The 57,671-nt window shown below is 32.7% G+C and carries 52 protein-coding genes and 1 riboswitch (2 of these 53 only partly in view); of the genes, 34 read left to right on the forward strand and 18 right to left on the reverse strand.

Annotated elements, in window-relative coordinates; all coding sequences use genetic code 11:
* The 7 genes from DUZ96_RS11350 to DUZ96_RS11385 all read left to right on the forward strand — a co-directional run.
* Window positions 1-67, forward strand: the final stretch of a protein-coding gene (locus tag DUZ96_RS11350) for an alpha/beta hydrolase (protein WP_114302054.1). Its footprint begins 1,118 nt before the window's first position; 67 of the gene's 1,185 nt are visible here — the last part of the coding sequence; its start codon lies off the left edge, out of view; it ends in the stop codon at window positions 65-67.
* 194 nt (window positions 68-261) lie between these two features.
* Entirely contained in the window at window positions 262-1,620 is a 1,359-nt protein-coding gene (gene radA / locus DUZ96_RS11355; protein ID WP_114302055.1) for a DNA repair protein RadA, read from the forward strand.
* Window positions 1,621-2,173: 553 nt separating this feature from the next.
* A complete protein-coding gene (ileS, locus tag DUZ96_RS11365) occupies window positions 2,174-5,578 on the forward strand; it encodes an isoleucine--tRNA ligase (RefSeq protein WP_114302349.1) in 3,405 nt (1,134 codons plus the stop codon).
* Window positions 5,579-5,583: 5 nt separating this feature from the next.
* Window positions 5,584-5,967 (forward strand): TraR/DksA C4-type zinc finger protein, encoded by a 384-nt coding sequence (locus DUZ96_RS11370; protein WP_114302057.1) that lies wholly within the window; start codon window positions 5,584-5,586, stop codon window positions 5,965-5,967.
* Window positions 5,968-6,040: 73 nt separating this feature from the next.
* On the forward strand, window positions 6,041-6,661 hold the full coding sequence (locus DUZ96_RS11375) for a hypothetical protein (RefSeq protein ID WP_114302058.1): 621 nt from the start codon (window positions 6,041-6,043) through the stop codon (window positions 6,659-6,661).
* A gap of 17 nt (window positions 6,662-6,678) precedes the next feature.
* Window positions 6,679-7,320, forward strand: a complete 642-nt coding sequence (locus tag DUZ96_RS11380; protein ID WP_114302059.1) for a lipoprotein signal peptidase — start codon at window positions 6,679-6,681, stop codon at window positions 7,318-7,320.
* Between the two features lie 5 nt (window positions 7,321-7,325).
* On the forward strand, window positions 7,326-8,327 hold the full coding sequence (locus tag DUZ96_RS11385) for a cellulase family glycosylhydrolase (RefSeq protein WP_114302060.1): 1,002 nt from the start codon (window positions 7,326-7,328) through the stop codon (window positions 8,325-8,327).
* On the opposite strand, the gene DUZ96_RS11390 is transcribed toward DUZ96_RS11385, so the two are convergent.
* From DUZ96_RS11390 to rimK, 3 genes are read right to left on the reverse strand one after another with little or no spacing between them, the layout of a single operon-like run.
* Window positions 8,324-8,908, reverse strand: coding sequence for a 5-formyltetrahydrofolate cyclo-ligase (locus tag DUZ96_RS11390; protein ID WP_114302061.1), 585 nt, complete (start codon window positions 8,906-8,908; stop codon window positions 8,324-8,326). The genes DUZ96_RS11385 and DUZ96_RS11390 overlap by 4 nt on opposite strands.
* Window positions 8,905-9,870, reverse strand: a complete 966-nt coding sequence (locus DUZ96_RS11395) for a succinylglutamate desuccinylase/aspartoacylase family protein (protein WP_114302062.1) — start codon at window positions 9,868-9,870, stop codon at window positions 8,905-8,907. The genes DUZ96_RS11390 and DUZ96_RS11395 overlap by 4 nt, the downstream gene beginning before the upstream one ends.
* The gene (gene rimK / locus DUZ96_RS11400) at window positions 9,867-10,742 is read right to left on the reverse strand and encodes a 30S ribosomal protein S6--L-glutamate ligase (RefSeq protein ID WP_114302063.1); all 876 of its coding nucleotides are present in this window, start codon (window positions 10,740-10,742) and stop codon (window positions 9,867-9,869) included. The genes DUZ96_RS11395 and rimK overlap by 4 nt, the downstream gene beginning before the upstream one ends.
* A 110-nt stretch (window positions 10,743-10,852) precedes the next feature.
* On the opposite strand from rimK, the gene uvrC reads away from it, so the two are divergent.
* The 10 genes from uvrC to DUZ96_RS11450 all read left to right on the forward strand — a co-directional run bounded on the left by uvrC (window position 10,853) and on the right by DUZ96_RS11450 (window position 25,540).
* Window positions 10,853-12,646, forward strand: coding sequence for an excinuclease ABC subunit UvrC (gene uvrC, locus DUZ96_RS11405; protein ID WP_114302064.1), 1,794 nt, complete (start codon window positions 10,853-10,855; stop codon window positions 12,644-12,646).
* The gene (locus DUZ96_RS11410; RefSeq protein WP_114302065.1) at window positions 12,579-14,891 is read left to right on the forward strand and encodes a patatin-like phospholipase family protein; all 2,313 of its coding nucleotides are present in this window, start codon (window positions 12,579-12,581) and stop codon (window positions 14,889-14,891) included. The genes uvrC and DUZ96_RS11410 overlap by 68 nt, the downstream gene beginning before the upstream one ends.
* Before the next feature lie 174 nt (window positions 14,892-15,065).
* Window positions 15,066-16,223 (forward strand): homogentisate 1,2-dioxygenase, encoded by a 1,158-nt coding sequence (locus tag DUZ96_RS11415; RefSeq protein ID WP_114302066.1) that lies wholly within the window; start codon window positions 15,066-15,068, stop codon window positions 16,221-16,223.
* Window positions 16,224-16,244: 21 nt separating this feature from the next.
* Window positions 16,245-16,736 (forward strand): CCC motif membrane protein, encoded by a 492-nt coding sequence (locus DUZ96_RS11420; RefSeq protein ID WP_114302067.1) that lies wholly within the window; start codon window positions 16,245-16,247, stop codon window positions 16,734-16,736.
* Between the two features lie 4 nt (window positions 16,737-16,740).
* Window positions 16,741-17,901 carry a 4-hydroxyphenylpyruvate dioxygenase gene (gene hppD / locus DUZ96_RS11425; RefSeq protein ID WP_114302068.1) on the forward strand — a complete coding sequence of 387 codons (1,161 nt, stop codon included), beginning with the start codon at window positions 16,741-16,743 and terminating at the stop codon, window positions 17,899-17,901.
* Between the two features lie 171 nt (window positions 17,902-18,072).
* The gene (locus DUZ96_RS11430; protein ID WP_114302069.1) at window positions 18,073-18,867 is read left to right on the forward strand and encodes a DUF3108 domain-containing protein; all 795 of its coding nucleotides are present in this window, start codon (window positions 18,073-18,075) and stop codon (window positions 18,865-18,867) included.
* A gap of 3 nt (window positions 18,868-18,870) precedes the next feature.
* Window positions 18,871-19,806, forward strand: coding sequence for a tryptophan 2,3-dioxygenase family protein (locus DUZ96_RS11435; RefSeq protein ID WP_114302070.1), 936 nt, complete (start codon window positions 18,871-18,873; stop codon window positions 19,804-19,806).
* 9 nt (window positions 19,807-19,815) lie between these two features.
* Complete coding sequence (locus DUZ96_RS11440; protein ID WP_114302350.1) at window positions 19,816-21,111, forward strand: peptidoglycan DD-metalloendopeptidase family protein; 1,296 nt, start codon at window positions 19,816-19,818, stop codon at window positions 21,109-21,111.
* 3 nt (window positions 21,112-21,114) lie between these two features.
* The gene (pgi, locus tag DUZ96_RS11445; protein ID WP_114302071.1) at window positions 21,115-22,761 is read left to right on the forward strand and encodes a glucose-6-phosphate isomerase; all 1,647 of its coding nucleotides are present in this window, start codon (window positions 21,115-21,117) and stop codon (window positions 22,759-22,761) included.
* A 163-nt stretch (window positions 22,762-22,924) separates the two neighbouring features.
* A complete protein-coding gene (locus tag DUZ96_RS11450; protein ID WP_114302072.1) occupies window positions 22,925-25,540 on the forward strand; it encodes a TonB-dependent receptor domain-containing protein in 2,616 nt (871 codons plus the stop codon).
* A gap of 72 nt (window positions 25,541-25,612) precedes the next feature.
* Here the strand turns inward: DUZ96_RS11450 and gldD are convergent, their stop codons facing one another.
* From gldD to mutY, 4 genes are all read right to left on the reverse strand, one after another.
* Window positions 25,613-26,182: a gliding motility lipoprotein GldD gene (gldD, locus tag DUZ96_RS11455; RefSeq protein WP_114302073.1), complete on the reverse strand. Its 570-nt coding sequence runs from the start codon at window positions 26,180-26,182 to the stop codon at window positions 25,613-25,615.
* Entirely contained in the window at window positions 26,179-27,498 is a 1,320-nt protein-coding gene (locus DUZ96_RS11460) for a gliding motility-associated protein GldE (protein WP_114302074.1), read from the reverse strand. The genes gldD and DUZ96_RS11460 overlap by 4 nt, the downstream gene beginning before the upstream one ends.
* Window positions 27,499-27,518: 20 nt before the next feature.
* Window positions 27,519-27,962 carry a single-stranded DNA-binding protein gene (locus DUZ96_RS11465; protein ID WP_114302075.1) on the reverse strand — a complete coding sequence of 148 codons (444 nt, stop codon included), beginning with the start codon at window positions 27,960-27,962 and terminating at the stop codon, window positions 27,519-27,521.
* A gap of 69 nt (window positions 27,963-28,031) precedes the next feature.
* Window positions 28,032-29,081, reverse strand: coding sequence for an A/G-specific adenine glycosylase (mutY, locus tag DUZ96_RS11470; protein ID WP_114302076.1), 1,050 nt, complete (start codon window positions 29,079-29,081; stop codon window positions 28,032-28,034).
* 133 nt (window positions 29,082-29,214) lie between these two features.
* Between mutY and DUZ96_RS11475 the strand changes: the two genes are divergently transcribed.
* Window positions 29,215-29,505, forward strand: a complete 291-nt coding sequence (locus DUZ96_RS11475) for an HU family DNA-binding protein (RefSeq protein ID WP_114302077.1) — start codon at window positions 29,215-29,217, stop codon at window positions 29,503-29,505.
* A 307-nt stretch (window positions 29,506-29,812) separates the two neighbouring features.
* The gene (locus DUZ96_RS11480; RefSeq protein WP_114302078.1) at window positions 29,813-31,357 is read left to right on the forward strand and encodes an Rne/Rng family ribonuclease; all 1,545 of its coding nucleotides are present in this window, start codon (window positions 29,813-29,815) and stop codon (window positions 31,355-31,357) included.
* Between the two features lie 64 nt (window positions 31,358-31,421).
* Here the strand turns inward: DUZ96_RS11480 and DUZ96_RS11485 are convergent, their stop codons facing one another.
* The 3 genes from DUZ96_RS11485 to DUZ96_RS11495 form a co-directional block, all read right to left on the reverse strand.
* Window positions 31,422-32,459, reverse strand: coding sequence for an aldo/keto reductase (locus tag DUZ96_RS11485; RefSeq protein ID WP_114302079.1), 1,038 nt, complete (start codon window positions 32,457-32,459; stop codon window positions 31,422-31,424).
* A 91-nt stretch (window positions 32,460-32,550) separates the two neighbouring features.
* Window positions 32,551-33,510 carry an OmpA family protein gene (locus tag DUZ96_RS11490; RefSeq protein ID WP_114302080.1) on the reverse strand — a complete coding sequence of 320 codons (960 nt, stop codon included), beginning with the start codon at window positions 33,508-33,510 and terminating at the stop codon, window positions 32,551-32,553.
* A 25-nt stretch (window positions 33,511-33,535) separates the two neighbouring features.
* A complete protein-coding gene (locus tag DUZ96_RS11495; RefSeq protein ID WP_114302081.1) occupies window positions 33,536-34,297 on the reverse strand; it encodes an exodeoxyribonuclease III in 762 nt (253 codons plus the stop codon).
* A gap of 111 nt (window positions 34,298-34,408) precedes the next feature.
* Between DUZ96_RS11495 and DUZ96_RS11500 the strand changes: the two genes are divergently transcribed.
* Together DUZ96_RS11500 and DUZ96_RS11505 are read left to right on the forward strand one after the other, a co-directional pair.
* Window positions 34,409-37,834, forward strand: coding sequence for a hypothetical protein (locus DUZ96_RS11500; RefSeq protein WP_114302082.1), 3,426 nt, complete (start codon window positions 34,409-34,411; stop codon window positions 37,832-37,834).
* Window positions 37,835-37,907: 73 nt separating this feature from the next.
* Complete coding sequence (locus tag DUZ96_RS11505) at window positions 37,908-38,492, forward strand: hypothetical protein (protein WP_114302083.1); 585 nt, start codon at window positions 37,908-37,910, stop codon at window positions 38,490-38,492.
* A gap of 61 nt (window positions 38,493-38,553) precedes the next feature.
* Here the strand turns inward: DUZ96_RS11505 and DUZ96_RS11510 are convergent, their stop codons facing one another.
* Window positions 38,554-40,095, reverse strand: coding sequence for a glycine--tRNA ligase (locus tag DUZ96_RS11510; RefSeq protein WP_114302084.1), 1,542 nt, complete (start codon window positions 40,093-40,095; stop codon window positions 38,554-38,556).
* Between the two features lie 63 nt (window positions 40,096-40,158).
* On the reverse strand, window positions 40,159-41,043 hold the full coding sequence (locus tag DUZ96_RS11515; protein ID WP_114302085.1) for a hypothetical protein: 885 nt from the start codon (window positions 41,041-41,043) through the stop codon (window positions 40,159-40,161).
* 77 nt (window positions 41,044-41,120) lie between these two features.
* Here DUZ96_RS11515 and DUZ96_RS11520 point away from each other — a divergent pair, with 77 nt between their 5' ends.
* Together DUZ96_RS11520 and DUZ96_RS11525 are read left to right on the forward strand one after the other, a co-directional pair.
* The gene (locus DUZ96_RS11520; protein WP_309484653.1) at window positions 41,121-41,789 is read left to right on the forward strand and encodes a phosphoribosyltransferase family protein; all 669 of its coding nucleotides are present in this window, start codon (window positions 41,121-41,123) and stop codon (window positions 41,787-41,789) included.
* A gap of 106 nt (window positions 41,790-41,895) precedes the next feature.
* Window positions 41,896-43,461, forward strand: a complete 1,566-nt coding sequence (locus tag DUZ96_RS11525; protein WP_309484654.1) for an Ig-like domain-containing protein — start codon at window positions 41,896-41,898, stop codon at window positions 43,459-43,461.
* Here the strand turns inward: DUZ96_RS11525 and DUZ96_RS11530 are convergent.
* The 4 genes from DUZ96_RS11530 to ahcY form a co-directional block, all read right to left on the reverse strand.
* A complete protein-coding gene (locus tag DUZ96_RS11530) occupies window positions 43,445-44,227 on the reverse strand; it encodes an amidohydrolase (RefSeq protein ID WP_114302087.1) in 783 nt (260 codons plus the stop codon). The two genes, DUZ96_RS11525 and DUZ96_RS11530, sit on opposite strands and share 17 nt — an antisense overlap.
* Window positions 44,228-44,379: 152 nt before the next feature.
* Window positions 44,380-45,522, reverse strand: a complete 1,143-nt coding sequence (locus DUZ96_RS11535) for a methionine aminotransferase (protein ID WP_114302088.1) — start codon at window positions 45,520-45,522, stop codon at window positions 44,380-44,382.
* Between the two features lie 38 nt (window positions 45,523-45,560).
* Entirely contained in the window at window positions 45,561-45,986 is a 426-nt protein-coding gene (locus tag DUZ96_RS11540; protein ID WP_114302089.1) for a very short patch repair endonuclease, read from the reverse strand.
* Between the two features lie 84 nt (window positions 45,987-46,070).
* A complete protein-coding gene (gene ahcY, locus DUZ96_RS11545; RefSeq protein ID WP_114302352.1) occupies window positions 46,071-47,384 on the reverse strand; it encodes an adenosylhomocysteinase in 1,314 nt (437 codons plus the stop codon).
* Window positions 47,385-47,509: 125 nt separating this feature from the next.
* Here ahcY and DUZ96_RS11550 point away from each other — a divergent pair, with 125 nt between their 5' ends.
* From DUZ96_RS11550 to DUZ96_RS11585, 8 genes are all read left to right on the forward strand, one after another.
* Window positions 47,510-48,136 carry a 4'-phosphopantetheinyl transferase superfamily protein gene (locus DUZ96_RS11550; protein WP_114302090.1) on the forward strand — a complete coding sequence of 209 codons (627 nt, stop codon included), beginning with the start codon at window positions 47,510-47,512 and terminating at the stop codon, window positions 48,134-48,136.
* Window positions 48,136-48,882, forward strand: a complete 747-nt coding sequence (locus tag DUZ96_RS11555) for a geranylgeranylglyceryl/heptaprenylglyceryl phosphate synthase (protein WP_114302091.1) — start codon at window positions 48,136-48,138, stop codon at window positions 48,880-48,882. Before DUZ96_RS11550 ends, DUZ96_RS11555 begins: the two co-directional genes overlap by 1 nt.
* Window positions 48,883-48,890: 8 nt before the next feature.
* A complete protein-coding gene (locus DUZ96_RS11560; RefSeq protein ID WP_114302092.1) occupies window positions 48,891-49,151 on the forward strand; it encodes a hypothetical protein in 261 nt (86 codons plus the stop codon).
* On the forward strand, window positions 49,135-49,767 hold the full coding sequence (pnuC, locus tag DUZ96_RS11565) for a nicotinamide riboside transporter PnuC (RefSeq protein ID WP_114302093.1): 633 nt from the start codon (window positions 49,135-49,137) through the stop codon (window positions 49,765-49,767). Before DUZ96_RS11560 ends, pnuC begins: the two co-directional genes overlap by 17 nt.
* Window positions 49,728-50,297 carry an AAA family ATPase gene (locus DUZ96_RS11570; protein ID WP_114302094.1) on the forward strand — a complete coding sequence of 190 codons (570 nt, stop codon included), beginning with the start codon at window positions 49,728-49,730 and terminating at the stop codon, window positions 50,295-50,297. Before pnuC ends, DUZ96_RS11570 begins: the two co-directional genes overlap by 40 nt.
* Window positions 50,294-51,850, forward strand: coding sequence for a DUF4301 family protein (locus tag DUZ96_RS11575; protein WP_114302095.1), 1,557 nt, complete (start codon window positions 50,294-50,296; stop codon window positions 51,848-51,850). Before DUZ96_RS11570 ends, DUZ96_RS11575 begins: the two co-directional genes overlap by 4 nt.
* A 2-nt stretch (window positions 51,851-51,852) precedes the next feature.
* Entirely contained in the window at window positions 51,853-52,257 is a 405-nt protein-coding gene (gene arfB / locus DUZ96_RS11580; RefSeq protein ID WP_114302096.1) for an alternative ribosome rescue aminoacyl-tRNA hydrolase ArfB, read from the forward strand.
* Window positions 52,258-52,311: 54 nt separating this feature from the next.
* A riboswitch (TPP riboswitch) is annotated at window positions 52,312-52,402 on the forward strand.
* A 153-nt stretch (window positions 52,403-52,555) separates the two neighbouring features.
* Complete coding sequence (locus tag DUZ96_RS11585; protein WP_258774381.1) at window positions 52,556-54,691, forward strand: TonB-dependent receptor; 2,136 nt, start codon at window positions 52,556-52,558, stop codon at window positions 54,689-54,691.
* On the opposite strand, the gene DUZ96_RS11590 is transcribed toward DUZ96_RS11585, so the two are convergent.
* A complete protein-coding gene (locus DUZ96_RS11590) occupies window positions 54,688-55,119 on the reverse strand; it encodes a hypothetical protein (RefSeq protein WP_114302098.1) in 432 nt (143 codons plus the stop codon). The genes DUZ96_RS11585 and DUZ96_RS11590 overlap by 4 nt on opposite strands.
* Before the next feature lie 145 nt (window positions 55,120-55,264).
* Here DUZ96_RS11590 and greA point away from each other — a divergent pair, with 145 nt between their 5' ends.
* Window positions 55,265-55,738: a transcription elongation factor GreA gene (greA, locus tag DUZ96_RS11595; RefSeq protein WP_114302099.1), complete on the forward strand. Its 474-nt coding sequence runs from the start codon at window positions 55,265-55,267 to the stop codon at window positions 55,736-55,738.
* A gap of 76 nt (window positions 55,739-55,814) precedes the next feature.
* Window positions 55,815-56,216 carry an HIT family protein gene (locus DUZ96_RS11600; RefSeq protein ID WP_114302100.1) on the forward strand — a complete coding sequence of 134 codons (402 nt, stop codon included), beginning with the start codon at window positions 55,815-55,817 and terminating at the stop codon, window positions 56,214-56,216.
* Here the strand turns inward: DUZ96_RS11600 and DUZ96_RS11605 are convergent.
* On the reverse strand, window positions 56,213-57,370 hold the full coding sequence (locus tag DUZ96_RS11605; protein WP_114302101.1) for a PAS domain-containing sensor histidine kinase: 1,158 nt from the start codon (window positions 57,368-57,370) through the stop codon (window positions 56,213-56,215). The genes DUZ96_RS11600 and DUZ96_RS11605 overlap by 4 nt on opposite strands.
* A 124-nt stretch (window positions 57,371-57,494) precedes the next feature.
* On the opposite strand from DUZ96_RS11605, the gene DUZ96_RS11610 reads away from it, so the two are divergent.
* A protein-coding gene (locus DUZ96_RS11610; RefSeq protein ID WP_114302102.1) for a flavin reductase family protein crosses the window boundary here: on the forward strand, window positions 57,495-57,671 show its start. The gene runs 693 nt beyond the window's last position; 177 of the gene's 870 nt are visible here — the first part of the coding sequence; its start codon is at window positions 57,495-57,497; its stop codon lies beyond the right edge, outside the window.

Below are 57,671 nucleotides of genomic sequence, written 5' to 3' on the forward strand. Positions count from 1 at the left end.
TGATGAATTAACAGTTGTCGATACAGATAATGATGAAGGAGAGGAGGAGGAGGATGAAGACAACTAAAAAAAGAATACTGTCAACAGACTATTTTTTCGAAGCTCTTTATGATAAAATCAAGCTATTTTTATCTACAAAACTTACATCAAAAATCGCTACTATAAAAATCCTAACAATTATAAATTGGTTTAAAGACATCAACTAAATTTATCTTAATTTAGCCATGCTTTTATCTAAAGCATATTTCATCCTATATTTAAATGGCTAAAATAAAAACAACTTTTTTTTGTCAAAACTGTGGTAGTCAGTTTTCTAAATGGCAGGGACAATGTACCTCTTGTAAAGAATGGAATACAATTGCGGAGGAGGTCATACAAAAACCTGAAAAAAGCAATTGGAAAACACAGAGCTCAACTGACATTAGAATTTCAAAACCATTAAAAATAAATGAAATTGATACGTCTCAAGAAGCAAGATTAGATATACTAGATAACGAATTCAATAGAGTTTTAGGAGGTGGAATGGTAAAGGGTTCCTTAACCCTACTAGGTGGAGAACCAGGTATAGGTAAGAGTACTTTATTACTCCAGATTGCACTAAATATAAATTATAAAACACTCTATGTCTCGGGAGAAGAAAGTCAGAGGCAAATTAAAATGCGTGCAGAACGTATTAATCCTAGTTGCGAGAGCTGTTATATTTTAACTGAGACAAAAACTCAGAATATATTTAAGCAAATTGAAAGGCTAAAACCTGAAATTGTAATTATAGATTCTATTCAAACGTTACATAGTGATTTCATTGAATCCTCGGCAGGAAGTATTTCTCAGATTAAAGAATGTACAACTGAACTAATTAAATTTGCAAAGGAAACAGCAACACCTGTTTTATTAATTGGCCATATTACCAAGGATGGTCATATTGCCGGTCCAAAGATTTTAGAGCATATGGTAGATACTGTTTTGCAGTTTGAAGGTGACAGAAATCATGTGTTCAGAGTATTAAGGGCTAACAAAAACAGATTTGGATCTACAAATGAATTAGGAATTTATGAAATGCAGGGATCTGGTTTAAGGGAAGTTTCTAATCCTTCCGAAATTCTAATTTCTGAAAAAGATGGAGAATTATCTGGAAATGCTGTTGCAGCAACGTTAGAAGGTTTAAGACCTTTAATGATTGAAGTCCAAGCTTTGGTTAGCACAGCTGTTTATGGTACACCCCAGAGATCTGCCACAGGATTTAATGCAAAACGCTTGAATATGATATTAGCTATTTTAGAAAAACGTGCTGGTTTCAGATTGGGAGCAAAAGATGTGTTTTTAAATATAACTGGAGGTATAACTGTTGATGATCCAGCAATAGATTTGGCTGTTGTAGCGGCCATATTATCAAGTAATGAAGATATGGCTTTACCAAGTGACTTTTGTTTTGCGGCTGAGGTTGGTTTATCGGGTGAGATAAGGCCGGTTCAGCGAGTTGAACAACGTATATTAGAAGCTGAAAAATTAGGCTTCAAAACGATTTTTATTTCAAAGTACAGCAAGATTTCTATTAAGAATACGTCAATTGTAGTTCAAAAGGTCTCAAAAATCGAAGATATAATCCATCATTTGATCTAAAATACTCAAAAACAATAATTGTTGAACCATTTTTCTTCAATCTTAAAAGATAAACCGCCACTATTTTGTTATGAGGCTTTGGTTGATTCAACAATTTTTGAAATTCACTTTTTACGAGTTCATACAAATTTCGAATACAAATATTGATTTAAGTAATTTATATAATCGGATTTTGGAATCCATTTACATTTCGTATGAGGCCAAAGAATCAGGAACAACTGCTCTGGATGCTACCCAAAGATATTTACAATTAAAAAGACGAATACCAAATATTGAAAACCTAATCACTCAATATCAGATAGCTTCTTATTTAAATATTTCACGAGTGCAATTGAGCAGAATAAGAAAAACACTAAAGTGATTTTAACATATGTTAATCATATGTCGTTTTATTCAAATTAAATTTGTTAGTAGATTAATTTTTTTACCAACCAGATTAATTAATAGCTCTAAAAAGAAAAAGCAACCTCTTTAGGATTGCTTTTTTTTATTTTTAAATCTTTCCTTTAAACATAAATTCTTAATTTCGCGACTCCTAATGAATTTTGATGTTATGAGTACAAAGTTCCCTGAATATAAAGGACTTAACTTGCCAAAAGTTGCTAACGAAATTAGTGACTATTGGGAAGTAAATAATATCTTCGATAAAAGTGTTACAACGAGAGAAGGTAAGAAGCCTTATGTTTTCTTTGAAGGACCTCCTTCTGCCAATGGATTGCCAGGTGTTCATCACGTTTTGGCACGTGCTATTAAGGATATATTCCCACGTTATAAAACAATGAAAGGTTTTCAGGTTAAGCGAAAAGCTGGGTGGGATACTCATGGTTTGCCAATTGAATTGGGTGTTGAAAAGGAATTAGGTATTACCAAAGAGGATATTGGGAAGAAAATAACAATAGAGGAGTATAACGAAGCCTGTAAGGAGGCAGTTATGCGTTACACTGATATATGGAATGACCTAACGAAGAAAATGGGCTATTGGGTTGATATGGATAATCCTTATGTCACCTATAAGTCAAAATATATGGAAAGTGTATGGTGGCTATTGAAACAAATTTATGATAAAAATCTGTTATATAAAGGTTACACTATACAACCATATTCACCAAAAGCAGGTACTGGTTTAAGTTCACATGAACTTAACCAGCCAGGTACTTATCAAGATGTTACTGATACAACAGTGGTAGCTCAATTCAAAGCTAAAAAAGAAACATTACCCAATTTTCTCAAGGATACGGGAGATATTTATTTCTTAGCTTGGACAACAACGCCTTGGACATTACCTAGTAACACGGCTTTAACTGTAGGACAAAAAATTGATTATGTGTTAGTAGAAACGTATAATCAATATACATTTAAACCTATTAATGTTATTCTAGCTAAGGGCTTAGTAAAAAATCAATTTGATGGTAAATTTAATCGAGTAGAAGCTAAATCTGAATTGTTAGAGTATAAAGATGGCAACAAAACGATTCCATATTACGTAGTAAAGGAATTTAAAGGAAAAGATTTGGTTGACATTAAATATGAACAACTTCTAGATTATGCCTTGCCAAATGATAATCCAGAAAATGCTTTTAGAGTTATTTCAGGAGACTTTGTAACAACAGAAGATGGAACAGGTATAGTACACACAGCACCTACCTTTGGTGCTGATGATGCTCTAGTTGCGAAACAAGCTACACCAGAAGTACCACCATTATTGGTAAAAGACGAAAATGGAAACTTGGTTCCATTAGTAGATCTTCAAGGACGATTTAGACCTGAACTTGGTGAGCTTGGAGGAAAGTATGTTAAGAATGAATATTATGATGATGGTAATGCGCCTGAGAAGTCAGTTGATGTAGAACTCGCTATCAAATTAAAAATAGAAAATAAAGCCTTTAAGGTTGAAAAATATAAGCACAGTTATCCAAATTGTTGGAGAACTGATAAACCAATTTTATACTATCCGCTTGACTCTTGGTTTATAAAGGTTACCGATGTTAAGGATAGAATGCATGAGCTAAACACTTCGATTAATTGGAAACCAAAATCTACTGGTGAAGGGCGTTTTGGTAATTGGCTAGCAAACGCAAATGATTGGAATTTGTCACGCTCGCGTTTTTGGGGAATTCCATTACCAATTTGGAGAACTGAGGATGGCAAAGAACAATTATGCATAGGTTCCATAGAGGAATTAAAATCTGAAATACAAAGATCGATCAAAGCTGGTTTTATGACTGAAGATATTTTTGACGCTTTTGAAGTTGGCAACATGTCTGAAGAGAATTATGAAACAGTAGACTTACATAAGAATGTAGTAGACAAGATAGTACTAGTTTCACCATCAGGAAACCCGATGAAACGTGAAAGTGACTTGATTGATGTGTGGTTTGATTCTGGTTCAATGCCATATGCACAATGGCACTATCCGTTTGAGAATCAAGGATTAATTGATAATAATGAAGCTTTTCCAGCAGATTTCATAGCAGAAGGGGTTGACCAAACAAGAGGTTGGTTTTATACACTTCATGCTATAGGTACTATGGTTTTTGATTCAGTCACCTATAAAAATGTAGTTTCTAATGGATTGGTATTAGATAAAAATGGACAAAAGATGTCCAAAAGATTAGGTAATGCTGTAGATCCTTTTGAAACCTTAGCAGACCGAGGTGCAGATGCTACACGTTGGTATATGATTAGTAATGCTAATCCATGGGATAACTTAAAATTTGATATTGAAGGGGTAGATGAAGTAAAGAGAAAGTTCTTTGGTACATTGTATAATACATATTCATTCTTTTCATTGTATACAAATCTTGATGGATTTAATTATTCAGAAGCTGACTTGGAACTGAATGAAAGACCTGAGCTAGATAATTGGATATTATCAGAATTAAATACACTCATTGAAAAAGTAGATGCATATTATGCAGATTATGAACCCACAAAGGCAGCAAGAGCAATATCTGACTTTACTCAAGACTATTTAAGTAATTGGTATGTGAGACTTAGTAGAAGACGTTTTTGGAAAGGTGATTACCAAACAGATAAAATATCTGCTTACCAGACCTTATATACATGCATGCTAACCATTGCAAAATTAGGGGCACCAATTGCACCATTTTTTATGGATAGATTGTATTTAGATTTAAATTCAGTAACTCAAAAGGAGTCATTTGAAAGTGTACACTTAGCGGAATTCCCAGTAGCTGATAAAACAGCTATCGATAAAACACTCGAAAGGAAAATGGAAAATGCACAGACAATATCTTCATTGGTGTTGTCGTTACGAGCTAAAGAAAAGATAAAGGTTCGACAACCACTTCAAAAAATTATGATACCTGTAGATACTCTTGAGCAAAAGCTGGAAATTGAGGCAGTTTCAAATTTAATCAAACATGAAGTTAATATTAAAGAGATTGAGCTTTTACAGGATGCTTCTGATATTTTAGTTAAGCAAATTAAACCAAATTTTAAGGTGCTAGGACCTAGGTTTGGAAGGGATATGAAGTTGATTTCTAGTGCAATAGGAAATTTCACGGCTGAAGACATAAAAAATATTGAACAGAATCGTTCGATTTCACTTGAAATTAACGGAAAAAATATTACATTAGAATTAGAAGATGTAGAGATAACATCGCAAGATATTGAAGGTTGGCTTGTTGCTAATGAAGGTGCATTAACCGTAGCTTTAGACGTGACAGTGAGTGACGAACTGCGTAAAGAGGGTATTGCTAGAGAATTGGTCAATCGAATTCAGAATTTGCGTAAAGATTCTGGTTTTGAAGTTACAGATAGAATAGATGTTCAGCTTCAAAAGGATGAAAATATTGTTGCGGCAATAGCTTCAAATGAAGACTATATTAAATCCGAAACATTAACTAAAGAAATACAAATAAAAGAAAATTTAAACAATGGTATAGAAATTGCCTTCGATGACGTAAATACCAAATTATTTATACAAAAGCATTAATACATATGGCAGCAGAAACAACAAACCGATATTCTGATAAGGACTTGGAGGAATTTAAGGGATTAATTAAAGAGAAAATTGATAAAGCAGAGCACGATCTAGAACTGATTAAAAGTGCTTATATGAATGACCATAATAATGGTACAGATGATACATCTCCAACATTCAAAGCTTTTGAAGAGGGAAGTGCGACAATGAGTAAAGAAGCAAACTCTGCATTGGCCATTCGCCAAGAGAAATTTATTCGTGATTTAAAGAATGCTATGATTCGTGTTGAGAATAAAACATATGGCGTTTGTCGTGTAACGGGGAAGCTAATTAAAAAAGAGCGTTTAAAATTAGTACCACACGCAACTTTGAGTATTGAAGCAAAAAATATGCAGAAATAACCCTTCTTTTTGAAGGACTCATTTTTGTGAGAAACAAAGTTTGAACACATTTAATATCATAAAGCCTTGGATTATGTATTTCAAGGCTTTTTTATTTCTTTTTTCCCCTCATTTAATTATTGCTCAAAACACTTCCATTAAACAGATAAGAGCAGATCATATAAAAGAAATTTTTGTGGATGGTAATCAACTATTTTTAATTGATGTGAAGACTTCAAGGTCAAATATCATAAGTATTAATTCAATTGTTGATGGTGAATATGAAAATGAATATCAAATTTTTACAAGTATAAATGGAGATAGGCTGGATATAAAATTAGAACAAATAGCATTCAGAGAAATTGCTGATGATAAGCGTAATGCTCTTAAGGTAATTGCGGCTAAGTTATTATTGGAAATACCACAAAAGAAGAATTTAAGTATTGAGAGCGATATAGGTTCAGTAATTTTAAATGGAAGTTTCAACTCCATTTCAATTCAGTTACAACAAGGGTATTGTAACCTAAAGGGTAATACTAAGGAAGCATTAATAAATACTATTGATGGAAATATCAATATTCAAACTGGTGATGCAAAAATTGTGAGTGCAGTAACAAATAATGGAAAAGTTAATATTTATCCATTTAAAGTTAAATCATCATTATATAACTTAAAGTCAATAAACGGTGATATTTCTATAAAGATGTATCAATAATTTTTTTAAATACACCCATGTCACAAAGAAAAACAGTATTAATCATACTAATTATTTTACTTGTTGACCAAATCAGTAAAATTTATATCAAAACTCATTTTCTTATAAATGAAGATATAAGTGTTTTTGCTTGGTTTAAAATTGCTTTTGTCGAAAATGACGGTATGGCCTGGGGAACAAAATTAAGCGATTTTACTTCTTCAATATCCGATAGAAATGCTAAGTTAATATTAACAATATTTAGAATTTTTGCGGTAACGGGTATTGCTTTTTGGCTAAGAGATGTCTTAAAAAAGAAAAAGTCCAAGACCTTGATTTTTGCAATTGCAATAATATTTGCAGGTGCTTTAGGTAATATAATTGATTCTGTTTTTTATGGTATTTTATTTAGTGATAGTACTATGGAAGTTGCCACACTTTTGCCTGAAACAGGAGGATATGAGAATCTATTTCATGGCAAGGTAGTAGACATGTTGTATTTTCCTATTTGGTCGGGTATTTTACCAGAGAATCTGCCCTTTTTTGGTGGTAAGTATTTTTCATTTTTTGATCCAGTGTTTAACATTGCAGATATGGCAATTAGTACGGGTATTGGTATTTTAATAGTATTTAATAAAAGAGCTTTTAAAGACTCAAATGATTTAGGGGTTGATTTCTAGTTTTAATGAGATATCAGATAAAAATTTTACTCTTCATAGGTGTTACTTTATTTTCTTGTAGTAATGAAGATGGTAATGATAATGGGGATAATACTTTCGAAATTTTAGGAAATGAAATTCATAAGAATGGCAGAGCGGTTCAATTATTAGGTGCAACTGCCCTACATACTTTCGCAACAGGAAGCTCTGATATGGTTTCTTGGAATTTGGATATAGTAAGAGAGTTTATTGGTAATGTTAGTGAAAACCCATTAACGGGATTTCCAATTGAGGATTCTAATGGTCAATTTTTATACGCTTTGCAAGAAATTGTAGATGATAATAGATCCAATAATTTAGTTACTATATTGTGTCCTTTTGGATGGAATGGACAACAAGAAAGTTTATTTACAGGCAAGTTTCCAACTCAGACTGAATTCTGGTCTGATTTTAAATTAAAATTAACTAGTTGGGCTGAACAATTTAAGGATCAACCCGATGTTTGGATTGAAGTCTGGAATGAACCATACAGGTTTGACCGTTTAGATGGTTATACAGATGAAATATGGACATCTACTATGCATGAACTTTACAATGTTATTAGAGATGCAGGTAACGATAACATTATTTTAATTCCTTGTGCAGAACAAGGACAAGATGAAAGTGTATTACTGAGTGAAGGTCAAAATTTCTTGACGAATAATCAAAATGTATTATTTGATATTCATGCATATGAGAAGTGGTTATTAGAAACGCAAGAAAATATAAGTCACAGAATTGATAGTTTGATTGATGCTAATCTTCCAATATTTATAGGTGAAGTTGCGCCTGTAAACTCAGGAGTTCTCATGGATCCTGAACCATTCTTGAATATCATTTTTTCTAAGGATATTTCGTTTGCCGCATGGCTATGGAAATATGATGAAACTGACCAAGATGCATTATTGACTTCGCAAGGATTGCCAAATAATTTTAATAATAATAATTGGGGAAGTTTGTACAATGAAATCGCCCGCAGAGAACGCTAAGAATTAGTTTCAGGATTATTAAACTTATAGATTTTTGCGGGTGTAATACCGTAATCGAGTTTAATATCATTTCTTGAAGTATCAATGGATTCTGTTTCGGCTTCAAAAAACGACAAACCTATTTTAATGGTATCTGATTTACAAGCCTCTAAAAAACGGTCGTAAAAGCCTTTACCATAACCAACTCTGTTGCCATTTATATCAAATGCGAGAAGCGGAACAAATACCACATCAATTTTAGAAATAGAAATTTCTATTCCATCAATTGGCTCAGGAATATTGTATTTGTTTTTTTTAAGCTTAGTGCTATCTGAAAGGAGAAAATGGGACATAGAATAGTCTTCAAAATTACTTCGAGAAATAACTATATTTTTATCCTTGCCAGAAAGTATATTCAAAATATATTCGGTGTTAACTTCTTTTTGTTCTTCTATGGTTAAAAAAATATGATAGAAGGATTTACCCCAAATGCTAAGTTTTAAAAGCTCATTGGAAATGGCTAAGCTTCTATTGTCTATTTCACTTTCTGAAAGGGATTTTCGAAGCGATTTATATTTTTTTCTAATTTCAGATTTAGTCACTCTAATTTTGTAGATATATGAAAAATGGCATCACCTTGATAAATTATTGGAGATTCATTAACATTAAATAAATAACCATTATTGGGTGCTTTTACAAAATGATTGAAGCTTCCATATGGGTCAGTTATATGCCCAAGTACATCTCCTTTTTTAATGATTGTGTTTACAGATTTATTTGGTTTAAACATCCCTGAATGATTAGCGCGTATCCATTTGCTTTCTACAATTTTTACACAACTCTTTTTTGGTTTGGAAACCTTAAAATTGCTTTTTAGCATTCCAAGATGATCTAATACGCGTTTTGTTCCATTTACACCAGTGTTAGTTATGGTTTTATCTATGTTAAATGATTTACCACCTTCAAACAAGAGCATTGGTATACCTAGTTTGTAACATGTGTTTCTAAAGGATTTATTTAAATTTTTTGAATAGTAAATGATAGGAGCACCAAATATTTCTGCTAATTCATCTAAAACAACTTCATTCTTTACTATTCTTATTTGAGCAGCGTTAAATCTATCTGCACCACCAGTATGAAAGTCTAAAATCAAATCTGCATGAGGAACAATTTCGGTCATTAGTTTATTCGCAACTCTACTTGCCAAAGATCCATTTTTGCCACCTGGGAAAACCCGATTTAAATCGCGACCATCAGGAAATTCTCGATCCATATGTATAAAACCAAAAACGTTTATCACAGGAATACAGATAATTGTACCTTTCTTTGGTTTGTTTATGCCCTTTGCAATGATTTGACGAACAATTTCTACGCCATTAACTTCATCACCATGAATACCGGCAGTTATTAAAACAGTAGGCCCTGGTTTTTTTGACCTCTCTATTATTATAGGAACATCAATGGTATTTTGAGTATGTAACTTTGCAACATTAAAGCTCACCTTTGCACTTTCTCCTAAGGGAACTTTTGTACCTAAAATATGGAGTATTTCCTTTTCACTCATTTTCTGTTTCTTTCAATAAAAGTGATTATTGCTCTTGCTATATTTTTTTGTGTTGCCTTTTCAATACCTTCTAAACCTGGCGTAGAGTTAACCTCCATAATCAATGGTCCTCTTTTGGACTGCAACATGTCTACACCACAGACAGGAAGTTTTAAAGCTCTAGATGCTTTTATGGCTAACTTAATTTCGTCTTCAGTAAGTTTAATATAATTAGCGCTACCACCTCTATGTAGGTTAGATCTAAATTCCCCTTCTCGTCCTTGACGCTTCATAGCACCAATAACTTGCCCATCTACTATTAATGCTCTTAAATCAGCACCTTTTGCTTCTTCGATATATTCTTGTACCAACGCTCTAGCTTGTAATCCATTAAATGCTTCAAGCACTGATTCTGCCGCGTTTCTTGATTCTGCCAACACCACACCCAATCCTTGGGTTCCTTCAAGCAACTTAATTATTACTGGTGGCCCACCAACATGGTCTAATACTTCCTCAACATCTCTTGAGTAATTTGTAAAAACAGTCTTTGGCATACCGATACCAGCTTTAGATAACCTTTGGAAACTCTTGAGTTTATCTCTACTTCTCAGAATAGCGTCAGAAGTTACTGTTGTAAATACATTCATCATTTCAAATTGTCTTACAACAGCACATCCAAAAAAGGTAACTGAAGCACCAATTCTTGGAATAATGGCATCTACATAATCTAGATAACGATCTCTGTAATAAATAGTAGGTTTTTCTTTTTCAATTATAATATCGCATTTAAGAGGATCAATAATTTCAATATCATGACCTCTATTTTCACCTTCTTGAATAAGACGCTTTGTGGAGTACAGATTTTCGTTTCTTGAAAGGATAACGATATTCATTGGCAATGCTTAAAAGGCTAAAGTTAATCAAGTATTTGGAGTTCATCAAATTTAAACAACTCATAAACTTTAAGTGCGCATTACTACTTACTTTTTATACCTTTGAATTAATGTCAGATACTGCTTTAGAAATTCAAATTAAAACCTTACCACACCAACCTGGCGTCTATCAATATTTTGATAACGATGAGAATCTTATTTATGTAGGCAAGGCTAAAAATATTAAAAAAAGGGTTAGTAGTTATTTTACCAAAAACCACGAGTATGGTAAAACTAGGGTTTTAGTAAAAAATATTAAATCAATAAAGCATATCGTCGTTGAAACTGAAAATGATGCATTGTTATTAGAGAATAATCTAATCAAGAAATATCAACCTAAGTACAATGTAATGCTTAAGGATGACAAATCTTATCCTTGGATTTGCGTTAAAAACGAAAGGTTTCCAAGAATATTCCCTACAAGAAGGGTAATAAAAGATGGATCAGAATATTTTGGTCCATATACAAGTATGAAAACGGTAAAGACGCTGTTAGGGTTAATAAAGGGGCTTTATCAGTTAAGAACATGTAATTACCATCTTTCAGAACCCAAAATTGAAGCCGGAAAATATAAAGTCTGTTTAGAGTTTCACTTAGGAAATTGCAAAGGTGCCTGTGAAGGAAAAGAAACAGAGGAAGAGTACCATTCTAATATCAAAGCAATAAGAGAAATACTGAAAGGTAATTTTAAAGATTCACTTCAACAATTTAGGAAACAGATGAGAGTGCATGCACAGAATATGGAATTTGAGGATGCACAAAAAATCAAAGAAAAACTAGAAATTTTAGAGAACTATCAATCTAAATCTACAGTTGTAAATCCTAAAATCAGCAATGTTGATGTTTTCTCCATTGTTAGTGATGAAACGTATGCTTATATTAATTTTTTACAATTGAGTTATGGATCAATAATAAGATCTCACACTCTTGAGTTAAAAAAGAAATTACAAGAATCTGATAAGGAGCTTCTAGAACTTGCCATCACTGAGATTAGACAAAGGTTCAATTCAAACTCTAAAGAAATATATGTATCAACAATGGTTGATTTGGGTGAAGATGTGAAAGTAACCATACCAAAGCTTGGTGATAAAAAGAGTATAGTTGATTTATCTAAACGAAATGCCATGTACTATCGCATAGATAAGCTAAAGCAAATAAAAATAGTTGATCCAGATAGACATGCCAATAGAATAATGGCGCAGATGAAGGCTGATTTGAGATTATCTGAAGAACCTAGACATATTGAGTGCTTTGATAATTCAAATATTCAGGGGACAAATCCGGTTGCCGCATGTGTTGTTTTTAAAAATGGAAAACCTAGTAAGAAAGATTATAGGCATTTTAATATTAAGACTGTAGAGGGCTCAGATGATTTTGCCTCTATGGAAGAGGTAGTTCACAGAAGATATAAAAGACTTCTTGAAGAAGACGCACCATTGCCTCAATTGATAATAATTGATGGAGGAAAGGGTCAGTTGTCTTCTGCCCTTAAAAGTTTGGATTTATTGGGCTTAAGAGGTAAAATTGCAATTATCGGTATTGCCAAGCGTTTAGAAGAATTATTCTATCCAGATGATCCAATTCCACTATATTTAGACAAGAAAAGCGAGACACTGAAAATTATTCAGCAATTAAGAAATGAGGCGCACCGTTTTGGTATAGAACATCATAGAAACAGAAGGAGTAAAAGCGCACTAACTACAGAGCTTGAAAATATTTCAGGTGTTGGTGAGCAAACTATAATAGATTTAATGAAACACTTTAAAACAGTGAAACGAATTGCAAATGCCAAATTAGATGAATTGGAAAACGTGGTTGGTGTTTCAAGAGCAAATAAAATTTACAATTATTATCACAAAGAATAGAGTGAAAATAGTAGGGCAACATATTGTTATTCTAGTTTTATTATTAGGATTAATAGTTAATACTTCTGTATTTGCTCAAAAAAAGGAAGAGCTAAAAGTGGGATTGGTGCTAAGTGGTGGAGGTGCTAAAGGATTTGCACATATCGGAGTTTTAAAAGTGATTGATAGCTTAGGTATAGAGGTTGATTATATCGCTGGAACAAGTATGGGAGCAGTTATAGGATCATTGTATTCTACAGGCTACTCAGGCAAACAGCTAGAAGCGTTTTTTAATAGTCAAGATTTTAATGTATTAATTAACGATGAATTTGAGAGGTCTTCAAAAACATTTTATGAACGAGAGAATGCCGAAAAATATGCTGTAAGCTTACCCTTTGAAAATTTAAAAATTAGTCTTCCTTCGGCTTTATCTAGAGGTCAGAACGTCTATAACCTACTATATCAATTAATGTTACCTGTTAAGGAAATAAATGATTTTAGTCAACTGCCTATTCCATTTTTTTGTGTTGCTACAGATATTGAAACTGGCGAATCAATTATAATGGATAGGGGAAGTTTAGCAGAATCCGTAACAGCTAGTGGTGCTTTACCATCCTTATTTGAACCTGTTGTTATTGATGATCAAATTTTAATAGATGGAGGTGTTACCAATAATTTCCCTGTGGAAGAGCTAAGGGCAAGAGGAATGGATATTATCATTGGTGTGGATGTACAAGATGCTTTAAAAGACAGAGAATCATTAAAATCGGCACCTGAGATATTACTACAAATAAATAATTTTCGCACCATCAACGCGATGAAAAATAAGGCACCATTAACAGATATTTATATTAAACCAGACATAACAGATTTCTCGGTGATTTCATTTGATGAAGGTAGAGATATTATTGAAAATGGTGAATTAGCAGCCAAAGCAAAATTAAATGAGTTAATAGAAGTTAGAGATAATCAGGATAATTTCAACCAAAGATCACAAATAATTCTGTTAGACAGTTTAAGAATAGAGTCTGTTAGCATAAATGGTATGGATCGTTTTACCCGTTCATATGTAATTGGGAAGTTGAAATTTAAGGGTGAAGAAAAAATAAGTTATTCAAAATTCAAAAAAGGAATTAATAACCTTATAGCAACAAATAACTTTGACACATTTCGTTATCAACTTAAGTCAACTGAAAATGATTCGACATTTAAATTGGTTGGTAATATTAAAGAATCAGATAACACAACATTTTTGAAATTGGGTGTACACTATGATGGATTGTATAAAAGTGCAGCGCTGGCAAATATTACCAAGCAAAGATTGTTGTTTAAAAACGATTTAGCCTCATTAGATTTTATTTTAGGAGATAATTCTAGATATAATTTTGATTATTTCATTGATAAAGGTTTTTATATCAGTATTGGATTAAAATCGCGGTTCAATCACTTTAGCAAAGGTGTGAATCCAGGTCTCGCACTAGACAATGATTCACCATTATTAGAATCGCTGAATAAAATTGATATAGATTTAAATGATTTTACCAATCAGGTTTATTTACAGACTATATTTAGAAAAGATTTTGCATTGAGATTGGGAGGTGAATACAAACGTCTTAAAATTACTTCAGAAACACTTTTAGAGGAAGATCAAGATGATGAAATCACTTTTGAAAACTCCGATTACTTTAGCCTTTATGGTAATTTAGTTTTTGACGATTATGACAATCCATATTTTCCAAAAAGTGGTTTTTATTTTAATGGAGATTTTCATTGGTATTTGGGAGCTTCTGGATTTAATAAAAATTTTGAACCTTTTTCCATCACCAAAGCTGATATTGGCTATGCTTTCAGTTTTTCTAATAATGTAGCATTTAAGGTTGAAACGCAGGGAGGTTTTAAGCTAGGAGACGATTCAACCAATTCCCTTAATTTTGCCTTAGGTGGTTACGGTAGAAACTTTATAAATAATATTTATTCGTTTTATGGTTACGATTATTTTGAAATTACAGGAGATAGCTTCGTAAAGGCAATCTTTACTTTAGATTATGAATTATTTAATAATCATCATTTATTATTGGCGGCAAATTATGGAAATGTAGAAAACAGACTATTTGAAACAGGTAATTGGTTGTCTGCACCAGATTACACTGGTTATGCATTGGGCTACTCCTTAGAGACATTTTTAGGACCATTAGAGGGTAAATTCACCTATTCACCAGAAACAGGTAATTCTTATTGGTTTTTTAACCTTGGATTTTGGTTTTAAAATTAAAAATTCTCAACTTTACATCAGTATGATAGTATTCTGGGCAGATATTAAACTTCACTTACATTTCCTAATAAAAAGGAACCCAGAATAGATATGCATTTTTTGTACCTTTAAGTCTGTATAGTTTACACGTTTCAGTGTATAATTAATTCAATTTTTAAACTAAAAGAAATGCCGTTTTATCATAAACTTGGAAAAATTCCACCAAAAAGACATACTCAATTTAAAAAACCGAATGGTGACTATTATTACGAGCAGTTGTTCGGTACCATAGGATTCGATGGAATGTCCACTAACAGTTACCACGAACAAAGACCAACACAGGTAAAAGAAATTAGGTCTCAATACAGTGTAGCTCCAAAAGTGGCTAAAGCCAACAATATTCAATCTTATCGTTTACATGGATTCAAAGTTAAACCTGAGAATGATTATCTAGATAGTAGAAAAACTATTCTAACCAATAGCGACTGCAACATTATTTTGGCTGCACCTAAAGAATCTACAAGAGAATATTTTTATAAAAACACAGATGCAGACGAACTCATTTTTGTCCATAAAGGAACTGGAAAATTAAGAACCATGTTGGGTAATCTAGATTTTAAATATGGAGATTATCTTTTAGTACCGAGAGGTATTATTTATAAAATGGATTTTGATACAGAAGACAACAGATTGTTTATTGTAGAATCCTATAGGCCCATTTATACACCAAAGCGCTATCGTAATTGGTTTGGTCAATTGTTAGAGCATTCTCCATTTTGTGAAAGAGATTTACGTCAGCCGCAAGAACTAGAGACTTATAACGAATCAGGTGATTTTTTAATTAAGATTAAAAAACAAGATGAAATCATAGAAATGGTTTATGCGTCCCATCCATTTGATGTGATAGGTTATGATGGTTATAACTATCCTTATGCATTTTCAATTCATGATTTCGAACCAATAACCGGAAGAGTACACCAACCACCACCAGTGCATCAAACTTTTGAAACAGATGCATTTGTGGTTTGTAGTTTTGTGCCTAGGCTATACGACTATCATCCATTAGCGGTTCCTGCACCATATAACCATAGCAACATAGATAGTGATGAGGTACTATACTATGTAGATGGTGATTTTATGAGTAGAAACGATATAGAAGTAGGTCATATTTCATTGCATCCTGCAGGAATACCGCATGGCCCCCATCCTGGTGCGATGGAAAGAAGTATTGGCAAAGTAAAAACTGATGAATTAGCTGTTATGGTAGATACTTTTAAACCATTAAAAGTGACTGAGGAAGCTCTAAAAATAGCCGATGAAGATTACTTTAAGTCTTGGTTAGAATAAATAAATTCAATTTAAACATTTATGAATAATAGTAAGTTAGCAGCAGATCCATTAGCACTTGTACTCGGAATTTTATCACTTGTTTTAGGAATAGCTGGTTGTTGTTGTTACGGTATTACGGCCATTATTCCATTGGTGTTGGCAATTGTTGGTTTGATTTCTGCAAATAGAAGTTTAAAAGAGTATAGACAAAACCCAGAAGCATTTTCACAGCAATCTGCAAGTAATGTAAACACGGCAAAAATCTTAAATATAATAGGCATTGTAATCAATGGCTTTGTGGTTTTAATTTCTATAGGTATCATTGCTTTTTATGGGACAATGTTGTCTTCGGAAATTTTTGATGAAATTCGAAATAATACCGGTTCAGATGGTTATTACGATTATGAATTCGAAATCGATTCAACAGAAACTAGTAAGGAAGAATACTATTTAGAAGAAGAACAAGATTCGGTGAATATAGATGCTTTAATTGAAGATAAATCAGTAGAAATAGAACAAGAAATTAATTAATATTATGGCAAAAGAAGTTAAAAGCGTTAACTATGGCTTAGAAAAAATATTTGATGAGGCTCAAGATTTTATGCCTCTTTTAGGGACGGACTATGTTGAGTTTTATGTTGGAAATGCAAAGCAATCAGCACATTTTTACAAAACCGCATTTGGATTTCAGTCTTATGCCTATAAAGGATTAGAAACCGGATCTAAAGATTCCGTGAGCTATGTCTTAAAACAAGATAAAATAAGACTTGTACTTACAACACCTCTAAATAGTCAATCTTCAATAAATAATCATATTGTAAAACACGGTGATGGAGTTAAAGTAATTGCACTTTGGGTTGATGATGCAAGTATATCGTATGAGGAAACAATAAAACGAGGCGCTACGTCTTACATGGAACCTGTAGTAGAAAAGGATGAATATGGAGAAGTTGTAAGATCGGGAATATATACATATGGAGAAACTGTTCACATGTTTGTTGAACGTAAAAACTATAATGGTGTTTTTATTCCGGGCTTTGTAGAATGGAAAAGTGATTATAATCCTGAACCAGTTGGTCTAAAATATATTGACCATATGGTAGGTAATGTTGGTTGGGGCCAAATGAATAAATGGGTTAAATGGTATGAGGATGTTATGGGGTTTGTAAACTTCTTATCTTTTGACGACAAGCAAATTCATACCGAGTACTCGGCATTAATGAGCAAGGTTATGAGTAATGGTAATGGCAGGATAAAGTTTCCAATTAATGAACCTGCTAAGGCAGCGAAAAAATCACAGATTGAGGAGTATCTTGATTTTTATGAAGATTCTGGTGTTCAGCATATTGCGGTGGCAACGGATGATATTATCAAAACTGTTGCTCAACTGAAAGCACGTGGTGTAGAATTTTTACCACCACCTCCACAATCATATTATGATATGATACCTGAAAGATTAGGTGTACATATGGAAATGATGAAAGAAGATATAAAACAACTTCAAAAGCTTTCAATTTTAGTTGATGCAGATGAAGAAGGGTATCTGTTGCAAATATTCACAAAACCTGTGGAAGATAGACCAACCTTATTCTTCGAAATAATTCAGCGTATGGGTGCAAAAGGATTTGGAGCTGGTAATTTTAAAGCACTTTTTGAGTCTATTGAGAGAGAACAAGCAAAAAGAGGAACTCTTTAAGATAATATACTCATTTTCATGTTCGTTTTTGGGATGTGTTTTTATGATTTAATACTTTTGGAATAGTAATTGTGAATGCCATAAATGTAAACTAGAAGCTAGTTTAGATTTATTAAGATTATTGTAACACATTTAATGTGGTACATTATTTACATTTACATTAGAAGAGTTATGAAATATATTTTTGTAATATTATTATTTTTTGCTGGGCTGGGAACGCCTGGAGTCCAGAAGGACACTGCTTTCCAAAAAGGAGAATGGTTTAAATTTAAGATGAGTTATAGTGGCTGGTTAAAGGCTGGTGAAGCAACTTTGAAAATAGATGAAAAGGTATTAAAGGGTAAGCCTGTGTTCCATGTTGTTGGTAAGGGTAAAACCACTGGGTTAATCAATGCTTTTTTTAAAGTTAGGGATCGCTATGAGAGTTATTTTGATAAAAATACAGGTGCTCCTTACAAATTCATTAGAAAAATTGATGAAGGTGGTCATACAAAGGATATCGAAATCAACTTTAATCATCAAGAACAAAAGGCAATTGTCAATAATAAAAAAAGGAAAAAAGTTACAACCATAACCACTGAACGTGATGTGCAGGATATGGTGTCAATGTATTATTATCTAAGAAATAACATTGATATTGATGCGCTAAAAGAAGGTGATGAAATTAAAACTACGATGTTTTTTGATGAAGAGAATTATGGTTTTAAACTTAAATATTTAGGAAGGGAAAGCATTAAAATTGAGATTAATGGATCTAGAGTGAAAGTAAAAACCTTAAAATTTAGACCATACGTAATGGCAGGACGTGTTTTTAAAGAGGAGGAAAGCTTGACATTATGGGTGAGTTCAGATAAAAATAAGATTCCTTTAAAAATTAAGGCAGACCTTGCCATAGGTTCTTTAAGAGCAGATTTAGAAGCATTTAAAGGGCTAAAGCATTCTTTTCAGCTAGAAATTGACGATTAAATTATGGAAGACCAACCCAATTACAGCGATATTATAAAGAAACTTCAAGAGAAGTACGAGAAAATAGATCAAGATACAGATGATCATTTATACGGCTTGCTATATAGCAAGCCGATTACATATTGGGACTATATACAAACGGATGCACTTTTAAACCTTCAGATTCAAAGAACTACTTTGCCTGATGAAATGGTGTTTATTGCATATCATCAGATTAATGAACTTATTTTCAAAATGATTCTTTGGGAAATTTCACAAGTAGCAGAAAAAGAAAATTTGGATGTTACTTTTTTTGAAAATAAGATAATGCGAATCAGTCGTTATTTCGATATGCTTACTACCTCATTTAATATTATGAGAGAGGGTATGGAAGTAGGGCAGTATATGAAGTTTAGATATACGCTTACTCCTGCAAGTGGCTTTCAAAGTGCACAATATAGATTTATTGAATTTGCGTCTACTGAATTAATCAATCTAATTGATTACCGTTTTAGATCTACAATTAATAGAGATACACCTTATACTCACGCCTTTGAGCATCTTTATTGGCAAGCTGCAGGAAAAGATCATAAAACAGGTAAAAAATCCACACTTTTAATTAATTTTGAGCGGCGTTATAAAGACGAGTTTTTAAGGTTTATGGAAAATTACAATACTAAAAATCTTTGGACACGTTTCAAGGAATTGCCAGAATCAGACCAAAACGATAATGATTTAGTCAAAGCAATGAGGCACTTTGATTATACGGTAAACGTCACATGGGTAATGGCTCATTACAACGCGGCGAAGCATTATATAGAAAGCGGATTGGGTGATGGAGAGGCTACGGGTGGTAGTGATTGGAAGAAATATATGCATCCAAAATATCAGAGAAGAATTTTCTTCCCAGATTTATGGACCGAGGAAGAATTAAAAAATTGGGGAAACAACATAAAATAAATGTACTTAATGCAGTTTAAACGATTAGTAGCATTAGCCGGAATAGGATTAGTTCTAATTAATTGTAAGAATGATGATTCGGCAAAGGAAATTGAAGAGGATATTGCCGAGGTAGTTGAAGAAAAGAAAATCCTAGAGTTCGGATTTAATCTTAATGACTATGTAGTAAAACGTGATACCATTAGAAAAGGTGACAGCTTTGGTGAAATAATGGAACGTAATAAAATAGGTTATCCTAAGATTTTTGAGATTGCAGAGAAAGCTAAGGATACTTTTGATATTGCAAGGAGATTAATACCTGGAAAGCCATACACGCTACTTTGTTCTAAAGATAGTCTAGAAATACCATCTACATTTATTTATCAACCTAATATTGAAGATTACGTTGTAATTAATTTTAAGGATTCGATTGAAGCATACACTAGTAAAAAACCAATTACATATGTAGAGAAAACGGCCACTGGAGTAATAGAGAATAATATCTCTGAAACTCTTGATCAAAAAGGAATAAGCCAGGTATTGGCATATAAAATGGCTGATGATATTTACGCTTGGACAATCGATTTTAGAAGGCTACAAAAAGGTGATCGATTTAAGGTAATTTATACAGATAAATATATTTCAGATTCTATTTATGCAGGAGTGCATGATGTGAAGGCTGCTTATTTTGAGCATAAAGGAGATTCACTGTATGCATTTGAATTTTTAACGGATTCTATAAAAGGCATTAGAGACTATTTTAATGACAAGGCAAAAAATTTAAGACGTGCTTTTTTAAAAATGCCTGTAAAATTCGGTCGACTCTCATCACGTTATAATCTCAAACGTCGTATTGCGTATTATGGTAATAGAGTAAGACCTCACAAGGGTACTGATTTTGCTGCACCAGTAGGAACGCCAATTATGGCTACAGCAAATGGAACTGTAATTGAATCTACTAGACGAGGCGGTAACGGTAAGTACGTTAAAATTCGCCATAACGACACCTATACCACACAATACTTGCATATGAGTAGGCAAACAGTAAAAAAAGGTGATTTTGTAAAACAAGGCGATGTCATTGGTCTTGTGGGTATGACTGGAAATACAGGTGGTCCACATGTCTGTTACCGCTTCTGGAAAAACGGACGACAAGTAGATCCTTTTAAACAAAAATTACCTGAAGCAAAACCGATATCAGATAGTCTTAAAATAAGATTTTTAAGACATATTAAACCTATTAAACAGCAATTGGATAATATTTTCTTCTTGGAAGCAGAACCTAAGAAAGTTGAAACCACAATTACTGAAGATCCAATTTTATAAATAATGGCATTAAAATCAACTAATCCGACTTCTACTAAGTCATGGAATAAACTACAATCGCATTTTAAAAATATAGAACACAGACATTTAAGAGATTTGTTTGAGGCTGATCCCAATAGAGCAAAGGATTTAATGATTCAATGGGAAGATTTTTATGTAGATTTTTCAAAAAATAGAATTACTCAGGAAACTTTAAATTTATTAACCGATTTAGCAAATGACGTTGACTTAAAAGATGCAATGTCAAAATATTTTGGAGGAGATATTATTAACGCAACTGAGGGTAGAGCTGTTTTACATACTGCCTTAAGAAGTAGTAAAGATTCAGAAACGCTTGTAGAAGGGTCTAATGTAATTCCTGGTGTTTTTGAAATAAAGCAAAAAATTAAGGAGTTTACTAATTCTGTGTCCTCTGGAGAGCATAAAGGATTTACCGGTAAAGCGATTACGGACGTAGTAAATATTGGTATTGGAGGATCTGATCTCGGACCTGCTATGGTTGTAGATTCTTTACAGTATTACAAAAATCATTTAAATACCCAATTTGTAAGTAATGTAGATGGAGATCACCACAAAGAAATTATAAAATCCCTAAATCCAGAAACCACTTTATTTGTAATTGTTTCAAAAACATTTACTACTCAGGAGACTTTATCAAATGCAAATTCAATTAGATCATGGTTTTTAGAGTCTTTACCTCAAGAGGCAGTGGCCAATCATTTTGTTGCAGTTTCTACAAACATAGACAGTGTCAAGGCGTTTGGAATAAAAGAAAACAATATCTTTCCTATGAAAGATTGGGTTGGTGGTCGTTTTTCACTTTGGAGTGCAGTTGGTTTATCTATTAGTTTAGCTCTAGGCTATGAGAATTATGAAAGCCTTTTAGATGGTGCCCATAAAATGGATGTTCATTTTAAAACGGCGAATTTCAATCAGAACATACCTGTTATCTCTGCTCTACTAACGGTGTGGTATAATAATTTTTTCAATGCAGAAAGTGAGGCAATAATTCCTTACACACAATATTTAAATCAATTTGCTACCTATTTACAACAAGGGATAATGGAGAGTAATGGGAAAAGTGTTGATAGATCAGGTAGTCCTGTAACATATGAAACAGGGACTATAATTTGGGGTGAACCAGGCACTAATTCTCAGCATGCATTTTTTCAATTAATACATCAAGGTACAAAACTAATTCCTGCTGATTTTATTGGCTTTGTAAAATCCTTACACGGAAATTCAGACCACCATGATAAGCTTATGTCAAATTACTTTGCACAGACCGAAGCATTAATGAATGGTAAAACTGAAAAAGAAGTATTGGCAGAATTAAAAGGTCAAGGTTTGCCTGATGATAAAATAAAAGAACTACTTCCATTTAAAATATTTGAAGGCAATAAACCAACGACTTCTATACTAATCAATGAACTTACGCCAGAAAGTCTCGGTAAATTAATAGCGATGTATGAACATAAAATCTTTGTTCAAGGCATTATTTGGAATATTTACAGCTATGATCAATTTGGTGTAGAATTAGGAAAACAGCTTGCTAAAACCATATTAAAGGAGTTGAATAATGATGCAGTTGCCAATCTTCACGATGCGTCAACTCAACAACTTGTTGATTTTTATAAAAATAATTCCTAAAAACTGTTAAAAAGTTTCTAATAATTAAATTAAGTGCGCACAATAGTTATTGAATCAATAATTAATTTGTGGTGTTAAAATTTTTAACAATTAGTTAATGTTATAACTATCGTTATATGTAATTTTGCAACACTAAAAAGAAACTAATTAACTTAAATTTTATATGAAAAAATTTAACTCTTATTTATTTGCGACTGTACTAACATTATTTGCTACAGTGGCTTTTGCTCAAAGTACTCTTACCGGTAAGGTAATTGACGGAGAGATGAATGCACCCCTTCCAGGAGCTAACGTAATTGTTAATGGAACTTCAAATGGTGCAACTACAGACTTTGAGGGTAATTTCACAATTACTGCTCAATCAGGATCTGGAGAAATTATAATTTCTTATGTTGGATTTGAATCTAAAACACTTCCATTTAATGGTGATACAGATTTTGGTTCAATTGTATTGAATTTAGACAATACCTTAGATGAGGTTGTTGTTGTTGGTACTGGAATTATCGATTTAGCTGAAGGTAGAAAAACACCAGTGGCAGTATCGACAATTAGAGGTAAAGACATTCAGCTTAAGGCAACAGGTAACGTAGAATTTGGTGAGTCTATGAAAAACACACCTTCTGTTTATGTTTCTAACCAAGCAGGTGGTTTTGGTGATAGCCAGATTTTCTTAAGAGGTTTTGACCAAACAAACACTGCATACTTATTAAATGGTCAGCCAATTAATGGTATGGAAGACGGTAGAATGTACTGGTCTAACTGGTCTGGTATGTCAGATGTTGCTAATGCAGTACAGGTACAAAGAGGTTTAGGATCTTCTAAACTTGCTATCTCATCTGTTGGTGGTACTGTAAATATTGTTTCTAAAACAACTGAAAAGAGAAAAGGTGGATTTGTGAGATTCTTAACTGGTAATGACAGCTACATGAAAGGAACTATCAATTACAATTCTGGTGTTAATGATAAAGGGTGGGCGTTTTCTGTGTTGGTCGATCACTGGCAAGCACATAGAAAGTACTCAATTGGTACTGCTGGTCAAGGACAAAACTATATGATATCTGTTGGTTACAAGCCAAATGAAAATAACACATTCAACTTTTTATTAACTGGTGCACCACAATGGCACGACCAAAACTTCTCTGAAGATCTAGAATTCTATGAAGCATATGGTGAAAAGGCTAATGATAACTCTGGTTTTTACGAAGGTGAGCGTTTTACTGAAAGACGTAACTTTTACCACAAGCCAGTTGCCAACTTAAACTGGGACTGGAAAATTAAAGATGGTTTAGATTTATCTACTGTACTTTACGCATCTTGGGGCCGTGGTGGCGGAACTGGAAACCTTGGTCGTGGTCGTATTAGAAACCAAGATGTAGGTATTTTTGGTCTTAATGAAAGAGAAATTAACTTTGACGCTATCGAAGATAATAACATCGCTACTGCAGATGCTAATGGTAATGGTAACTTTGGTGATTCTTACTTAAGGAGAGCTTCAATGAATAACCATAATTGGTATGGATTACTATCTAATCTAAATATTGAGACTAATGAAAATTGGTCATTTAATGTAGGTTTAGATGCTAGAACATATAATGGTATTCACTTTAGACAATTAGTAGATACTTTCGGGCTTAATGGTTATGTAGATAATTTTAGAACTGATCGTCCTGATGATTACGTAATTTCTGAAACATTTGAGGCAAATCCTTGGACTACATTGTTTGATTTTGCTGATAATGACCAGAGATATGACAGAAATTATGAAGAAGTTATCAGTTATCTTGGTGGATTTGGTCAAGCAGAGTATTCAAATGATAATTTTTCTGCATTTGTTCAAGCAGCATTGTCTACACAATCTTATCAGAGAGAAGGATTCTTTTCTGGAAGAGGTGAAGGAGGCTTGGGCAAATCCGATAAACTAAGTAAAGTAGGTTATCAAGTTAAGGGAGGCTTGGCTTATAATGTTGATGATAAGCACTCAGTATTTGCCAACGCAGGTACTTTTTCTCGTCAACCATTTTTAGACAATGTTTTTGCTGATATCCGTTATTCAAATGAATTAGTAGATCCAGAAGTAGATAATGAAGAAATATTAGGTTTAGAAGCAGGTTATCGTTTCAAAAACGACGTTTTAAGAATAAACGTTGATGCCTACAGAACAGAATGGGGTAACAGATTCTTAAGTTTTGGAACAAACCTTCCGTTAGATGAGTTTGGTGTTTACAGATTTACAGACGTAACTCAAATACACCAGGGTGTAGAATTTGATTTTGAATACAGGCCAGTTGCCGCAGGCTGGAGCTTAAGAGGTTATGGGTCATTAGGTAATTGGAAGTATGAAGGTGATACACCATATACTTTACAAAATGATGATACTGGCGATTTCTTAGTTACTGATGGGAACCTTGAATTAACAGATGTAAAAGTTGGTAATGCTCCTCAAACATCATTTGGTCTTGGATTTAGAGCAGATGTTTGCGAAGGACTATCTGTTGACATGGATTACAATATTTTTACAGATCTGTATGAATTTGTAGACGTAGAGGATGTTGTAGATGCGGCTTTGGCAGGTGAAAAGTACGAATCTGTTAGATTACCGGCTTATACTTTAGCAGATGCTGGTTTAACTTATAGATTCTCATTAGGAGATAATCCAATGGTATTTAGAGCTAACGTTTATAACTTATTCAACACTGCCTATATCAACCAAAGAAATGCATTTGGTTACTACTTAGGTATTGGAAGAACGTTTAACGCAAGTATTCGTTACAACTTCTAATCTATCAACATAGAAGAATAAAAAAGCAACCTTAAAAGAGGTTGCTTTTTTTTGGTTTAAACTTTAATGGATTTATTCCTTCCACTTCAATGACTCCATAAGTCGCTTTATATCTCTTTTTAAATATTCAGATGCTGGGTAAATAGAATCATAATTTGGTTTTGCGTAGAAGTAAAGAGAACCACTAATAAAATGATTTATACTATCGGTAAGGTAAAACTGTGATTGAGATGCTGCGTCTCCACCAATTTCATATAACATGCCATATGTATTGGATTCTTTGTTTTCAAATAAATTGCTTGCTATTTCATCTGCCTTTATCGTATGCTTTTGAGTTAAGTTTTGGGCATCTCTTAAAAGGCTATCCAAATTGTTGTTTCTTATTTTTTGGTAGGTAAGATAAATAGTTGCTCTCATTGAAGGGTACTGGATATCAATTCCCTTGACCTCACCTGAAGATTTTATGTTTTTAACAGAAGATGTCGTTTGATTTTTGTCAAAAGTAAACGGCAATGGAATAGAAGTCTTTTTATACTTGGCATCCGGATATTCTAATCTTAAATAACCTTTTGGCCTCGGTAGAGGATCATCACTACAACCAAGAAGCAAAAGGCTTATTAATGGTATAATTACCTTTTTCATTCTAAAGGTTTAATTAAGGTTAGTTTAATTTGTTTAATGCGCTTTCGTTCTAAAGCCTCTATAGTAAAAACGTAAGTTTTGAAATTTAGTTTACTTCCAATTCTAGGAAATCCACCAGAAATCTCTAAAACAAAACCGGCTAAAGTTTCGGCATCTCCTTTTTTAGATTCAAAGTCACCAATGTCTTCTTCAATTCCTACAATTTTATAGACATCTTTTAGAGGTGTTTTACCTTCAAAACTATAGTTATTGTCATCGAGCTTGGTGTAAATTAAATCTTCATCATCATACTCATCACTGATATCTCCAACTATTTCTTCAATGATATCTTCCAGAGAAACCAAACCAGATGTACCACCATACTCATCTACCACCACGGCTAAATGAACTTTTTTTGTTTGAAACTCTACCATAAGGTCATCGAGTTTTTTGTTCTCAGGCACAAAAAATGGTTCTCTTAAAATCTTGGTCCAGTTGAATTTCTTTTTATTGAGATGAGGTAGCAGGTCTTTAACATAAAGCACACCTTTTATGGTATCAATTGATTCCTCATAAACAGGTATTCTAGAATATCCGTTGTTTATTATTTCTTTAATAATGGTTTCGTAAGGTGTATTTATATCCAGTGCAAATAAATCCATTCTCGGACGCATTACTTGTTTTGTGTCTGTATTTCCAAAAGACACAATACCTTGTAATATTTTTTGCTCTTCTTGTGTGGTATCTTCATCATTTGTGAGCTCTAATGCTTGTGATAACTGGTCAACACTGAGATTGGATTTTTGTTTACCAAATGTATTTTGAATTTTCATTGTAACATACCTCATAGGTAGGCTAATAGGAGAAAAAATAAAGTCTAATATCTTTAATGGTCTCGCCATAAAGGAAGAAAACTGAACACTATTTCTACTTGCATATATTTTCGGAATTATTTCTCCGAATAATAGGATTAAGAATGTTGCGCAAACTACCTCCAAAAAAAACCTTGCGATACTGTTAGTGATATTACTAAATATAGTTTCGCCTATATATGCAAACAATAAAACAATGGCAATATTAATGAAGTTATTTGCAACTAAAATAGTTGCAAGTAATTTCTTTGGTCTGTTAAGGAGATCAGAAATAATCTGCATTTTTACAGACTTATTTTCTATACCTTCATCAATATTAGACTTTGTTAACGAGAATATAGCTACTTCAGCTCCAGAAACCATTGCCGAACAAGCAAGTAAAATAACAAGTAAAATAATACTTGTAAGATATGATATATTAATTGCTAGAAAAATTGAAATTAAAACCGAGGGTTCTGGGTCCAAATTAGTTTTATTTAAATTATTTAGAATGGTAAATTATCATCCTCATCAGGTAAAACACTTTTCTGTTCAGTCTGTTGAGTCTGTATATTGGTTGTTGGTACACTTGGCTGTTGTGATTGTTGTTCATTTTTATTTGTTAAAAATGTGAAATCCGTACACTGAATTTCAGTCGAATAGCGTTCCATACCTTTGTCATCTGTCCATTTTCTAGTTTTAATTCTACCCTCAATATAGACTTTATCACCCTTGGTGAGGTATTTTTCACAAATTTCAGCAGCCTTATTTCTAACTACTATATTGTGCCACTCTGTGTTAGAAACACGTTCATTAGTAGTTTTATTTGTGTATGTTTCGTTAGTCGCCAAAGGAAAACGACCGACGCAATTTTTATCATCGAAATAATGCATTTTCACTTCATCTCCTAAATGCCCTATAAGCATTACTTTATTTAACGTCCCTGACATATCTATTATATTTTGTTACAAAGTTAAAGTTTTGAATACTCTATTAAAGGTAATAATTTTTTGTGATTATTAAACCGCGTCAAAATTGAATTCTTCAATAAAGTTACTTATCAATACAGGTGTAGGGTATGATCTTAATTTTTCAATTGAAATGTTGTCTCGAGATAATAGATCTACTTCAATAATCCAAAATTTGGTGTGTAAATGTTGATGAGATAACTTGTGAATTCTGTCAGTTTCATTATAAAGGGAAAATTCAAAATTAGAATTTTCAAGAATTGTGTTTTCCAATTTTAATAAGTTAAATTCCTCTGCTTTTAGACTTCGGTTTGATTCTATAAGTGGAAACTGATATAGATTCTGCCAAATACCCTTGCCTGTTCTTTTTTCTATAACAGTATTCTTTTTCTTGTCAATACAAACCAGGAAGTTGAAATACCTTGCACTAACTTTTGTCTTCTTCAATTTTACCGGTAATTGATCTATTGATTTATTTTTATAAGCATAGCAACTGTCTGAAACAGGGCATGAATTACAATTTGGATTTTTTGGTTTGCATTGTCTTGCACCAAATTCCATTATGGCTTGATTATAATTTCCTGGTTCTTTATGGTCAATTAGGGTTGAAGCAAGTTCCTTAAATTCTTTAATTCCTTTTGAACTATTAATAGGTGTATCTATACCATAGAATCTAGATAATACACGATAAACATTTCCGTCTACAACTGCATTAGCCTCATTAAAGCAAATCGATGTAATGGCGCTTGCAGTATAGTCGCCAACCCCCTTTAGAGACAATACATCTTTATAGTTATCTGGGAAAACACCGTTAAGATTAAAGGCAATATGTTTAGCTGTAGTATGTAAATTTCTTGCTCTAGAATAATAGCCCAATCCCTGCCAAAGTTTCAATACCTGTTCTTCGGTAGCGTCTGCAAGGTCAAATACCGTAGGAAATTCTCTGATAAATGAAAGATAATATGGCAACCCTTGTTTAACTTGAGTTTGTTGTAATATTATTTCCGAAAGCCAAATATTATAAGGGTCTTTTGTAGTTCTCCACGGTAAATCTCGTTTATGTATTGAATACCAGTGAGTTATTTGTTTTTGAAAATTCATTTATTAAAAATCAGGTTCTGCAAAATTAAATCTTTATAGTGTTAAATTTTAATTAATTACGCTTGAAATATTGAATTTAAATTACCTATATTTGCATCCCTTAGAATTTATAATAACCCTAAAACTAACAACAATGACAAAAGCTGATTTGGTAGCTAAAATTTCTGATAAGCTAGGTATGGAAAAAGGAGATGTTCAAGCTACAGTGGAAACCTTTATGGAAGAAGTAAAATCATCATTAGAAGGAGGCGATAATGTGTATTTAAGAGGTTTCGGAAGTTTTATAATTAAAACTAGAGCTGAAAAAACTGGTCGTAATATTTCGAAAAATACTACGATTAAAATACCTGCTCACAACATACCTGCTTTTAAACCGGCTAAAGTATTTTTAGAAGGTGTAAAATCTAATGTTGAAGTTAACTAAATAGGTAGTAAAAAAAATATTAACTAAAAGCATTATTAACTATGCCAAGTGGTAAAAAGAGAAAAAGACACAAGGTAGCGACACATAAGCGTAAAAAACGTAGACGCGCTAATCGTCACAAAAAGAAATAAACTGAAAAAAGTAGTTTTTAAACTACTTTTTTCAGTTTTAAAAAAACGTTCTTTGATATAGAATTTAAGAAGCATTTAATAGAGTGTTCTTAAGTTTGTTGGATACTAAAATCCTGTGTCAAAAAATTTAGTAAAATCCATCTAACTCAATTAAGAGCTAGATTTAAATTAACATTATGAATAAAGAATTAATCATACGATCGAGTTCTGATATTGTTGATTTTGCCTTATTAAAAGATGGAAAACTTATTGAATTACATAAAGATGAAGAAGACAATAACTTTGCAGTAGGTGATATTTTTATTGCTAAGATTCGCAAGGTTATACCAGGTCTAAATGCCGCGTTTGTAAACGTTGGTTATGAAAAAGATGGTTTTTTACACTATCATGATCTTGGGCCTCAGTTGCCTTCTCTTTTAAAATTCATTAAACGTGTAAGCACAGGGAAATTAAGAGATTATAGACTCAAAGACTTTCCATTTGAAAAAGATTTAAACAAGCACGGTAAAATTGCCGATGCTATTAAATCCAATCAATCAATTTTAGTACAAGTAGTAAAGGAACCAATTTCTACAAAAGGACCACGCATTAGTTCAGAATTATCTATTGCTGGTAGATACATAGTCTTAGTCCCTTTTTCTAATCGTATTTCAATTTCTCAAAAAATTGAATCTCAAGAAGAAAAAGATAGATTAAAGCGACTTGTAAAAAGTATCACTCCGAAGGGATTTGGTGTTATTATTCGTACAGTAGCTGAAGGCAAAAAAGTTGCCGAGCTAGATAATGATTTACAGAATTTGCTGGGTAGATGGACAGCAATGTGTAAAAAACTGTACAAAGCACATCATCCTACAAAAGTATTGGGAGAAATGAACAAAGCATCCTCTATTTTGAGAGATATATTTAATGATTCATTTTCTGGTATTGTTGTAGATGACGAAGCATTGTACATACAAGTAAAAGATTACGTGCAACAAATTGCACCGAATAAGGAGTCTATTGTAAAGTATTATAAAACTGGAGTGCCAATTTTTGAAAAATACGGTATTGAGCGTCAAATAAAAACATCATTTGGCCGTACTGTATCAATGGCAAAAGGAGCTTATTTGGTAATAGAACATACAGAAGCTATGCACGTTATAGATGTAAATAGTGGTAACCGTTCTAATAAAGAAAAAAACCAAGAAGACACCGCTCTAGAAGTAAATTTAATCTCTGCTACTGAAATTGCCCGCCAATTACGATTACGTGATATGGGAGGAATTATCGTAATCGATTTTATCGATATGGGTAGAGCAGAGAATAGAAAGAAACTTTACAATCATCTTAGAGATGAGATGAAAGACGACAAAGCAAAGCATAAAATATTGCCGCCGAGTAAGTTTGGATTAGTGCAAATAACCAGACAACGCGTTAGGCCAGAGCGCAATATTAAAACAAAAGAAGAAAATCCTAATCTCGTAGGTGGCGATGAAATCGAAGCACCAATTAAAGTGGTACAGAGAATTAATCAAGATCTAGAACGGATTTTTAAAAGAGACTATAATAAGGTAACCTTAAATGCACATCCTTTTATAGCAGCCTTTTTAACAAAAGGGTTTCCATCAGTGCGTTCAAAATGGTTTTTTGAACACAAAAAATGGGTAAAAGTTTTACCTAGAGATGCTTACACTTATCTTGAATATCATTTTTTTGATAAAAACAATAACAAAATCAAGTAATATCTATTAAAAAAATAGCCCTTCCAATTTGGAGGGGCTTTTTTTGTTTTATTTAATCTCGGAGCTATGGTGCTGGATTTGGTATTTGAGCATGTACCTTATTGATTTCACTCAACACTTCTTTTGACAGTGAAATTTTGATACTCTCAATATTTTCTTCAAGCTGTTCTAAGTTGGTTGCACCAATAATATTACTGGTTAAAAATGGTCGTTCATTGACAAAAGCCAAAGACATTTGGGCCAATGTCATACCATTTTCTTCTGCTATTTTTAAATAGCGTTTGGTAGCCTCAGTGGATTGTTCACTACTGTAGCGTGCAAATCTTGGGAATAGCTTTAGCCTAGCATTATCTGCCGCAGTACCTTTAATATACTTACCAGAAAGTACACCAAATGCCATTGGCGAATATGCAAGCAGGCCAATATTTTCTCTATGTGCAATTTCAGCCAAATCACCTTCAAAGGGTCTGCATAATAACGAGTAGGCATTTTGTATCGTTATTATTTTAGGAAGACTATTATTCTTTGCTTCATTTAAATAACGCATTGTGCCCCAAGCACCTTCATTAGAAATACCAACTTCTCTTATTTTACCTGATTTTATTATTTCGTCTAGATTATGAAGAATCTCGTTAAAATTATCTTCCCATGGGTCATTAGGATTATGAGTATAATCTCTAACTCCAAAGGTTTTAGTATGGCGTTCTGGCCAATGTAATTGATATAAGTCTATATAATCCGTTTTTAAGCGTTTTAAACTGTTGTCAACAGCTTCATTAAGTGCGTCTTTGCTAAATCCGGTTGTTCTAATATGTGCTGTATAATCGCCAGGTCCAGCAATTTTAGTCGCCAAAACGACCTTATCTCTATTACCAGTTTTAACAAACCAATTACCGATAATACGTTCTGTTTCTGCATAGGTTTCTGCAGTGGCAGGCACAGGATATAATTCTGCTACATCAAAGAAATTAACACCTTTGTCTAATGCTAAATCCATCTGCGCGAATCCTTCTTCTTGAGTGTTTTGGTTTCCCCATGTCATAGTTCCTAAACAAATCTTACTAACTTTTATATCGGTATTGGGTAGTGTTGTATATTTCATTTTTCTTTTAATCAGTAATTTCTTGTAAAAATAAGAAGTCCTTTCAGGTTAATGCAACATGAAAGGTCTAAATCTATGTTAAGTTTTGCTTTTAGATATCGTTAAGCAGTTTTGAAATTTCATCTAACTTAGGCGTTAAAATCACCTCGATTCTTCTATTTTTTGTTCTACCCTCAGTTGTGTCATTTGAGGCAATAGGTGCATATTCACCGCGACCGGCTGCCGTTAAATTTTCAGGATTAATTGATGTGTTTTCTCTCAGAATATTTACAATGGCAGTTGCACGTTTTGTAGATAAGTCCCAATTGCCACTTAGCTGGGCATTTCCTTTATAAGGGACATTATCTGTATGACCTTCAATTAATATTGCTATATCTGGATTTTCAGCAAGTACATTAGCTAATTGCTTTACTGCTTTACTGCCTTCAGATCCTACAGACCAACTGCCAGATTGAAATAGCAACTTATTCTCCATAGAAACATAAACTTTGCCATCACGTTGCTCAACTGTTAAACCTTTGCCTTCAAAATTTGTTAGGGCTGTGGATATCGCATCTTTCAGGGCTTTCATACTTGCATCTTTTATCGCAATTACATTCTCTAACTCCGCAACTCTTTCAGATCTATCTTTAAGTTCTCTTTTAAGTTTTTCTAATCTTGCACTTTCACTTGCTAGAGCTTGTTCTTTTGCTTCAAGTTTCGCTAGTAATTCTCTATTTTTTTTAGAATTCTTTGCAATTTCTGCAGAGCTATTTTTTTCTAAAGCATCATATGAGGCTTTAAGATTATCTAGATTTGATGTAGAAGCAGCCAATTCTGACCTCAATTGATTTAATTCTGCCACGGCTTTGTCATATGTAGCAGTAAGTTTATCAAGGTTGTTTTTTAGAGTTGATTTTTCGCCTGAAAGTTTTTCAACCTCATCATTTAAGCTTCTGTTTTCTTTTTTAAGTGTGGCATATTTGTCTTCTAAATTTGTATAAATCTTTTTAGATACGCATGAACTAAACAGGCCTAAGGTGATTATTAATAAGGAAATTCTTTTTATCATTTTTAAGGTTTTAATGATTACTATACTATAAATCCAATTCTAAAAGAATAGGGCAGTGGTCACTATGAACTGCTTCAGTGAGTATAACGCTTCGTTTTATATTTTCTTGTAATGGTTTACTAACCATTGCGTAATCTAATCGCCATCCTTTATTGTTTGCTCTAGCATTTGCGCGATAACTCCACCAAGAAAATTCTTGTTTTTCAGGATGTAAAAACCTAAAACTATCAACAAATCCACTATTAATAAAATTGCCTAGCCACTCACGTTCTTCAGGCAAATATCCTGAAACACCTTTCATTTTTGGGTTATGGATATCTATTGGTTCGTGACAAATATTGTAATCACCACAAACAACTAAATTTGGACGTTTCTTTTGAAGCTTATTTAGATACTCATGGATCATATCCATGTATTCAAATTTGTGCTCTAATCGTGCATTATTAGTGCCTGATGGCAAATACATGCTCATTACTGAAACATTGTCGTAATCTGCTCTAATGTTACGACCCTCAAAATCCATTGATGCAATGCCAGTACCAAATTCTATATGGTTAGGTTCCTTTTTACAAAGTAATGCTACACCACTATATCCCTTTTTTTGAGCACTAAACCAATAGTTATATTTGTATCCAATTTCAGTGAATAGATTTAAATCTAATTGCTCCTCTAAGGCTTTAATTTCCTGTAAACAGATTACATCTGGGTGGGTAGCTTCAAGCCACTGAATAAAACCTTTATTTATTGCTGCTCTAATTCCATTTACATTATATGATGCGATTTTCATAATTGAATTCTTAGGTTTAAGCGAAATTAAATAATACCCTACTTTTACACTATAATTTTGCGCCTATTTTAACAATAAAATATTTTAAGTTATAATCAGTTATTAGTCTACATGAAAAGAGCTTTGGTTTTTATTGTTTTACTATATTCTTTTTTGGGGTTTTCTCAAGAAGAACAAAGTTCTTATAGGACCAAACGAATAGCAATTAAAGATTCTATTAAAATTGATTCCGTAAGTATTAATCCTTCGAGGTTTATTGTAAGGGATAAAAACGGTAAAATAATCGATTCTAGTTTATATAATATTGATTTTGTAAAATCATTATTAGTCTTTAGAAAAACAATTTCAACTGACACTGTTGAGGTAGATTATTTACGTTACCCAGAGTTTATAACCAAAGTATATAAACAACTAGATGACAATATAATCGTAAACAGAAGTTCTAGCCTTCAGAAGTTATATCAACTTGAAAATACTATAAGGAAAAACACATTTATACCATTTGATGGCTTAACTACTTCTGGTAGTATATCTCGGGGTGTTACAATTGGGAATAATCAAAATTCTGTATTAAATAGTGAACTAGACTTACAGATTTCTGGAAAGCTAAGTGACAAGGTGTCCTTAAGGGCTTCAATACAAGATGCGAATATACCTTTGCAAGAGAGTGGTTACTCTCAGAGATTAGATGAGTTTGATCAAGTATTTATTGAATTGTTTAGTGATAGTTGGAACATTAGAGCTGGTGATATTGACCTTGTAAATACCCAGAGCTATTTTGTAAATTTTACAAAAAGAGTTCAAGGACTTTTGGTGAATGCCAATTTAAGCGAAAAGACTAATTTCTTTGCTTCTGGAGCACTAGTAAGAGGGCAGTTTACCACGACCCAATTTACAGCCCAAGAAGGAAACCAAGGGCCTTACAAACTTAGAGGTCCAAATAATGAGTTGTTTGTATTAATAGTTTCGGGTAGTGAAACGGTTTATGTCAATGGTGTGCCCTTAGAGCGTGGAGAAAATAGAGATTATATAATAGATTACAATGCAGGTGAAATTATTTTTAATGCTACGTTTCCTATAACTTCAGAAATGCGAATTACGGTAGATTATCAATTTAGTGAGCGCAACTATAGCAGATTTACAGTTTTTGGTGGAGGAGGCTATAAATCAGAAAAATTTAATCTAAATGTTTCTATTTACTCAGAAAGTGATGCCAAAAACCAACCATTGCAACAAAACTTGTCTACGGAACAAACGCAAATTTTAGCAGATGCCGGTGATAACAGAAGTTTAATGACAGCATCTTCTGCAAGCCCTCAATCTTATTCCGAGAATAGAATTTTATATAGAAAAGAGTTTATTGGAACAGATGAAATTTTCGTTTTCTCTAATGACCCAGATGATGAGTTGTTTAGTGTCAGCTTTACTTTAGTTGGTCAAAATCAAGGTAACTATATACTAAGTAATGATAATGCTGTCAGTAATATTTTTGAATATATTCCACCAGTGGCAGGAGTGCCTCAAGGAAATTATGAGCCTATTGTCCAATTAGTTGCACCAGAGCGATTGCAAATAGCAGTGTTAAATGGAAGTTATAAACCTTCCGAAAATACCAATGTGTTTTTTGAATTAGCAGGAAGCAAAAACGATCTCAACTTATTTTCAAACTTAGATGATAATGATAACGATGGATTTGCGGGTAAATTGAAAGTAAACCAGAAAATTGTCAAGTCCGATAGCTTATGGAATTTGTCTGCACTCATTGATGCAGATTTTATTCAAAAAGATTTTAGAACCATACAGCGATTATATAGAGCTGAATTTAATAGAGATTGGAATTTGGAAGATGATAGGAATGACCAAGGAAATTTTAATTTCGGTAATCAACTTCTGTTTACTTCTGGTTTACAATTATCACATTCCAAAAAAGGGGTTGTAACTTATAATTTTGAGTATTTGGATTACTCCAATAATTTCACTGGAAGCAGGCATAATGCATTAGTTGATTTAAGACTCGGCAATTTTTCAATTCTCTCAAATACCAGTTATCTAAATAGTGAAAGCACTATAAATAATTCTACCTTTTTAAGATCATTTAATCGTGTGGTATATGGTAAAAAAAATAAATGGGTTGGTGCAAAAATAGCACTAGAGGATAATGAACAACGTGCAATTGCAACAGATTCATTAACACCTCTGAGTCAGAAATTTAACTCGTACGAAGCTTTTGTGGGTATTGGTGATAGCACTAAAGTCTTTGTAGAACTAGGCTATATTAATCGTGTAAATGATAGTGTAAGAGATAATTTGGTTCAACGCGTTAATCGATCAAATACCTATTATTTAAAATCTAGATTAATTCAGAACAAAGCAACCAATTTGCAGTTGTTTGTTAATTATAGAGATTTAAAGGCTGATGTTGCAGATTCGCAAAATGAGCAGAGTTTAAACAGCCGTTTAAATTTCAATCAGAAACTGTTTAATAATATAGTTATTTGGAACACAAATTTTGAAACTAACTCTGGTACCTTGCCACAACAAGATTTTACATATGTTGAGGTAGAAGCAGGCCAAGGCGCATATACTTGGATAGATTATAATGAAAATGGAATACAAGAGTTGAATGAATTTGAGCTTGCTCAGTTTCAAGATCAAGGTAATTACATTAGGGTTTTGTTGCCAAACCAGGTTTTTGTTAGAACCCACCAAAATAGACTAAGCCAAACAATTACATTTAATTTTCAAAAGTTAAGTTCATCAAAGGATAAATGGGATAAATTCTTTTCACATTTCTATAATCAAACGTCTTTTCTTATTGATAGAAAAGTTAAACGAGATGGTAATAACTTTAATCTAAACCCTTTTAATGAGGACGAAGAAAATGAATTGGCATTGAATAACAGTATAAGAAATGTACTGTTTTATAATAGAGGTAAACAGCGCTACACAACTTCATATACTTTCTTAACAAATACAAGTCGTAATCTGTTATCTATCGGTTTTCAGGAAAATAAATTGACTAACCATCAAATAAACTTTAACCATAAATTTGCTACTAACTGGCTTATTAATGCCCAATGTAGTTTTGGTACTGAAGAAAGTTTAAGTGAAAATTTCGCAAATAGAAATTTCAATATAGACGAAGAACGATTTCAACCAAAGTTCTCTTATTTATTCAATGAAAATGCGCAGTTTGATGTATTTTATCAATACACCTCCAAATCTAACACAATAGGAAGTTTAGAATCTTTAGTTCAAAACAATTATGGACTTTCATTTACCTATAATAACACTCAGAAAATTGCACTCACAGGAGAATTTAACTTTTTTCAAAACGATTTTGAAGGAAACTCCAACACTCCAGTTGCCTACCAAATGTTAGAAGGACTTCAACCCGGAAAAAACTTTACTTGGAACTTGCTTGCTCAAAAGAAGCTAACAAAGTTTTTAGATTTAAATCTGTCTTATTTTGGCAGAAAAACCGAAACGTCTAAAACTATTCATACTGGTACTGTGCAACTGAAAGCATATTTCTAAAAAAATAATTTCTTACGCAACCATTTGACTAGTTTACCGTCTATAAGTAAAGAAAATCTAAATTAATCATTTAATGAAAAAATTACTTTCAATCGTTTTGTTCATCCTCGTACTATTAAATACTAATGCACAGGAGGATAAGAATTCTAATACTTTAGCAAAGAATGAGATATCAGTTAATCTCTTAGACTTAGTTTTAGCTGGTACTCTAGGAGTAAATTACGAGCGCCTTTTCGATAATAATCAATCCTTATTTATAGGTGCTAATGTTTTTGATACCTACGGATATTACGATGCTGGTTATATTGAAGACAACTCAGCATTTTCATTGGAGGCTGCTTTTTTAATTTACTTTTCTAAGGAAAAAGATCATCATGGCTTTTTCTTCTACCCACAATTGAAATTAAGAACTGGGGAAATTACAACGGATGATTATTATTACTATGATATAGCTACAGAAACAGATGTAAATGAAGAATTTATTTATGATATTGGCGGTGCCTCTGCCGGATTTGGCATTGGGCATAAATGGGTGTTTAACAATAAAATAACCTTAATGCTCAATGGTGATATTGCAAGGAATTTAGGAAATTTTGATGATGATTACCTAGACAATATTGAAGTGAGATTCTCTGTTAATTTTGGCTACAGGTTTTAACTAAAAATGCTTAATTATAAACCCAAAACAAATTGTTTGGGGTCTTTGTTTTTATTCTAACCTATTTCATTCTCATTAACCACTCTCTAACATCAACTTCTTTTTTAATAATGCTTCTGAGCTCGTCAATTTTCACTCTTTTTTGCTCCATTGTATCTCTATGGCGTATAGTTACGGTATTGTCTTCTAAAGTGTCATGATCTACGGTAATACAATAAGGTGTACCAACGGCATCTTGTCTTCTGTAGCGTCTACCAACGGCATCTTTTTCATCGTAAACCACATTAAAATCCCACTTAAGATTCTCAACAATTTGCTTCGCGATGTCCGGCAAACCATCCTTTTTCACTAATGGAAGGATAGCAGCCTTTGTTGGTGCTAATACTGCTGGTAATTTCAATACTGTACGAGTTGTACCGTTATCTAATTCTTCTTCTTGGAGCGAATTAGAGAATACGGCAAGGAACATACGGTCTAAACCTATAGATGTTTCTAACACATAAGGCGTGTAGCTTGCATTGTCCTCATGATCAAAATATTGTAGTTTTTTACCAGAATATTCTTCGTGTTGGCTTAAATCAAAGTCTGTACGAGAATGTATGCCTTCTAATTCTTTAAACCCGAAAGGGAAGTTAAACTCAATATCTGTTGCAGCATCAGCATAGTGGGCTAATTTTTCATGATCGTGGAAGCGATAATTATCATCTCCCATACCCAATGATTTATGCCATTTTAAGCGATGTTCTTTCCAATATTCAAACCATTCCTTCTGTGTGCCTGGTTTAATGAAAAATTGCATTTCCATTTGTTCAAACTCGCGCATTCTAAAAATAAATTGTCTTGCAACAATTTCATTCCTAAAAGCTTTACCTGTTTGTGCTATACCAAATGGAATTTTCATCCTACCTGTTTTTTGCACATTCAAGAAATTGACAAAAATACCTTGAGCAGTTTCTGGTCTTAGGTATAAATCCATAGCAGAATCTGCAGATGCACCTAATTTGGTGCCGAACATTAAGTTAAACTGCTTTACGTCAGTCCAATTACGACTTCCAGACAACGGGTCTGCTATTTCAAGTTCTTCAATAAGTGCCTTTACATCTGCCAAATCTTCATTTTCTAATGACTTGCCCAGACGTTTGAGCGTAGAATCTATTTTTTCTTGATAACCTAAGACACGACCATTTGTAGAAACAAATTCTTCTTTGTTAAAAGCATCACCAAATCTTTTTGCCGCCTTGGCAACTTCCTTGTTAATCTTTGCTTCTATTTTAGCACAGTAATCTTCTACTAGAACATCTGCTCTATAGCGTTTTTTCGAATCTTTGTTGTCAATAAGTGGGTCATTAAACGCATCAACGTGTCCTGATGCTTTCCAAGTGGTGGGATGCATAAATATTGCAGCATCTATACCAACAATATTTTCGTGCATTTGTACCATGGCCTTCCACCAATAGTTACGAATGTTATTTTTTAATTCAGCACCATTTTGTGCATAGTCATAAACGGCACTTAGGCCATCATAAATCTCGCTACTCTGAAATACGTAACCATACTCTTTTGCATGAGAGATTACCTTTTTGAATTTATCGTCGTTTGCCATGGCACAAAAATAAAAAACCGCTCTAATTAATAGACCGGTTTTAAAAAAATTATGTTATTGAAATTACTTTAAATTTACAGTAGTACTTCCAAGTTTCATATTCTTATGAAAAACATTGATTAAATAGTCTCCTTTTTGGAAAGGTTTATCATCTTCATCTGCAATAATAGCTGTACAAATTTCTAGATTTTCATTATTATAGGTTATAACCTCTTTCTTGCTATAGATTAAAGAAAATTCTCCAAATAAAACTTCTCCCTTATCTGCAACTATATTACCATCTGGGCTAACAATCTGGATAAAAATATCCTTTTGCCCATTTTCAGTCAATGGGTTTTCTGCTAGCAATACACAAACATCGATAGCATTTGCACGTCTTGCTTTGGTTGTAAATCTCTTTTTGGGACCTCTTAATTTATAAGATTTTGCCTTGACATCACTTACTTTAAGTATTGCGGCATTATCAATGACTTTACTTAGAAGATTATTTTTAGCGGTGAGATCATTGATTGTAAAACTCTTTTTCTCAATAGTATAGAGTGCATCTTGGTTTTCCTTTTGAAGTTGCTCATTTGCAATATTCAAAGAATCAATGGTATTTAAAAGTACCTTACTTTTAGATTTTAGAATTATAAGTTGCTCCTTAAACTTAGTGATAATCGATAAATCACTTTTTAATAATCTTAATGAATCTAAGGCATTCTTAGTTTCTAATTTTGCTTCTTGGAGCTGAGAAGCCATAAGATTATAATCTTGGCTTAGTTCGTCATAACTTTCTAACATTTCTGTTAGTTCTTGTTCTATCAAAAACTTTTCTTGCTTTAGGAATTCTTCGTAGGATTTAATGGATTTATAATTTGTAAAGCTATAAATACCTAAAGCGGTTAAAACGACTAATAAAGAACCTATGATTAATCTGTAGTTAAATAATTGAGGGTTAACTATCATAATTAATTGCTAATTTGAGTCAAAATTAGAGCTAATTAAATGACCAATTTATTTTATTCGATTAAGTGGTAAAAAATTTGTTAAACTTGTTCTTTCCAGAAGTCTGTGAAGCATGTAATAATGTTTTAAAAGACAAGGAATCCGTAATCTGTATTTCTTGTAGGCATCAACTACCTGTCACTAATTTTCATTATGAAGATTCAGAGGTCGTAAAAAAAAATCTATATGGCAGAGTGAAATTAGAAAATGCGACATCTCTATTACATTTTTCCAAAAAAGGAATTGTACAACAACTATTGCACAATCTCAAGTATCGAGGCCATGAAAATATTAGTGAATTCTTTGGTAAATGGCTTGGAGCGGAGTTAAGTACTATAAGCGCCTACAATAATATAGATGTTGTTGTACCAGTGCCTTTGTATAAAACAAAACTCAGAAAAAGAGGATTCAACCAAGTGTCCAAATTCGGAATTGAAATTGCCAAAGCATTACAAGCAGACTATAATGACACAGTATTGATTAAAACTAAATCTACTAAAACACAAGTATTTAAAGATAGATTGAAACGTATTGATACAGATAATACTTTATTTGATATTTCGGAGAAAACTTCATTAGAAGGTAAGCATATTTTAATCGTAGATGATATTATTACAACTGGTGCAACAATTGAATCCTGTGCATCTGTTTTGTTAAAAATTGATAATATTAAGTTAAGTCTTGTTACAATGGCAATTGCAGATTAATTTTTTCGTTTCTAACTATTAAAATTGTTTCTTTGTTCTAAATAATTCTTACTGAATGTATTCTTACTTACGGAGATTTTTTATTGGTCTTTTTTTGATTTGCATTTTGATAGGTTGCGCTAATCGCGGTACGCCAACTGGTGGTGATAAGGATACTGAGCCACCTGTTATTTTAAAATCTGAGCCAGAGAATTTTTCAACAAATTTTAAAGGAGATGAAATTAACATCTACTTCGATGAGTATGTTAAAATTAAGGACCTTAGGAAGCAATTGATTATTTCTCCTCCAATGGATACCGATCCTTCTATTACTCCTATGGGAGGCGCAAGTAAATATATCTCTATAAAAATTAAAGATACCCTTGAGGCAAATACAACTTATGCGTTTAATTTTGGTGAGAGTATTGTAGATAATAATGAGGAAAACCCTTATCCATATTACAGATATGTGTTTTCCACCGGAGACACCATAGATTCATTATCGGTTAAAGGATATGTAGAAGATGCTATTGCTGAGGAACCGGATACCTTTGTAACAGTTATGTTGTATGAGGTAGATTCTACTTATACAGACTCTATTGTTTTTAAGGAAAAACCTAGATATATCACAAATACATTAGATAGTTTAACCACTTTTAGCATAGACAATATTAAAGAAGGTAAATACAAACTATTCGCTATTAAGGATAAAAACAGCAATTTTTTATTTGATCAAAAGGATGATAAAATTGCCTTTAAAGAAGGATTTATTGAAGTGCCTACAGATTCAACGTTCGGATTAAAATTATTTAAGGAAGAACCAAATTTCAAGGCATTTAAGCCAAAGCAAGATGGAGACAAAAGGATACTTTTTCCATATGAAGGCGATTATAGAACCATGCAAATTGAACTTTTAGGTGATAAACCTGAAGGATTTGAAACAAGAATAACTAAGGATAAACAAACAGATAGCCTTTATTATTGGTACAATCCAAAATTCGAAGTAGATACAGTAAATTTTATTGTTAGAAATGAGAAATCCATTGATACTTTTAAACATAGGTTTAGAGCTATGGAAGATGACTCTTTAAAAATTAAAGCATTGGTTTCTGGAACTATTAATTTTGATCAGGATTTTAGTCTCGAAGGAAATATCCCAATAACAAAATTAGACAAATCAAAAATCAGTCTCATAAACAAGGATTCTGTTTTTATTGATTTTCAAGTTGAATACGACTCTATTTATAATAAATACACTTTTCCGGTAGAAAAAGAAGAAGGCCAGAGTTACGTTTTTACGATGTTGCCAGAAACATTTGAAGGCTTTTATGGAGGTGTTATTAAGGATACACTTAATTATTCATTCAGAACAAAAATGAAATCTGAATACGGGAACTTAAGGGTTCAATTAAGAAACGCAAAGTTTCCTCTTATTGTACAGTTGGTCAATGATACAGGTATTGTAATTTATGAGCGCTATACTACTGAGAATCCTGTGGTAGACTTCACTGATATTGCACCGCGCAAATATGCCTTAAGGGTTATATACGACACCAATGAAAATGGTAAGTATGATACTGGGAATTATTTACTGGGAATACAACCTGAAAGGGTGAGCTATGCACCTTCTGCAAATGTGGAAGAGGTTAGAGCAAGTTTTGATTTTATTATTGAATTTACACTTTTAGATTAAACTCATCCCTGTCATTCAAAAAGTTAAGTTTATTCCTGTATTTACCAATCATTGATTTTTCTAGAGATACAATCTCAACCTTGTCTTCATTTTCCTTTATACTATCTACGCGGTGACCCAAAACATCATATACACCAGAATGACCTGGATATTCATAATTAAGTCCATCTAGGCCAACTCTATTAACACCAATACAATAACTCATGTTCTCTATGGCTCTTGCTTTTAGTAATGCATCCCACGCATTAATTCTAGGTTTTGGCCAGTTGGCAACGTATAACAATAAATCATAATCCTCGGAATTTCTTGCCCAAACGGGAAAACGCAGATCGTAACAAATAAGGGGACAAATTTTCCAACCTAAATAACTAAAGATTACTTTTTCAGTACCGGCTGTGTATACTTCGTGCTCTCCTGCAAGTGTGAATGTGTGCCTTTTATCATATTTAATAAGTTTACCAGACGGTTGGGCACATATTAAACGATTGTAGTGGTTGTTGTTTTCGTAAATAACTAAACTCCCTATTATAGCAGTTTCTTTATTTTTTGAAATGTTTTTTAGCCAGTTTATAGTTTCACCTTGCATAGTTTCAGCCACCTTAAGAGCATTCATTGTAAAGCCAGTAGTAAACATCTCCGGGAGCACTATTATATCAACATTATCTGATATAGAATTAATTTTCTCTGTAAACTTTTTTCGATTTTCTTCAGGGTCTTCCCAAACCAAATGAGATTGAATAATTGCTATTTTCAGAGTGTTTTGCATAGTTACTTTTTGCTATAGGACTTGTTAACTTTTGTTTCTAATTTATCAATTTTATTTAACCACTTACGGTCGTCAATTGTAGATAATTTAACTTTCTTTTTAATTTTTTATATTTTTTTGAGATTCTTTTTATGTCTTTTTTGGCATTTCCTCTAAATTTTACTGAGAATTTCTGCTGCCTTAATCAAAGTTTCCTCAGTTTTGGCAAAGCAAAAACGAAGAACTTTATCATCCTTGTTGTCATTATTGAAAACGGACAAGGGTATAGAAGCTATTTTATAATCTATGGTTAATTGTTTTGCGAAATCTACGTCGTATTCATCAGTGATTTCAGAATAATCTAAAACCTGAAAATAGGTGCCTTGTGAAGGACTAAATTTAAATCGAGATTCAGAAATCAAATTAAGAAACAAATCACGTTTACGCTGAAAAAATTCTGAAAGACCATTATATGTCTCTGGGTCTTGCATAAAATCGGCAATTCCTTTTTGTGCAGGATGATTAACTGAAAACACATTAAACTGATGTACTTTTCTAAATTCTTCCATTAATGATTTTGGTGCACAACAGTACCCAATTTTCCATCCTGTATTATGAAATGTTTTTCCAAAAGAGGCTGTTATAAAAGAGCGTTGTTTTAAATCATTAAATAAACAAACACTGTAATGTTTAGCATCATCAAAAACAATATGTTCATAGACCTCATCACTTAGTACAATTATATTGGTATTTTGAGTCACTTTTTGAAGTTGTAATAAATCTTCTTTAGACCAAATGGTACCTGTAGGGTTATGAGGTGTATTAATTAGTATCATTTTTGTTTTAGAAGTAATCTTTGATGATACTTCTTCCCAATTAATTTTATAATTAGGTACTGATAACTGAATAGATATAGGTGTTCCTCCATTGATTTTAACTGCAGGTTCATAACAATCGTATGCAGGTTTAAAAATTATGACCTCATCATCCCTGTGTATAAAGGCTGAGATTATTGTGTAGATGGCTTGTGTAGCACCAGCTGTTACGGTTATTTCATTCTCTGGATGATAGGTTTTATTGTATAGCAATTCATACTTATGCGCAATAGCTAATCTTAAATCTAAATTACCAGCCATTGGTGCATATTGGTTGTAACCATTATTCATGGCATTGTTAACAAGATCGTTTAATTTCTGTGAACTAGGATAGTTGGGAAAACCTTGAGATAAATTAATAGCGTTATGCTCATTAGCCAAGGCACTCATTACTGTGAAAATTGTTGTGCCAACCTTTGGTAACTTAGAGTTTATGTCCATATTTTGAATTTGTTATGTGCATTAAAAACATTGCTGATTCATGTTTTAAGATTGTCTTTTATTTCGTGTACCCAAAATCTAAAGATGGTATATTCCATATTTTGCAACTGCTGGTTTACTTCTTTATCACGTTGCATATTACGTTCAATCTTGGGAATCCAAAATCTAGGATTGGTTTTTAACTTGGGTTTTCTCTCATTCCAATTGTAAACATGCCAGTATTCTCCATCAATAAAAATTGCAAGTTTGTATTTTTTTATAATTACCTCTGGTTTGCCAGGTAGTTGTTTATTGTTAACTCTATAACGAATTCCTCTTTTCCACAGAGCTTTTCTGAAAATTAATTCTGGTTTGGTATTCTTGCTATGTATTTTGCTCATCATTTTAGAGCGCTTCCTTGTGGTATAGAAGCCTTCTTCTTCACTAAATCTCGGGACTTTTATTTTGTCGTTTGAATAGATCATTTTCAGACTCAAAATAAAAAAACCCTTTCAGAAATGAAAGGGCCTTTTAATATATTTAATACTGTAATTATATAATAAAAATAATTAGTATCTATAGTGTTCTGGCTTATATGGTCCTTCAACCGTAACACCAATATAATCTGCTTGGTAGCCCTTAAGCTCAGTTAATTCAACACCAATTTTTTCTAAGTGCAACTTCGCGACCTTTTCATCTAGGTGCTTAGGTAACATGTACACCTTGTTTTCGTAGTTTCCAGAATTGTTCCAAAGTTCAATCTGTGCTAATGTTTGGTTTGTAAAAGAGTTACTCATTACAAAACTTGGATGACCTGTAGCACAACCTAAGTTTACCAATCTACCTTCTGCTAAGATAATGACATCCTTACCATCTATAGTATACTTATCAACTTGAGGTTTAATGGTGTTTTTGGTATCACCATAATTTTCGTTTAACCAAGCCATTTGTATTTCATTGTCAAAATGACCAATATTACAAACTATGGTTTTGTCTTTCATGGCCTTAAAATGCTCTGCTCTTACAATGTCCTTATTACCTGTAGTAGTAATTACAATATCAGAATTAGAAACAACAGTTTCCAAACGTTTTACCTCAAATCCGTCCATTGCTGCTTGCAAAGCACAAATTGGATCTATTTCAGTAACAGTAACAATACTTCCAGCACCTTTAAAAGAAGCTGCAGTTCCTTTACCAACGTCACCATAACCACAAACAGTTACACGTTTACCAGCTAGCATAGTATCTGTAGCACGGCGTATAGCATCTACAGCAGACTCTTTACAACCGTATTTATTATCAAACTTAGATTTGGTTACAGAATCATTAACATTAATTGCTGGCATTGATAATGTTCCGTTCTTAACACGCTCATATAATCTGTGAACACCAGTAGTTGTTTCTTCAGAAAGGCCTTTGATTCCTGATGTTAATTCAGGATATTTATCTAAGACCATATTAGTCAAATCGCCACCATCGTCTAAAATCATGTTTAATGGCTCTCTGTCTTCACCAAAAAATAAGGTTTGTTCTATACACCAGTCAAACTCTTCCTCAGTCATATTTTTCCAAGCATAAACAGCAGTACCAGCCTCAGCTATGGCCGCCGCAGCCTGATCTTGAGTGGAGAATATATTACAAGAGCTCCAAGTAACTTCTGCACCAAGTGCTTGTAAAGTTTCAATTAATACGGCAGTCTGAATAGTCATATGCAAACAGCCTGCAATACGCGCACCTTTAAGTGGTTGTTCATCTTTATATTCTTCACGAAGACTCATTAGACCTGGCATTTCTGCTTCTGCTAATTCAATCTCTTTTCTTCCCCAAGAAGCAAGAGACATATCCTTTACTTTGTAAGGGACGTAAGCAATTTTTGTACTCATTTTATATTTCATTTTTTAAATAACTACCTTTGGGATTATCATGTAATTGGTTAAATTCGTTCTTCATTACAAGCCAAATCTGATTAAGGCTGTGCAAAGATAAACATTACCATTTAGAATATTAAATGCCACTTTATAAATCCATTGATGTAAACTCACAAACTACTGTTAAAATATGGAAGATTGAGGAGTCTTATAATGAACTATTGAAGCCTTTGGATTTAAAACCAAATAGTTTAGAACGCGTTTTGGGTATGAAAAGTGAATTACATCAACGCGGATTTCTAAGTGTAAGACACCTGCTTAGAGAATTTGGATATACAGATCAGGATTTGTTTTATGATGAACATGGTAAACCCCATCTTAAGGATGGGAAATGTATTTCAATTACACATTCATTTATATTTTCGGGTGTGATAGTAAGTGATAAGGAAGTTGGTATAGACATTGAAAAGCAACGTGAAAAAATTTCAATCATTGCAAAAAAGTTCGTGGATTATGAATTTAATTATCTAGAGACTCATGCTGAAGATTATATAAATAAATTAACCGTTATTTGGGGCATTAAAGAGTCGTTATATAAACTTTTTGCAACCCCTGGAATGCTATTTAAAGATCATTTTTTAGTTATTCCATTTATGATTAATGATGGCAATACAGTAGCTTGGATAGATTATAATAATAAAAAGTACAGATACAATACTGCTTTTTTAGAGTTTGAAGGTTTTACCTGTGCCTATGTGGTACCATAATGAAGAATGTATATAAAGATATTATTATTAACTCACAGATTGCAAAAACGCAATTGGCCGTTTTAATTGATCCTGATAAAATGGAGATAAAGAATATTTCTTCATTTATAGGTAAAGTCAATAGATCCATTGCTACTCATATTTTTGTTGGTGGAAGTGAAGTGGATACTAATATTGATGAACAGATTTTGGAAATTAAATCCCATACAAAATTGCCCGTAATATTATTCCCTGGAGATACGAATCAAATTTCTCCTGAGGCAGATGGAATTCTGTTTTTATCATTAATATCTGGGAGAAACCCAGATTATTTAATAGGAAAGCATGTTGAGGCTGTACCTAAATTATCAACTACCAACTTAGAAATCCTACCGACTGGTTATTTACTTGTTGAAAATGGTAAGAAAACCTCAGTAGAGAAAGTTAGTAAGACCACGCCAATGCTAAGGGCTGATATCAACCTTATAAGAGATACTGCGAAAGCAGGAGAATTATTGGGTATGAAACTTATTTATTTAGAAGCAGGGAGTGGAGCAATACAGCCCATTGATTCTGATATAATTTCTAAAGTAAAAGGATCATTAAATATTCCTTTGATTATAGGAGGTGGTATTAAAACAAAACAAGACCTTAATAACGCATATGGTGCAGGAGCAGATATTGTGGTGGTTGGTACAGCATTTGAAGAGGACGAATCCTTTTTAGAGGATTTGTTAAAGCCAGAATTTAAAATAACTGCCAATTAATAAATTCAATGAAAATATCCGTAGAGCTTACTCTAACGCCATTAAAAGATGATTACGAATCTCATATTATCGAATTTATCAAAGAATTAAGAAAATCTGAATTTAAAGTTCTTGAAAATCCATTAAGCACACAAATTTATGGAGACTATGATGCTCTAATGACTTTTTTAACTAGAACCATCAAACAATCTTTTCTAGATATAGATATTGCCGTATTAAACATGAAAGTTGTAAAGACAGACCGAAGCGATTATGAACCAGATTTTTGATTTCTTTTTTGGTCAGTATTCGGACTATCAAACTATGGATATTGTATTAGAGATAGTTGCCGTAGTCTTTGGGTTTCTATCCGTATGGTTTTCCAAGCAAAACAATATTTTAGTATTTCCAACAGGTATGATAAGTACCGCGATTTTTGTGTATTTACTGTTTAAATGGGAATTGCTTGGCGATATGATGATCAACGGGTACTATTTTGCTATGAGTGTTTATGGTTGGTATATATGGACTCGAAAAGTCGATGCAACACATGTTACACCAATATCTACTACTACCCAAAAGGAAAAACAAATTAGTATTGGCATTTTTATTGCAACCTTGTTTTTTGTTTTTGTTGTATACAAGTCTTTTGATAAATGGACAAGTTGGGTTGCATATGTAGATACATTGACTACTGCCATATTTTTTGTTGGTATGTGGCTTATGGCAAGACGCAAAATAGAAAACTGGATATTTTGGATAATAGGAGATGTCATATCTGTACCTTTGTATCTATATAAAGGATTTACTTTTACTAGTTTTCAGTATTTAGGATTTACAATTATTGCCATTTATGGCTATTTAGCATGGAAGAAGCACTTAAACAACAACCTTCAAATTGTATAAAAGTAGTATTATTTGGGCCCGAATCCACTGGAAAAACTACACTTTCAAGACAGCTAGCAAGGCACTACAACTCTGTTTGGGTGCCTGAGTATGCAAGAGAATATCTTCAGAATAAATGGAATAATGAACGCAAAACTTGCGAGCCAAAAGATCTATTGCCAATAGCGATTGGACAGATGAAACTTGAAAATGAACTGGCACAAAAAACAGAAACCATATTGACTTGTGATACGGACTTACTTGAGACTAAAGTTTATAGCGAGGCCTATTACTCAGGTACTTGTGACCCGATTTTAGAGACCAATGCTCTAAAAAATTCATACGACCTTTATTTTTTAACTTATATTGACACCCCTTGGGAAGCAGATGACCTTAGAGATAAACCCAATGAAAGAGAACGCATGTTTAAGGCATTTGAAGAAACACTTATTAAGTACAACAAACCATATGTTTTACTTAAGGGAAATAAGCAAGAACGTTTAAAATCAGCTATTAAACATATAGATAACCTACTAAAGAATTCAAAATGAGTTTTACAGAATCCGATATTAACCAAATCGAAGAAAAAGGATTAACAATAGAACAAGTACAATCACAAATCAACTTGTTTAAAACAGGAATTCCTTTTACCCAAATTGTTGAAGCCGCAACAATAGATAATGGAATCATTAAGTTAAATGATCATACGATCAAAACACATATCTATAAGTTCGATTCTAATAGAGAGAATTTATCCCTTATCAAATTTGTGCCAGCGTCTGGAGCTGCAACTAGAATGTTTAAGTTTCTTTTTAAATTTTTAAAAGAATATGATTCTGAAAAGGAATCCTTGAATGCATTTATAAATAAGAATAAATTGAAGGACTTTTCATTGTTCAGAGTTGGTCTTGAACAATTTCCATTTTATAAAATGGTTATGGATAGAATTGAATCTAGTGAAGTAGACTATCCTTCATTATCATCTGGTGAAAAAGCACGTCATTTTGTAAATACAATGTTGCACGAGAACCACTTAAATTTTGGTAATTCTCCAAAAGGCTTATTGCCATTTCATCAATATAAAAACAATCATATATCAACAGCTTTTGAAGAGCATTTGTATGAAGGTGCTTTATATGCATCTGACAAAAATGAGGCTAGATTGCACTTTACGATTTCAGAAAAATATAAAGACAGATTCGATGAGGAATTCAAAAATATTGAAGAATACGTTGAGAAAATAACAGGTATTACATTTCATATTTCCTTTTCATACCAGCAAGAATCAACAGATACCATTGCTGTAACATTAGATGATAAACCATTTAGGGAAGATGATGGCACACTATTATTTAGACCATCTGGTCATGGTGCCCTTCTTAAAAACCTTGATACACTAGATGCAGACATAATATTTGTAAAAAACATAGATAATGTTGTTGTTAAACAATACAAAGAAGAAGTAGCAAAGTACAAAAAGGTTTTAGCAGGTATTTTACTAGATGTCCAGGAAAAGGCCTATAAATATCTGAAGGACTTAGAGGCCAATGAAATTAGTGAAGATTATCTTACAACCATTGCAGAATTTCTAACAAGACAACTTAACGTTAGAATTTCAGAGGAGTTTGAAAAGTATTCTGAAAAATATAAAATTGAATATTTAAGAGAAAAATTAAACCGTCCTGTAAGGGTTTGTGGTATGGTAAAAAATGAAGGAGAACCAGGAGGAGGACCATTTTGGGTTAAGGATCAAAACTCTAATATCTCATTGCAAATTGTTGAATCTGCTCAGATAAATCAAAAGAACAAAGAGCAAAAAAATATACTTAAGAATGCTACCCATTTTAATCCAGTAGATCTTGTATGTGGTGTTAGAAACTACAGAGGCGAAAAGTTTAATCTTGAAGATTTTGTAGATCATAAGGCTGCTTTTATTACCATGAAAACAAAGGTTGGTAAAGATTTAAAAGCATTAGAACTACCAGGCCTATGGAACGGTAGTATGGCCTTTTGGAACACGATTTTTGTTGAAGTACCAATTATAACCTTTAATCCGGTTAAAACGGTAAACGACCTACTCAAAGACATGCATCAAATTAACTAATTGTGGATGCGGAAAATTTAATTTCTGAGTTAACATTTAAGGCTGTTCGAAGCTCAGGCAGTGGAGGGCAACATGTTAATAAAGTCGCAACAAAGGTTGTTCTTAGTTTTGATATTTTAAATTCTAGCCATTTAAGCGAAGACGAAAAAATTAAACTTCTTTCCTTTCTAAGTAATAGAATAAATAAGTCAGGTATTTTAGTTTTAAGTTCAGGCCAAAACAGAAGTCAATTAAAAAATAAAATAGATGTTACTAAAAGATTTTTAAACCTAATTGAGCTTGGTTTAAAACAAGAAAAAGAAAGAAAACAAACTAAGATTCCCAAATCCGCAAAGCGTAAAAGACTAGAAATTAAACGAAAAATTTCTGAAAAGAAGGCTAATAGGAAACCACCTAAATTAGACTAGTAATTAATTTAAATTAATTAGTTTTCAAATATCATTTGTTAGTATATTTGCAGCGTTCTCAAAAAGGGGTGCCAATAAGTGGCTGAGATCATACCCATTGAACCTGAGCAGGTAATGCTGCTAAGGAATTTCAAGGATTTAAGTATTTAATAAATCCAAAATTAAAAATTACAAATAAAGAATAATTACCTCTTTTTATTCGATTATAATTTATAGTCGTATGAAAAATTTATTCAAAAAAAGGACACAGAAACTCAAACCGAATTTACTATTTGTTTTATGTCTTTGCTTCGGGACAATGTTCGCCCAAGAAAAACAACAGGATTCTACAAAGGTTCAAAAACTAGATGAGGTTTTGGTGAAATCCGTACGTGTAGATGCTAAATCACCAATCACACATTCAAATGTCTCAAAAAAAGAGATTACTAAACGAAATTTAGGGCAGGACATTCCAATTTTATTAAATTTTTTACCTTCTGTCGTTACCACTACAGATGCTGGTGCAGGTGTTGGTTATACAGGTATAAGGGTAAGAGGTGTAAGTCCACAATCTACCAATATCACGATAAATGGAATTCCTTACAATGATGCTGAATCATTGGGTACGTTTTGGGTTAATTTAGGAGATTTTGCGTCATCCATTGAAAGTCTTCAGTTACAACGTGGTGTTGGGACTTCAACCAATGGATCTGGAGCATTTGGTGCGAGCATTAATGTGCTTACAGATGCTATTTTCAAAAATCCCTCTGGCGAAATATCAAATTCTTTCGGAAGCTTTAATACAAGAAAACATACTGTAAAATTCAGTACTGGATTAATAAATGACCATTTTGAAATTGCAGGTCGGTTATCTAACATTTCATCAGATGGTTACATAGATAGAGCTTCTGCGGACTTAAGATCTTATTTTTTGCAAGGTGCTTATGTAGATGAAAATACACTGATTAAAGCTATTGTTTTTGGCGGAAATGAAGTAACCTATCAAGCATGGTATGGTATTGATGCAGAGACATTGGCTGATAATAGAACTTTTAATTTTGCAGGTATTTACGAGAATGACGATGGTAATACCCAATTTTATGATAATGAAGTAGATAATTATAGCCAAGATCACTACCAATTGCATTGGAATCAGCGCTACAATAATTATTGGTCCACTAATGTGGGATTAAATTATACATATGGAAGAGGATTTTTTGAACAGTTTAGAGAAGATGATGAGTTTTCAATTTATGGCTTTGAGGAATTAACCGTAAATGGAGAAATACAAAACACTACGGATCTAATACGTCGTAGATGGTTAGACAATGATTTTTATGTTATTAATGCAAGTGCTAATTATAAAAATAATGACTTGGATATGATTTTTGGTGGCTCTTTAAGTCATTACGATGGTGATCATTTTGGAGAAGTTATTTGGGCAGAATTTGCAAGTCAAAGTGATATTAGAGATAGATATTATGATGGTAATAGCTTAAAAAACGATTTATCTGTATTCACAAAAGCCAATTACAAGCTAAATGATAGAATTAGTCTCTATGGTGATTTGCAAGTTAGAAACGTATCGTATAAAACTTATGGCACAACTTCAGATTTAGTGCTTTTTGAAGTAGATAAAGATTTTACATTTTTTAATCCAAAGGCTGGGATCACATACGATTTAAACAATAGTGATAGTTTCTACTTTTCTTATGCTAGAGCTAACAGAGAACCTAATAGAACCGATTTTGAGTCTAATAATGATATTGAACCTGAACAGCTTAATGATTTTGAGCTTGGTTGGAGACATAGAAAGGGTAATTTTAGCTTCAATGCAAATGCATATTATATGCTTTATAATGAGCAATTGGTTTTATCTGGACGATTAGATGATGTTGGAAATCCAATAAGAACAAATAGTGGTGAAAGTTATCGACTAGGGTTGGAGTTAGAAGCTATAATTCCTGTATCATCCAAGCTAACAATACAACCTAACATGACAATTAGCTCTAATAAAAATACGGAAACTATTGTATCACTTAATGGAGAATTAGAAAACCTAGGAAAAACAGATATTTCATTTTCGCCAGATTTGGTTGTGGCAAATGCAATTGTATATCAGCCAATTGAAAATTTGCAAATGTCTTTATTGAGTAAATATGTTGGTGACCAATACATGGGTAATACAGAGAACCCAGAATCAAAACTTGATAGCTTTTTTGTAAACGATTTTAATATCACATACACTCTAAAAACAAATTCAATTTTTGAGTCTGTAGTATTTACAGGTTTAGTAAATAATATTCTTAACGAAGAATATGTTTCAAATGGTTATTTTGGATCGTTTGACTTTGAGGATTCCAATAGCCCAACAGGTATTTCAACAGGATTTTTCTCTGGATTTTATCCTCAGGCTACTACAAACTTTTTACTTGGTATAACCTTAAACTTTTAGTTGGTTACCAAAAAGGTATTGTTACCCAACGATTCAACCCTGTATGGCTTTAATGTGCAGGGTTGATTTGTTTGGCTTACTAATTGCCCAGTAACCAAATTATATATATTTCCGTCATCACAGCCACATTCCGCATCTATACCGTTAAGTTGTAAAGCTGAACAAGGTCCTGGTGAGTGATTCGGATCTGCCCCATCCCAAGCTAAAATATTATCACCGATGCCTCGTATTAAAATAAGTCCTTCATTACCTTGGCCTTCTACTCTTACAGGATTATTAGCAAATTGAAGCTGACTGAATTGAGGTAAATTAATGTTTACTGTTAAGTTGACTCCAACATTAAGAAGAAAGTTACAATTGTTGTTGTCATCACTTTTATTACATCCTAATAGAAGTAACAAAACAAGTAATAAAGACAATTTTTTCATCATAGAATTTTATGTGGCAATTTACGATTATTTCAACTATACCGTAAATATTTTATATATTTGCATACACAACTTATTGAAAAGATGTCGTATTAACGCTGAACATGGTTCGGCGTCTTTTTGTATATACAAAAACGAATGAATTATGAGTAAAGTATCTTATTATACTGAAGAAGGATTAAAAAAATTGAGAGAGGAGTTAAACCACCTCAAAGATGTTGAACGCCCTAAAGCGTCTCAGGCAATTGCCGAGGCAAGAGATAAGGGTGATTTAAGTGAGAATGCTGAATATGATGCGGCCAAGGAGGCTCAAGGAATGTTAGAGATGAAAATTTCTAAAATGGAAGAAACTTTGGCTAATGCCAGAGTAATTGATGAGTCGCAATTAGATACCTCTAAGGTATTGGCCCTTTCTATAGTGAAAATAAAGAACCAAGTTAATGGGATGGAAATGACCTATACTTTGGTTGCAGAAAGTGAGGCAGATTTAGCTGCTGGAAAAATTTCGGTTAATTCTCCAATAGGACAAGGCCTTTTGGGTAAATCTGTAGGTGATGTAGCTGAAATAAAAGTACCAAGTGGTATTATGAAGTTTGACATCTTAGAAATTTCAAGATAGAAGACTATTTCCAAAACAATAATCGTATTTAGAATTAAAAGATTCCTTTATCAAGGAATCTTTTTATATTTATAATATGGCAACATTATTTACAAAGATTATACAAGGTGAAATCCCTTCACATAAAGTTGCAGAAACTGAAGAGTTTTATGCTTTTTTAGATATAAATCCGAACACCAAGGGACACACTTTATGTATTCCAAAGAAAGAAGTCAATAAAATTTTTGATCTAGATAAGGAGACCTACTTGGGTTTAATGGAATTTTCAAGAAAGGTTGCTATTGCAATAGAAAAGGCTGTGCCATGCGAAAGAGTTGGTATGTCCGTAATCGGATTAGAAGTACCACATGTTCATGTGCATTTAATACCTTTGCACAATATGGAAAATGCAAGGTTTACAACTAAGCAAAAATTATCTTCTACAGAATTTGAAGTGGTCGCAAGTTTAATTGCAAAAAATTATAATGAAATAGGCTAAACAGTCTTAAGTGAAATTTGGATTGTGGTTCCTTTTCCAATCTCCGATTTAAGCACTTTTATTTTTCCATTGTGATAGTCTTCAATAATACGTTTAGCTAGAGATAGACCTAGACCCCAACCACGCTTTTTTGTGGTGTAACCAGGCTCGAATATTTTCTGAAAATGATTCTTAAGTATTCCTTTACCAGTATCAGATATATTAATAAATACTTGCTTCTCATTCTGAGAAATCATCAGTTTTAGATCTCCCTTTCCTTTCATGGCATCAATTGCATTTTTTACAAGATTTTCAATGGTCCAACTATAGAGTTGGGGATTTAAATTAACGTTAACTTCTTTGTCTAAACTTTGAATTTCAAAATTCACAAGTTTAGAAGAGCGTGTTTTTAAGTAATCAAAAGATGAATTTGTGGCTTCAATTATATCTGTCTTTTTTAATGTGGGTGCAGAACCAATATTACTAAATCGTTCAGTAATGGTTTGCAATCGGCTGATATCCTTTTCAATTTCAGTAATATATTCTTGTTTAACATTCTCAGATTTTAATATTTCGGCCCAACCAACAAGAGAAGATAAAGGTGTGCCAATTTGATGAGCCGTTTCTTTTGCCATACCTGTCCAAAGTTTATTTTGTTCTGCATTCTTAGAACTTCGGTAAAAGAAATACACAACCGCCGCAAACAATAATATGATTAATAAGAGTGCGAGAGGGTAGTATTTTAGTTTATTTAGTAATGGGGAGTTACCATAATAAATCGTCTGTATTGTCTCTTTACCAACTCTAACTTCAATAGGTTGGTTTTCATTAGAGAACTTTTTAATTATTTTCTGAACTTTTAAGGAGTCGTTCAGTTTAGATTCTTCAATATTGATGTAATTGTTTACCTCTCCATTTGCATCAATTACTAACATGGGTGTGCTCGTTGTCATTTCTGTAAGGACATGAGAGGTTACATTATTAACATCCTTGTCTAAATCGTCTATGTTTTTTATAAAGTCAATTTGGGCAACTGACCAAGTATTCATTTTCACTCGTTCTTCTGCCTTAAATTTTTGAAAGAAAGTGTAGGTATTCCAAAGAATTAGAGAAATAATTATAAAAGAAGAAACTATGATAATCCAACGGATTATATTACGGTTAGTACTAAACATTGGCTAGTGCAATTTCATTTTTAAATATAATGGATTTCTGTTAATAATATTGTGTCTCTTATTGTATAAAACACTTTCGCCGGAGGTTCAATATATTTATATTTGCTGAAAATCAGAGTACTATATGATTTCAATAAACCCTAAAGACCTTACTACAGCTAAATTACACAGTTATTTGTTGAGTTCGGTAGCTCCAAGACCTATTGCCTTTGCGAGTACTATTGATGCTGAAGGAAACCCTAACTTATCACCTTTTAGTTACTTTAATGTATTTAGTACTAATCCACCAATTTTAATTTTT

It is taken from the genome of Winogradskyella sp. KYW1333, from assembly GCF_003335675.1.
Lineage (GTDB): Bacteria > Bacteroidota > Bacteroidia > Flavobacteriales > Flavobacteriaceae > Winogradskyella.

Excerpts from the sequence above, each read along its gene's own strand:
- greA (WP_114302099.1), top strand. The coding sequence starts at position 55,265 with ATGAGTAAAGTATCTTATTATACTGAAGAAGGATTAAAAAAATTGAGA.
- DUZ96_RS11575 (WP_114302095.1), top strand. The coding sequence starts at position 50,294 with ATGAGTTTTACAGAATCCGATATTAACCAAATCGAAGAAAAAGGATTA.
- DUZ96_RS11530 (WP_114302087.1), bottom strand. The coding sequence starts at position 44,227 with ATGCAAAACACTCTGAAAATAGCAATTATTCAATCTCATTTGGTTTGG.
- DUZ96_RS11505 (WP_114302083.1), top strand. The coding sequence starts at position 37,908 with ATGAAAAAATTACTTTCAATCGTTTTGTTCATCCTCGTACTATTAAAT.
- DUZ96_RS11410 (WP_114302065.1), top strand. The coding sequence starts at position 12,579 with ATGAATTGGAAAACGTGGTTGGTGTTTCAAGAGCAAATAAAATTTACA.
- DUZ96_RS11535 (WP_114302088.1), bottom strand. The coding sequence starts at position 45,522 with ATGGACATAAACTCTAAGTTACCAAAGGTTGGCACAACAATTTTCACA.
- DUZ96_RS11480 (WP_114302078.1), top strand. The coding sequence starts at position 29,813 with ATGAATAAAGAATTAATCATACGATCGAGTTCTGATATTGTTGATTTT.
- DUZ96_RS11475 (WP_114302077.1), top strand. The coding sequence starts at position 29,215 with ATGACAAAAGCTGATTTGGTAGCTAAAATTTCTGATAAGCTAGGTATG.
- DUZ96_RS11605 (WP_114302101.1), bottom strand. The coding sequence starts at position 57,370 with ATGTTTAGTACTAACCGTAATATAATCCGTTGGATTATCATAGTTTCT.
- DUZ96_RS11375 (WP_114302058.1), top strand. The coding sequence starts at position 6,041 with ATGTATTTCAAGGCTTTTTTATTTCTTTTTTCCCCTCATTTAATTATT.
- DUZ96_RS11385 (WP_114302060.1), top strand. The coding sequence starts at position 7,326 with ATGAGATATCAGATAAAAATTTTACTCTTCATAGGTGTTACTTTATTT.
- DUZ96_RS11395 (WP_114302062.1), bottom strand. The coding sequence starts at position 9,870 with ATGAGTGAAAAGGAAATACTCCATATTTTAGGTACAAAAGTTCCCTTA.
- DUZ96_RS11490 (WP_114302080.1), bottom strand. The coding sequence starts at position 33,510 with ATGATAAAAAGAATTTCCTTATTAATAATCACCTTAGGCCTGTTTAGT.
- hppD (WP_114302068.1), top strand. The coding sequence starts at position 16,741 with ATGGCAAAAGAAGTTAAAAGCGTTAACTATGGCTTAGAAAAAATATTT.
- ahcY (WP_114302352.1), bottom strand. The coding sequence starts at position 47,384 with ATGAGTACAAAAATTGCTTACGTCCCTTACAAAGTAAAGGATATGTCT.
- DUZ96_RS11555 (WP_114302091.1), top strand. The coding sequence starts at position 48,136 with ATGAAGAATGTATATAAAGATATTATTATTAACTCACAGATTGCAAAA.
- DUZ96_RS11430 (WP_114302069.1), top strand. The coding sequence starts at position 18,073 with ATGAAATATATTTTTGTAATATTATTATTTTTTGCTGGGCTGGGAACG.
- DUZ96_RS11540 (WP_114302089.1), bottom strand. The coding sequence starts at position 45,986 with ATGATCTATTCAAACGACAAAATAAAAGTCCCGAGATTTAGTGAAGAA.
- pgi (WP_114302071.1), top strand. The coding sequence starts at position 21,115 with ATGGCATTAAAATCAACTAATCCGACTTCTACTAAGTCATGGAATAAA.
- DUZ96_RS11590 (WP_114302098.1), bottom strand. The coding sequence starts at position 55,119 with ATGAAAAAATTGTCTTTATTACTTGTTTTGTTACTTCTATTAGGATGT.
- mutY (WP_114302076.1), bottom strand. The coding sequence starts at position 29,081 with ATGAATTTTCAAAAACAAATAACTCACTGGTATTCAATACATAAACGA.
- uvrC (WP_114302064.1), top strand. The coding sequence starts at position 10,853 with ATGTCAGATACTGCTTTAGAAATTCAAATTAAAACCTTACCACACCAA.
- DUZ96_RS11495 (WP_114302081.1), bottom strand. The coding sequence starts at position 34,297 with ATGAAAATCGCATCATATAATGTAAATGGAATTAGAGCAGCAATAAAT.
- DUZ96_RS11450 (WP_114302072.1), top strand. The coding sequence starts at position 22,925 with ATGAAAAAATTTAACTCTTATTTATTTGCGACTGTACTAACATTATTT.
- DUZ96_RS11485 (WP_114302079.1), bottom strand. The coding sequence starts at position 32,459 with ATGAAATATACAACACTACCCAATACCGATATAAAAGTTAGTAAGATT.
- ileS (WP_114302349.1), top strand. The coding sequence starts at position 2,174 with ATGAGTACAAAGTTCCCTGAATATAAAGGACTTAACTTGCCAAAAGTT.
- DUZ96_RS11510 (WP_114302084.1), bottom strand. The coding sequence starts at position 40,095 with ATGGCAAACGACGATAAATTCAAAAAGGTAATCTCTCATGCAAAAGAG.
- DUZ96_RS11570 (WP_114302094.1), top strand. The coding sequence starts at position 49,728 with ATGGAAGAAGCACTTAAACAACAACCTTCAAATTGTATAAAAGTAGTA.
- DUZ96_RS11440 (WP_114302350.1), top strand. The coding sequence starts at position 19,816 with ATGCAGTTTAAACGATTAGTAGCATTAGCCGGAATAGGATTAGTTCTA.
- DUZ96_RS11435 (WP_114302070.1), top strand. The coding sequence starts at position 18,871 with ATGGAAGACCAACCCAATTACAGCGATATTATAAAGAAACTTCAAGAG.
- DUZ96_RS11550 (WP_114302090.1), top strand. The coding sequence starts at position 47,510 with ATGCCACTTTATAAATCCATTGATGTAAACTCACAAACTACTGTTAAA.
- DUZ96_RS11500 (WP_114302082.1), top strand. The coding sequence starts at position 34,409 with ATGAAAAGAGCTTTGGTTTTTATTGTTTTACTATATTCTTTTTTGGGG.
- rimK (WP_114302063.1), bottom strand. The coding sequence starts at position 10,742 with ATGAATATCGTTATCCTTTCAAGAAACGAAAATCTGTACTCCACAAAG.
- radA (WP_114302055.1), top strand. The coding sequence starts at position 262 with ATGGCTAAAATAAAAACAACTTTTTTTTGTCAAAACTGTGGTAGTCAG.
- DUZ96_RS11415 (WP_114302066.1), top strand. The coding sequence starts at position 15,066 with ATGCCGTTTTATCATAAACTTGGAAAAATTCCACCAAAAAGACATACT.
- DUZ96_RS11465 (WP_114302075.1), bottom strand. The coding sequence starts at position 27,962 with ATGTCAGGGACGTTAAATAAAGTAATGCTTATAGGGCATTTAGGAGAT.
- DUZ96_RS11420 (WP_114302067.1), top strand. The coding sequence starts at position 16,245 with ATGAATAATAGTAAGTTAGCAGCAGATCCATTAGCACTTGTACTCGGA.
- gldD (WP_114302073.1), bottom strand. The coding sequence starts at position 26,182 with ATGAAAAAGGTAATTATACCATTAATAAGCCTTTTGCTTCTTGGTTGT.
- DUZ96_RS11370 (WP_114302057.1), top strand. The coding sequence starts at position 5,584 with ATGGCAGCAGAAACAACAAACCGATATTCTGATAAGGACTTGGAGGAA.
- DUZ96_RS11560 (WP_114302092.1), top strand. The coding sequence starts at position 48,891 with ATGAAAATATCCGTAGAGCTTACTCTAACGCCATTAAAAGATGATTAC.
- DUZ96_RS11515 (WP_114302085.1), bottom strand. The coding sequence starts at position 41,043 with ATGATAGTTAACCCTCAATTATTTAACTACAGATTAATCATAGGTTCT.
- DUZ96_RS11585 (WP_258774381.1), top strand. The coding sequence starts at position 52,556 with ATGTTCGCCCAAGAAAAACAACAGGATTCTACAAAGGTTCAAAAACTA.
- DUZ96_RS11600 (WP_114302100.1), top strand. The coding sequence starts at position 55,815 with ATGGCAACATTATTTACAAAGATTATACAAGGTGAAATCCCTTCACAT.
- DUZ96_RS11380 (WP_114302059.1), top strand. The coding sequence starts at position 6,679 with ATGTCACAAAGAAAAACAGTATTAATCATACTAATTATTTTACTTGTT.
- pnuC (WP_114302093.1), top strand. The coding sequence starts at position 49,135 with ATGAACCAGATTTTTGATTTCTTTTTTGGTCAGTATTCGGACTATCAA.